Origin of the sequence: Altibacter sp. HG106, from assembly GCF_028561755.1 — a bacterium.
Taxonomy (GTDB): Bacteria; Bacteroidota; Bacteroidia; order Flavobacteriales; family Flavobacteriaceae; genus DFVG01.
Window position 1 is genome coordinate 172,649 of sequence record NZ_JAQQTD010000006.1, and the last position, 56,922, is coordinate 229,570.

The window sequence follows — 56,922 nt, forward strand, 5'->3', positions numbered from 1 at the left end:
AAATGTTAAATAAAAAACCGCCTCATTTGAAGCGGTTTACGTTACGGAATCTTAAAGTTTCTATGAAATTATCTCGTGAATAACAATTCTCTGTACTTGGTCAATGGCCAAATTTCATCGTCCACTAACAATTCCAGCTTATCGCAGTGGTAGCGAATTTCTTCGAAGTACGGTTTTACCTTATTACAGTACTCAAAGGCACGTTTTTCAGAGTTATCGATTTTATTGGCTTTCTTACGCGCCTCAATCATGTCGGTAATCCCTTGATTGATATGTGCAATATGATCGCTAATGCTTTCAATCAGTTGCATTTGCTCTCCTGCTACTTTTTTGAAATCGTTTCCATAGATACTTTTCAGTCCTTGTACATTCTCAATCAATAAGTTTTGATATCGAATCGCTGTAGGAATCACGTGATTTCTGGCTACATCTCCTAGCACACGACCCTCAATCTGAATGCGCATCGCATACTCATCTACCTGAATCTCATGGCGCGCTTCAATCTCCACCTTGGTCATGATTTCAAGATCTTCGTACAGCTTGATGTTCTTCTTCGCCACCTGTGCTTTTAGTGCTTCAGGAGTGGTTTTGTTGTTACTCAAGCCGCGTTTCTTCGCTTCTTTTTCCCAGGCTTCTCCGTACCCATCGCCTTCAAAACGAATGTTCTTAGACTCCTTTATATATTCACGAAGCACGTTGAAGATAGCATCATCTTTCTTCATCTTCTTCCCTTTGATCAATTTATCCACCTCTTCTTTGAAATCCATCAGCTGTCTTGCAACGATGGCGTTCAATACCGTCATGGGTTGCGCACAATTGGAGATAGAGCCCACCGCACGTAATTCAAACTTGTTACCGGTAAAGGCAAATGGCGAGGTTCGGTTTCGATCTGTGTTATCCAATAAGATCTCAGGGATCTTACCAACCACATTTAATTTCAGATCGGTTTTCTCTTGTGGCGATAGTTTCCCATCGGTCACTTTTTCTAACTCGTCTAAGACCGCGGTAAGCTGCGACCCGATAAATACCGAAATAATCGCAGGCGGGGCTTCGTTAGCACCCAAGCGGTGATCATTACTAGCACTGGCAATAGCCGCGCGAATCAGTTCTTCATACTCATGTACCGCCTTTATGGTATTGATAAAGAAGGTCAAGAACTGTAGATTCTTCATGGGTGTAGAACCCGGACTTAACAAATTCACGCCAGTATTCGTACTTAGGGACCAGTTGTTGTGCTTTCCACTACCATTGATGCCCGCAAAAGGTTTTTCGTGGAACAATACTTTAAAGTGATGTCTATCGGCCACCTTATCCATCACATCCATTAGTAAGGAGTTGTGGTCTACAGCGAGGTTCGCTTCTTCAAAGATAGGTGCTAACTCAAATTGGTTAGGGGCTACCTCGTTATGCCGTGTTTTTACCGGCACCCCTAGCAGCATACATTCGTTTTCCAAATCACGCATATAATTAAGGACACGCGTTGGAATGCTTCCGAAGTAATGATCGTCTAACTGCTGTCCTTTGGCCGAAGCATGCCCTAGAAGCGTACGCCCTGCCAACATCAAATCGGGTCTGGAAGCTGCTAAGGCTTTGTCGATCAAGAAATACTCTTGTTCCCAACCCAAGGTAGCATTTACTTTAGAAACACTTTTATCAAAATATTTGGCGACTGCGGTAGCGGCTTGATCAACCGATTGCAACGCGCGAAGTAAGGGTGTTTTATTATCCAAGGCCTCTCCCGTATACGCTACGAACACCGTAGGAATGCAAAGTGTGGTTCCATAGATAAACGCAGGGGACGTTGGATCCCATGCGGTATACCCACGTGCCTCAAAGGTATTTCGAATTCCTCCGTTCGGAAAACTAGAAGCATCCGGTTCTTGCTGCACTAATTGTCCGCCTCCAAACTTTTCGATTGCTTGTCCGCCTCCTGTAGTTTCAAAAAAGGCATCGTGCTTTTCTGCTGTCGATCCGGTTAAGGGCTGGAACCAGTGGGTATAATGGGTCGCTCCTTTAGAAATAGCCCACTCTTTCATTCCCGTAGAAATGTGATCGGCAATGTTACGATCGATTTTGGCGCCGTTTTCAATAGCGTCCATAACGCTGTTATAAGAAGTCTTCGTAAGATATTGGCGCATCGCTGCTTCATTGAAGACATTGCTACCAAAAATTTCAGAACGGCGTTTGGGCTCATTGACCTCTACCGGTTTCCGATTGAACGTTTCTGAGATGGCTTTAAAACGTAAGGTTGACATAGGAATCAGTTTGAAATATTAATGTTTTACGGTACAAAAATATCACATTTACCAATACACCCCCTATTTTATCATGTTAAGTTATTAATAAAAGTGTTTTTGCTGTTAATAACCCCTAAAATTTCAGGGGTTCTTTTTTCCAGTAATTAATTCAGAAAGGCAAGACCAATAAAAACACAATATCCAATAACGATGAGCAGCCCTTTTATTCTTCCGATTTCAAATTTCTTCGGAAGAAAAGCCAGCGGGATCAGAATAGCGGCAAAACCTAGCATCCAAAAGATGTCGTTTGACAATACCAAATCACTTTTCACTGCAATGGGCTGAATGAGCGCCGTAGCCCCTAGCACCGAAGCGATATTGAATATATTAGAGCCGATAAGATTTCCTAAAGAGATCGCCTTTTCTTTTTTAAGCGCGGCTATCACCGAAGCTGCAAGCTCGGGAACACTGGTACCAATAGCAATCATGGTCACCGCAATTACGCGTTCACTCACCCCCAGCATGGTTGCCAGGTCAACAGCACCGGTGACCAAAAGTTCACTTCCGCCCCACAGTGCCACCCCACCAATAGCTAGCCAGATTATAATCTTACTGTTAGAAGCTTGTGAAAGTCCGTCATCAATACTGTCGTCTGTAGGGTCCGTTTTTGCTTTCAATCGGGCGCGACGAATTAGGAGTACTAAATAAATTACTAGCAGCACTAGTAGTATTCCTCCTTCCAACCGACTCAAAGAAGCGTTACTTTTCAGAAGGATATAGAGCGCAACCGAAAGAAACATCATTACCGGCCAATTGAATTTATAAAAGTCACGATCAATGGCTAAGGGAGCTATCACGGCAGTGATCCCCAGTACGAGTCCGATATTCGCAATATTAGAACCAATGACATTTCCTAAGGAAATGTCGCTAAAGCCCGTCAGGGCAGCGTTTAGACTCACTAACAACTCGGGTGCCGAGGTGGCGAAGCTCACCACGGTGAGTCCAATAACCATTTTAGAAAGATGCAATTTAAAGGAAAGAGCAACAGACGATCTTACGAGAAATTCGCCTCCTACCACCAAGAGCAAGAGCCCCAGAAAAATAAACAGTATACTCATATTTTTGGCAAAAGGCCAAGATACTAAGAATCCAAAGGGTATACTATGCACACAATAAATAACTAGAAATAAAGTTATATAACTACAAATATCGTTGTATAACTATAAAAATAGTTTATATTTGCTTTTCAATACGTAAAAAAGATGGAGCGACTCACCAATAAAGAAGAAGAAATTATGCAGGCCTTATGGCAGCTAGAGAAGGCCTTTGTGAAAGAATTGATGCGTTTATTGCCAGAAGAACAGCATTATAATACCATTTCTACCATCGTTAGAAATTTAGAGGACAAAGGATATGTGGCGCATAAGGCTTTCGGAAAAACGCACCAGTACTATCCTACGGTTTCTAAAGAAGCCTACATGGAGACCTTTATGGGGATGGCCACCAAAAAATTCTTCGGAAGCAGCTATAAAAGCATGGTATCCTTTTTCGCCAAAGAAGAAAAGATCAGTGCTGAAGAACTTCGCGAAATTTTACAACTCATAGAAAAAGACAACTAATATGGAGCCGCTACTCTACTTGGCCAAAAGTGCTTTACTGCTTGTTATTTTCTTCGGAATCTATCATTTCCTGTTGCGACGCGACACCCATTTCACTGCGCATCGATGGTTTTTGACCGGAGGTATCGTTGCCAGTTTGACGGTTCCGTTTATCGCCCTTACCCGTATTGTCTATAAAGAAGTGATACCCTTGTCTGAGACCACTTCAGAAACTATAATTCCTACTCAAACCATTGCTACTGTCATCGAATCCAATGCCTCCATTCCCTGGACAACCGTCGTTTTGGGCATCTACCTGGCTGGCGTTACTTTTTTTCTGTTACGCCTGGTGTGGCGCTTGACCATCGTTCTTCGGATGGTAACCCAACAACCATCGGTGCGTAAAAGCGCCTATCGCTATGTGCAGGTAACCGAACCCATTCGACCGTTTTCATTTTTTCACTACATCGTATACAACCCAACGCAGCATCCCGAGGTAGAACTTCAAATGATCTTACAACACGAACGCGCGCATGCACGGCAATGGCACAGTTTGGATGTAGTATTCGCCCATCTGCTTATCGCCATACAGTGGTGCAATCCTTTCGCGTGGTGGTATAAAAAAGACATGGAAGAGAATCTGGAATTTTTAGCCGATCACACTACGGCGCAAGACGTACCCTCGAAAAAAGACTATCAATTAGCACTGCTTCGAATTTCATCCCCCGAAGCGACGCCTGTGCTAACCACACCTTTTTATCAATCATTCATCAAAAAACGAATCATTATGTTAAACAAAGAGCATTCAAAAAAATCGAATTTATGGAAAATGAGCTGGGTCTTACCCTTGATCGCAGTGTTCCTTTGGAGTTTTAATGTAAAAGAGGAGGTCGTCTATCAGCCTACCCAAAAAACTTCAACAACCTACCCTAACACCAACATCCCTTCGGAAGCGGTCACAGGTACCATCGTTTCGGAACCATTAGCAACCCCTCCTATGGTAGCGTCTACTTCCACTACTTCGACAGAGGTTACTTCGGAAACCGAAGACCCAATAGAAACAGGTCTTTCCGAAGAAAGAGACAACAGCAACAACCTTTCGCTGGATAATCAGCGTAGCGTGACATCCACTCCGGTTTTGGCAAAAGAACGGTACTTGATAACGAAAAATACCACAGATGCCGAGTTAGATGACATCAAGGCGGATATTAAAAAGACCCATAATATCGACCTGAGTTATGAAGTGCAGCGTAACAGTCAGGGGGAAATCTATTCGTTACGAATCCAACACCGTGGCAATGGCAATAATGGTAACTTCCATGTAAACGACGACGAGGGGATTAGCGATTTCTATTTTCTTATTGATGACGAGGGAAGAAGCAGTTTTTGGTCAGAAGGAATGGAAGAGCGCACCCAAGAACTCGCCCTTCGGGCTCAAGAACGCGCTAAGCGATTGGAGGAGCGTATGGTAGAACGAGAGGAGCGCATGAAGCGACGATTTGACGAACGAAAGGAAGAACGTCTGGCTCTTATGGAGGAACGACGAGGCAACCGACTCACAGAAAAACGTGAAGAACTGGCCGAACGACGAGAAGAACTTGCTGAGCGGAGAGAAGAATTGGCACTGCGCCGCGCTGAGCTGAATGAACGCCGATCGCGAACGAACCGATCCTTCGGACTTCATGACAATGAAAATGTATTTTTTGAGTCGAATGGCGATAGTGACGCCGTAGTGATCACAAAAGACATGAGCGATGCCCAACTTGAAGAACTAAAGCGTAGTTTGAAAGCCCGTGACGTTGTATTCAGTTATAAACGCGTGAAACGAAACGAACGCAATGAAATTACAAGCCTCAAAATTGAATTGAAAAAAGGGGATCGTGCTAAAACGGTAACCACCATCGATTCTGATGATGGAAACCCCATAGAAACCGTGTTTATTGCTATGTGAGACACACCATGATTTTAAGAAACCCTTCTGATGAGAAGGGTTTTTTTATTTGTACTTTTAACCTATGAAGCAACAGTTTTTCAAAGGCTTAGCCAAGTTAAATAAGAAACTACTGCCTAGTTTTACCAAAAAAGGAGTGGATCTGGCAAAGGCCAGCAAATGGCAACTTGCTTTGTTTGCGTATCGAATGTGGGTGACCAAAAATGCGCTTGACTAAAATTAATAGGTGATCAATGAGCGCACCTCCTGCCCTTTCAGCTTATGAATACCTTGCAAAAAAGACAATTCAATAAAAAAGTTGCACTGTACAATTTCTCCGCCTAATTTTTCTATCAATTTGCACGCAGCCTGCGCTGTTCCGCCGGTTGCTAACACATCATCATGCAGCAATACCTGATCTCCGGGGTTGATTGCATCTTCATGAATTTCCAAGGAGTCCATTCCATATTCCAAGGAATACGGCTGTTTTAAGGTATCGAACGGAAGTTTTCCGGGCTTTCGCAACGGTACAAAACCGGCGTCTAAACGCAGCGCCATAGCCGTGGCAAAGAAAAAGCCGCGTGATTCAATTCCTACCACTTTATCGATAGGCTGATCACCCACCAACGAAATAAGCTCGTTCAGGCAGGTTTCCATCGCTTCGGGATGATTGAGAAGCGGAGTGATATCTTTGAATACTACACCTGGCTTCGGAAAATCGGGAACATCCCGGATGAATTTTTGCAGATCGATCATTTTTTTTAGAAAAGTGCTTGGTCTATAAAGGTAAAAAGAAATATATTTGCAGCCCGAAACAAAAGCGTAGATTTTTATCATTGTTTCGGAATCACATAAGGCCTCGTGGCGCAACTGAATAGCGCATCTGATTACGGCTCAGAAGGTTGCAGGTTTGAATCCTGCCGAGGTCACGAATAAATAGTTCAATAAGAAAAAACGCCAAGCTCGCTTGAGCGTTTTTTTGTTTGGGCTATTTTCAAAGCGGAGCTTTGTCCGGAAGTGAGTGAAACGAACACTCCTGCCGAGGTCACGACACTCAAGAAACCACGTCCCTAAGGGTGTGGTTCTTTATTTTATGAAAAAGCGGAGCGAAGACTCAACGCTTTGGAATGAAATGAAGAACTAGGGCGATAGCCCGTGGTTTCTTATTTGCAATAATGCGCTCAAAGAATGCCAAGCACTCCTGCCGAGCCTGCCTGCCGGCAAAGGCAGGGTCACGAATAAATCGAAAGCAAGCTAAAACAAATAGCTTGCTTTTTTGTCTTAGTGCAGTTTTGATTTTCAGCGCGTAGCGCTAAGGATCATGAGCGACAGCGAGTAATCCTTCTTACCATACGTACCTTTAAGCTCGCTTGAGCGTTTTTTTGTTTGGGCTATTTTCAAAGCGGAGCTTTGTCAGGAAGTGAGTGAAACGATCACTCCCGCCAAGCCGGCCTCCCGGCAAAGGCAGGGTCACTACACTCAAAAAACTAGTCACAGCTTCCCTGCGTCCATGTGGTGACACCACTTTTTCGGGCATGACATTCATTGCTATACGTAACCTGATTACACCCACAAACCGGAGCGTATTCGTAGGTGCAATAGCCTTCTTTTTCAATTTTTGATTCGTCAATACAAGTGGCTTCCGGAGTACTACCACAACTCCATCCTACCAGAAAGATTCCGATTACAACCATTATTTTACTGTACATAGATGTTGATTTTAGGAAAGGTAGCTATTTTTAGGCGATGTCTTTAGAACTAGCGGTACTTTCTGGCACCACCTAGAGAAGATCAATTTACGTATCTTTATGCCTTAAATGAATCATCATGAAATCACTTTTCTTTACATGTTTGGTTGCAATCACCGTGATCACTGCTTGTGCTCAGGAAACCAAAAACACAACCATACTTTCAAAGTCTGAGTTCCAAACAGAAATCAGCGATAAGGATGTGACGCTCATCGATGTTCGTACTGCGGAAGAATTTGAAGCCGGTCATATTGATGGAGCACAAAATATAGACTTTTTTCAAGAGCAAGCATTTCAGAAAAAATTCAGTGCTTTTGACAAGGATCAACCCATCTATATCTATTGTCGTTCCGGAAACCGAAGCGGACAAGCGAGTGAACGCCTTGAAGCCATGGGCTTCACCAAAATTTACGACCTCAAAGGCGGATATCTTGGGTGGGTAGCCAACTAAGCAATGGACCTCTCTGAGTCGTATTGGGAAGATCGCTATCTAGAAGGTAGCACCCGCTGGGACCTTGGCGCCATATCGCCACCTATAAAGGCGTATATAGACCAACTTGAAGACCGCTCCATTTCGATTCTTATTCCAGGTGCGGGATTTGGACATGAAGCTGAATATCTACATCATCAAGGCTTTTCAAATGTGACCGTGGTGGACGTTTCCGAAACAGCCCTTACACAGTTTCAGATGCGAGTACCCTCCTTTCCGAAGTCACATATCCTGAAGACAGATTTTTTCAAGCTCAACACATCCTACGACCTCATCCTCGAACAAACCTTTTTCTGTGCATTACCGCCAAGCCAACGTTTGGCCTATGTCAAAAAAACGCATGAACTTCTAAACAACAAGGGTAAATTGGTAGGATTGCTATTTAACTTTCCGTTGACAGCAGACGGGCCACCTTTTGGCGGGAGTCGCGCCGAATATGCCGCTCTCTTTGGCGCGTATTATGAATTAAAGGTCTTGGCATCCGCGTACAACTCAATTCCACCTCGACAAGGAAATGAACTTTTTATTCGGTTTGCCAAAAAACCAAAGGTGTAGCAAAAAAGAAAGTCCGCTTCGAGCGGACTTTCACATTGATGGTTAGATGGGTTACGTCATCAATACATATTGTTCAATGCCGTGATGTCGTTCGAATTAAATTCACCGCTCGCACCCGAGCTGAAGCAGGCAAGCATGATCGAACTAGAATCGTATCCTGTAGGAGTACCGTTTACATGAACCGCACCTACCGAACCGGAACCTTCGTTTACGTTTTGACCGCAACTCTGACGGCTAAACCAGTCGGTGTGACGAAATCCAACCGAGTGACCGATTTCATGCGTAATTACGTGCTCATTCACATTGGTAGAATAGCCATCTAAGTTATAGATCTGAACGAATTTGTACGGCAAACCATTGCTAGGAAACCCAGCACTACCACCGGCTCCTCCCGGATTGTTAATGGAATTGTCGTACACTACCATGTCTTTACTTTGGTAATTAGTACCAAAGGTTAGGGTGAAGCTAATACTCACCCCGTTAAGACGGTTGTAATTATTTACCGCCCATTGCAACGCCGTACGTGCTTTACTGGAGAGCGCCTGACTCCCACCGGTGTACCCGATGATCGAAATATTGCGTCCCTGACTTACTAAATTGAAGGTGCGGTACTGACGTTCATCAGTAGCATCCGCTAGTTGTTTTCCAAAATCTAGGATCTGGTCTTCAGTAAGCACCACATCTTCTTCAACAAAAATGCGTTCTTCTGTGGTTCCATCAGGAAAGTGAAACGTACCATAACGAACAAAGTTCGTGTTCATTTCCATCTTGTCTAATACATCCACCAGGTGTTGTGGAACTTCTTTGGTAAGATTGGCAGTAGGGTTTGTTTCGTTGGGTTGTGTCTCTTCATCTTTAGAACATGAAACCAACACGAGGCTGAGCGCCAGAGCGCCTAAAAGCCCAAATTTTAAATTCTTCATAAATAATAGAATTAATGATTAGTGATTAATTTTCTGTGGGGATATTCCTTCTAAAGATATGTATTTCTTAAAATAATCACAATAAAATTCACATTCATCTAAAATATTTAACATTTTAGTGCGAATCAATGAAGAATCTATAATTTAGTAATTTATTGAATTTCAGCCGTTAAACCTGCATCTAATAACATACTGCAGCGCGGCTCTAAGTCTTCGTAGGGGCCGGTTTTTACCGTACACTTTCCTTTGAAATGAACAATAATAGAACATTGTTCGGCTTGCTCGGGAGTGTGATCGCAAGCCATAATCAAGGTGTTGATAACGTAATCAAAGGTATTCACATCATCATTGAACAATACGATCTGATTTTCGGTCGCTTCTTGTTCCAAGACCTCCAGATCTTCCTGGTATTTTTCTCGGGTACTCATAACATCCTCTAAAGTACAAATTTTGCTGCAATCCATTGGTTCTTTTCTTTATTTCCAACGAATTGAAATCCCAATTTATTGCAAGCAGATTGTAAGATTGGCAAGTCTTCAGCGTAAAAGCCACTAAGGTATAATTCTCCCGGACTTCGCAGTGATTGTTTATACTTCGGAAGGTCTTCTAGTAGGATATTTCGATTGATATTAGCGATGACCACATCGTAGGTAGGACTGTTGGGCAGCACGCTAGCATCCCCGAGAGAGACCGAAAGATCACATTGGTTTCGCGTCGCGTTTTCGAGGCTATTTTCAACACACCAGGAATCAATATCAATAGCGGAAACCTCTTTAGCGCCCCGCATAGAGGCTAGAATTCCAAGCACCGCCGTACCACATCCCATATCCAGGACCTTTTTTACGTTCCAATCGTTCTCCAGAATGTATTCGAGCATCATAAAGGTTGTTTCGTGATGTCCCGTACCGAATGACATTTTAGGTTCGATTATGATTTCATACGGCACCTTTTTGGATTCGTGAAAGGGTGCTCGCACTCTACACTGATCTCCCACTTCTATGGGATGAAAATTTCGCTCCCATTCCGAATTCCAATTGACCTGCTCGATCTCCCGAAAGGTAAAGGAGATGGCCGCGATATCCGATTCAAAAACCTGTAGCTTTTTTACCAGATGGGGGTCTATCGCTTCCTTCTGAACATAGGCTTGCACCCCGGTATCCGTTTCCACAAAACTTTCAAACCCTAATACGCCCAATTGCGCAATAAGAATATCGGTTCCCGGTTGGGTAGGTTCCACCGTAAAATGGTATTCAAGATAGATCGGTGTCACTTAGAAGGAGTTGACAATTTCCATAAAGCTATCGACCGCCAAGGAGGCACCTCCAATAAGTCCGCCATCTACATCTTTTTTTCCGAAGATCTCAGTCGCATTGTTTGGCTTTACGCTTCCTCCGTATAAAATGGAAACTTCATCCGCAATCTTTTGGGACGCGGCAGCGGCAATTTCTTTTCGAATAAAGGCGTGCATCTCTTGCGCTTGCTCTGGCGAGGCCGTTTCTCCCGTACCAATCGCCCAAACGGGCTCGTAAGCCAAGATCACCTGTTTCCAACTGTGGTCTGAAATATGGAATAAAGAATCTTCTAATTGTTTTTTCACAACATCGAAGTGAGCATCCGACTTCCGGTCGTTTAGTTCTTCTCCAAAACAAAAGATGATGGTCATGTCTTCTTCTATGGCAGCATTTACTTTTTCGGCCAATGTATCATGGTCTTCGTTGAAATACGCCCGTCGTTCGCTATGCCCAATGATTACAGTATTGATACCAACGCTCTTCAGCATTTTAGCCGACACCTCGCCGGTAAAAGCGCCGTTGGCTGCCTGATGCATATTTTGCGCCACGGTAGTGACCGGATGGTCTCGAAGCGACTTATAGGTGTGGTGTAACTGTGTGAACGAAGGTGCGATCATCACCGTCACCTCTTCCGGAAATACTTGCTCTTTTAAGCCCACTAAGAAACTCTCGGTTTCCGCCAGATCGTGATTCATTTTCCAATTTCCGGCAACAATTTGTTTTCTCATAACTGTAGTGTTAAGTTCTAATTTTTGGATCTAACCATCCGTAAAGAATATCTACAAAAATATTAATTAGGATGAATAAGGTGGCTATAACCAGCACTGCCCCCATGATAATAGGGAGATCTAGTGTATTCAAAGCATCTACGATCTCCTTTCCCAAGCCGTTCCAACCAAAGATATATTCTACAAATACGGCTCCGGCTAACATCGAGGCAAACCAGCCCGAAACTGCCGTCACCACCGGATTTAATGCATTTTTTAGCGCATGCCGCTTCAAGACCTGATAGAAGGAGAGTCCTTTTGCCTTTGCCGTTCGGATATAATCCTGACTCAATACTTCTAGCAATGAATTTCGCATCAACTGACTAACCACGGCAAGCGGTCGAATACCCAGGACAATCGCAGGCAAGATGAGGTTCTTCCATTGTATATAAGTGCCTTCTCCAAAATCATCCACAGCGTACAGGCTGCCGGTCATGTTCAAATGGGTGTATTCATGCAATAAAAACCCAAAGATCCAAGCAAAAATGATGGCGCTAAAGAACGAAGGAACACTCATTCCCAAGGTACTTACCAATTGGATAAGTTGATCGGGCCAGCGGTCTTTATAGATCACCGAAATGATTCCGAAACCAATGCCTAAAACGATGGCGATCACTATGGCCGAAACTGCTAAAATAAAGGTGTTAGGTAGGGTTTCGGCAATGACTGCCGTTACCTTTTTTCCGTTTTTCTGAAAGGATTCGCGTAAATAAGGAGCTTTCAGGACCACAGTGGTCGTGCCCACAGTAAACAACGAGGTGGCTGCGTATTTATCTTCCGAAAGATACGTATACGATGAAGGGTTGGTGCTATGAAATGAAACCGGAGAGAGGTCATTTAAATAGTTCAAATACTGTTTGTAGATCGGTTGGTCGAACCCGTATTTCTTCTTAACAATGGCTAATTGCTCTTCGCTTTCATTTTGCCCTAGCATCATCCTCGCAGGATCTCCGGGAAGCAGTGTAAAGAGAAAAAAGATGACCGTCACCACGCCCCATAGGGTCAGTAAGGAATAGCCTATTTTTTGAAAGACATAGCGACTCACAGACTATTGATTATCAGCTTCGGTTGATATCGAGTCTTGCGCTAGACTATCCCCCTGATCAAGCGTATCAATTTCAAGGGTCGATTGCTCTGGGATCACTTCAATAGCTGGTTTGGGCACGCCTACTTTTTCCAATTGGAGGTCTTCCACATCATTCCAGTGAAGCTTTTGTAAAATGGTTCCTTCAGACAATTCTAACACCCCTGGGTTGCTGCGAACGATGGTTTTTAAGGTGGTCATGTCGCAGAAATAGAAATCAAAGTTAAGATCGTATTCTTCCGTCAAGGCTTCGGTTTTCTCCTGACTGCTGGCGGAAAGACCAATGACGCGATAGCCGTTTGCCAATGCTTTGTCGGTGACTTCCCGAACAGGAATAAACCCTTCCATCTCACTATTGCTCAAACTATAGGCGATCACAACGATGAGGTTCTCTTCGTTCAAGAAACGTTCGGTGTAATCGGCTCCATCGCGCTCCATACTAAAATCATGTATTGGTGGTTCGTACCCTTCCTGAATGTTTCGGGTTTCCACTTCCAAAAATGTTCCTTCTTGACTTGGATAATCGCCATTGGTGGTTACCACCACTTCTTCCCCATTGACGTCGAACTTCCAATCGTACTCAAAAATAGGCTGTGGCGCTCCCTCGGGAACCGTCATTCCTTCCTGAATGTTGGCACCAATCTTATAGGGTCTAAAGTCGACAATGGGCAAATGCATCAACACATGGTATCCTAACCAAAGACACAAGATGAGCGACACAAATACGGCGATGCTTCGTATAGATCGGGTAAAGAACGGCTGTATATAACGTCTTCCGAGGAACAAAATAAGGATTAACACAAGCAGTACAACATCTTTCCAGAAAGATTCCCAGGGCGTAAGTTTGAGGGCATCGCCAAAACAACCACAATCGGTTACCTTATTAAAGTAAGCCGAATAGAACGTAAGGAAGGTAAAAAACACGATCATAAGCAGCAGGCTCCACAGCGTGAATCGTTTGGCATATCCCAAAATGATCATGACCCCAAGCATCACCTCATACACCACGACAAAGATAGCAATGGCGAGGGCGTAGGGCACTAAGAACTCAAGGTTCAACACCTCGGGAGCGAAATAATCCTGAAGCTTAAATCCAAACCCCACCGGATCATTCAGTTTTATGAGTCCGCTGATAATGAATAAAATTCCGACGAATATTCTAGAAATTCCTACGAGTATTTTCATGATGGCTCTTGGTTTTGAGAAAGGTGGATCAAGGCAAAAACAGCGTAATTGATCATATCCTGATAGTTCGCGTCAATTCCTTCACTGACAATAGTTTTCCCTTCGTTATTTTCAATTTGTTTGACGCGTAATAGTTTCTGAAGAATTAGATCGGTCAACGAACTCACCCGCATATCGCGCCAAGCCTCTCCGTAATCGTGATTTTTATCAAGCATCAATTGCTTGGTAACAGCCACTTTCTCATCGTACAATTGCGTGGCCGCTTCCAGGGAAAGATCGGGTTGTTCTACAACGCCTTTTTCCAGTTGAATCAATGCCATTAGGGCGTAATTAATGATCCCGACAAATTCACTCGCTTCCCCTTCGTCTACGCGACGTTCGGAATTTTGTTGCAGACCGCGAATGCGCTGTGCCTTAATAAAGATCTGATCGGTAAGGGAAGGCAATCGCAGGATTCGCCATGCACTGCCGTAATCTTTCATTTTCTTCATGAACAGATCGCGGCATTGGGTGATGACGTCATTGTATTGTTTTGAAGTATCAGGCATCCCGTCTTTTAGATTTTGCGTAAATTTCGCTTAAATAAATCACTTTAGAAAATTGTATACACTTAATTGCCGCGGAACGCTAATCGACCTTAGTACGCCCAAAGTCATGGGAATTCTCAATGTCACTCCCGATTCATTTTACGACGGTGGAGCGCACGTGGAAACGCGCGAACTTGTCGCGAAGGCGGCCTTATTATTAGAAGAGGGCGCTACTTTTTTGGATGTGGGTGGTTACAGTTCACGTCCGGGTGCCGCGGCACTTTCCGAAGCTGAAGAAATCGAGCGTGTTGTTCCGGCGATTCAGGCCATTTTGGAAGATTTTCCCGAAGCACTCATTTCTATCGACACCTTTCGCAGCTCGGTGGCCCGGAACGCGCTTGAAGTGGGTGCGTGTATGGTGAATGATATTTCAGCAGGGGTTCAAGATCATGACATGTTAGACCTTGTGGCCGAATTTCAGGTACCGTATGTGATGATGCACATGAAGGGCACGCCTCAAACCATGACACAACACACCACCTACGAGCATCTCATTCTAGAGGTCAGGAAGCACCTCTCGGAACGAATGGCCGCAGCTCGAAAAGCCGGTATCAACGACCTCATTATCGACCCGGGATTTGGCTTTGCGAAAACAAGAGAACAAAATTTTGAGCTGCTCGCGGGACTCGACTTATTTCAAGAATTCGAAGTTCCTGTCTTAGTAGGTGTTTCGCGAAAATCGATGATCTACAAAACCCTGGGAATCACTCCTGAAGAGGCGTTAAATGGCACTTCTGTGCTACACAGCTGGGCCTTACAAAAGGGTTGCAACCTCCTTCGGGTACACGATGTAAAACCTGCCGTTGAGTGCGTTCAACTCTTTGAAGCTTGGACCCGCGGTTAAAAAAAATCTGTTACTTTTACACAAACCTTCGCCTGTGGAATTTTTAGACCTTTATAAGATCAGGATCATCGACATCATTGATATTGTTTTGGTTGCTTTTCTGCTCTATTACCTCTACAAGCTGGTAAAAGGTACCGTCGCCATTAACATATTTGTAGGTATCGTAATTCTCTACGGAGTCTGGAAGCTTACCGAATTGCTTCAGATGGAGCTCTTCAGTAAAATTCTGGGAGGCTTCTTAGGGGTGGGAATGTTTGCCTTGATTGTGGTTTTTCAGCAGGAGATCAGAAAGTTCTTATTGATGTTAGGGTCTACTAATTTCAATGCTCGAAAACGATTTTTCAGGCGCTTTAAACTGTCTTCCAAAGAAACTCATACGCTTCACAACACCAAGGCGATCGTGGATGCCTGCAGAAAGATGTCGAAAACAAAAACCGGAGCGCTTATCGTAATTCAGCGAAACAACAGTCTCGATTTTGTGAAAAACACAGGAGATGTGATGCATGCTGAAGTGAATCGTCCCATTATAGAAAGTATTTTTTTTAAAAACAGTCCGTTGCACGATGGCGCCATGATCATTGAAGATAACACCATTACAGCGACGCGTGTGATCCTACCGGTTTCTAATGACCGTAGAATACCGCAGCGTTTTGGATTGCGACATCGAGCCGCCGTGGGTATTACGGAAAAGACCGACGCGGTATGTTTGGTAGTTTCCGAAGAAAACGGACAAATTAGCTATTTAAAAGAAGGAGATTTTGTGTTGTTTGAAGATTTGGAAGAATTAAAAAATCAACTGGAAACAGATGTAACTCAATAAGGGGAAGACATGAAGCAGTGTAAAAATTGTGAGAAGTCGCTTTCGGAGGCGGCCCTCTATTGTGAAACGTGTGGTGCGCGATATGTAGATCACCGACTCACCTTGCGATACCTGGCTGAAGAAGGAAGTCGCTCTTTTTTCAATATTGATGCAAATAAACCGCTACGGACTTTCGTCGATCTATTCAAACGCCCGGAGCAGGTTATTGATGGATACATTCACGGAGTGCGGAAGCGCTACATTCATGTGATTGGCTATCTTACTATTGCGATCACAGTGAGTGGTTTCTTTATGTTTATCCTCCAAAAATGGGCGCCCGATCTATTTAATTCGATCTATGCCGAAATGTATGAAACCGACGTGCAGGCCGAGGCATTTAAAAGCTGGATGACCTTTACGTTAGAATACCAAACCCTGATCATCTTCCTGACCATTCCTATCTTAGCGGGGATCTCTAAATTGGTTTTTCTTCAGAATAAAAAATACAATTATACCGAACATCTGGTGCTCAACACCTACGCCTATTCGCATATTTCATTGGTGACCACACTGCTGTTTATCGTAACGTTTTGGGAGCCCTCGATTTTCAAATGGATTGCGGTAAGCACACTACCCATCCAGATCCTCTACTTTTCGCATGTACTGAAACGATTGTTCGCTCTCACCTGGACACAGTTGTTGTTGAAAGTACTCTTATTTCTGGTAGTGCTTCTGGTGGTCTACATTTTCTTGGTGATCGCCGCCATGATTTATATGTTCCTATTCACAGATTTCTTTCAGGACATGATAGAATTGGAAAAGGCAAAACGAGCCGTATCTTACGTGGTCTCTTCGGCCATGAACTGGACCTCGTAGAGGTTTCTGTAGAAGCCGTTTTCTTTTGCCAGTAGTTCTTTGTGCGTGCCCATTTCCACAATTTGGCCCGCGTCCATCACTAAGATTTTATCTGCTTTTTTGATGGTCGCCAGGCGATGCGCAATAACAATGGAGGTGCGTCCTTGCGTAATTTTATCGGTGGCATTTTGAATGAGTTCTTCGGAATAGGAGTCTACCGAAGAAGTGGCCTCGTCCAAAACCAGCACTCCCGGATTACTTACGTACGCTCGTAAAAAGGATATGAGCTGTCGTTGTCCGGAAGACAGCATGCTACCACGTTCTTTTACATTGTGATCATACCCGTTGGGAAGGGAGGTGATAAAGCGATGCACGCCAATTTCCTTGGCCGCATTGATCACGGTCTCTCTGGAAATGTCCGGATCGCCCAAGGTGATATTATTATAAATAGTATCGGCGAATAGAAAAACGTCCTGAAGCACTACGGCGATCTCCTTCCGAAGCGATACCAAGGTATATTCCCGAATTGAATTTCTGTCGATCAAAATATCACCCTCGTTGATTTCGTAGAAGCGAGACAACAGATTGATGATCGTTGATTTTCCCGCACCGGTCGCACCTACAAGCGCAATCGTTTCACCGGGATGCACGGTGAACGAAATATTCTTGATCACTCGTTCGTCTTCATTATATCCGAAGGCTACATTCTTAAATTCTATATATCCTTTGGTATCAGTGAGCGCTAAGCTTCCGTCGTCATCAATATGAGATTTGGTGTCCAAAATTCCGAAGACACGATTGGCGGCTACCATACCCATTTGTAGGGTATTGAATTTATCGGCGATCTGACGCAAGGGTCGGAATAACATTTGGGTCAATTCGATAAAAGCCACAATAAGTCCCAGGGTAATCGCGCCATTTTCAGTCACATTGAGTCCGCCATACCACACTAGGAGTCCAATGGCTACACTCGATGCCATTTCAGCGATGGGAAAGAAAAAAGAGTTATACCAAACCGTTTTGATCCAGGCGCTTTTGTGCTTTTCGTTGATGTCTTTAAAGATTTCGAATTCCTTCTTTTCTCGTGTAAAAATCTGAACGATCTTCATCCCGGTAATGCGTTCCTGAACGAAAGTATTGAGGTTGGCCACCTGATTTCGCACGTCCTCAAACGCCGTTTTCATGGCACGTTGGAAGACACGAGTCGCGTAGACAATAAGCGGAAGAATAGCAAAGATAATCAAGGAAAGGCGCCAACTTTGATACAGCATATATCCCATAATGACCAGCATTTTTAGCAGATCACTGATAATCATGAATAGCCCCTGACTAAAAATACTGGAGATGGTTTCTATATCGTTGACAGCACGTGTAGTGAGTCGTCCCACAGCGCTCTTGTCGTAGTATTTCATCTTAAAACTCAGCATCAATTTGAAGAGTTTTACGCGGATGTCTCGAATTACATTTTGTCCCAGCCAGTTGGCGTAATAGATGAAGGCAAATTGGAAGAGAACTTCAAACACCAGCACTGCTACCATGAGGGTTATGAATAGGAGAAGCGCATCGTTGTCTTTCGGCAAAATACCGTCATCGATGGCCTTCTGCAACAAATACGGGCGTAGTACCGATAAGCCCGACATTACTACCGCGGCAAACCCTACAAAATAGAAGGTCCATTTGTATGCATTGGTAAATTGCAGCAGTCTTTTAAAGAGTTTAAAATCGAATGCCTTTCCGGAGCTCGCCATAGTTAATCTGCGTGTTGTTTGAGAAAAATGTGATCGGGATATTGTACTTCCGTAAGATACAATCCATGTGCCGGTGCCGATGCTCCAGCTTGGGTTCGATCGCCGCTCGCTAAGATACGGCGAAAATCTTCAACAGCTTGTTTTTGGAGACCAATATCCATCAACGTTCCTACGATAGCGCGTACCATGTTCCGGAGAAACCGATCGGCTGTGATGGTAAAGATTAGCAGCTGGCCGCGTTGTTGCCAGTGCGCTTTCTGAATGTCACAAAGAAAGGTTTTTACATTCGAATGGGTGCGAGAGAAACACTCAAAATCCTGGTGTTCCAAGAGGATTGCTGCCGCTGTATTCATTCGGTCGATATCAGGAGTCCGATGTAATTGCCACGCTGTCTCTTGGAGAAACGGATTCTTATCAAGGGTAATCCAGTATTCATACGTTCGCGAGGTCGCATCAAAGCGAGCATGGGCATCGGGTGTTACGGGAATAATATTTTGAATGGAAATATCCTTGGGTAAAAATCGGTTGAGCTTAAACCGGGTCGCTTCCCTGTTGGAAATAGCATCGACATCCACATGAAAATACAGTTGTTTTGCATGTACTCCAGTATCGGTACGTCCTGCCCCGGTAATCGCAAGGGGCGTTCTAAAAAAGGTAGACATCGTTTGCTGCAAGACTTCCTGTACGGTAATGGCATCCGGCTGAATTTGCCAGCCGTGATAGTTTTTTCCGTGGTATGATATGTCGAAAAAGTAGCGCAATTCCGTTATTTTTGAAGGGACAAAAGTACGAAATAGGTCGGGTCTGCTGGCATATTTCAGAAAAACAACGCCTAGCGCTCATGACGAATATTCTGTTACTTAGTGATACCCACGGGCATATGGATAACACCATACTGAAACATGTGCAACAAGCCGATGAGGTATGGCATGCCGGTGATATTGGCACCTTAGCCGTTACCGATGCGATTGCTGAGCATAAGCCGTTACGTGCGGTCTATGGAAATATCGACGGAGCCGAGATACGGGCTAGTTTTCCATTACATCAACGGTTTGATTGTGAAGCGGTGTCGGTGTGGATCACACACATAGGAGGGTATCCCGGACGCTATAACCGAGCGTTGCTTTCCGAATTAAATGAACAGCCCCCCCGCCTCTTTATTTGCGGACACTCTCATATTTTAAAAGTGATGCCGGACAAAAAGAGAAAACTACTCCATATGAATCCCGGAGCCATCGGAAAACATGGGTTCCATCAGGTGCGAACCATGTTGCGCTTTCAGATTGACGGAAAAGAGATCAGGCAATTAGAAGTAATTGAAATTTCCCGATAAAAAAACCCCCGAAGTTGGCATTCTCCAGGGGTTCGCACTAAAATATACTAAGATGTTGTTTTAACGTAATCTATCCACAGATTTTACAAGGTCCTCGTCCCTTTTGATGGCCTTATTGGCCAGCACTAAAAAAACGATAGAAATGATGGGTAAAAGCACCCCAATACCCTTCTCTGAAACCAAGGTTTCTCCGGATAATGTTAGGGATCGATATACGAAAACGCCCAGTAATACAAAGTTTAATATGATGTTCAAGCGATTTAATACAAATTGTAATTGTCGCTTCTTAAAACTCAAAATGGTAATAATTGCCAATGCGATTGAAGCAAAGATCAAACCAAAAACAAGCGGTTCCTCTCTGGAAACAACGATGGCTCCTTCCGCATCTTCAACAACAGGAAACCATAGATACAAAGCGCCCATCGCCAAAATCGCAAGGATCATATATAGGGTTTGAATGCGCTGTAACATGGTTTCTTATTTGCAGGCAAAAATACAGCTTCTTTTAAAAAAAATACAAGCACAATATAAATTATTGTTGTATTATTGCAGTAACAATTCGTAACCACTTCAACGTGGGTTACTTAGTCTTCAAGAGTAAATTCAATCTCAATTACTTCGAGAATTCATTCAAAAAATATCATTAATATATCCTTTAGTATTCTATAATGTTTGAAATTTCAGAACTAAAAGCAAAAAAAATGCCTGAGCTTCAGGACATTGCTAAAACCTTAGGCGTTCCAAAATACAGAAGCCTCAAAAAATTAGACCTCGTTTATAAAATTTTAGATCACCAAGCCGCAAATCCCGAAGCGGTTAAGGCACTTGCCGCAGCGGAAAAGAAATCTGATACGGCTTCTTCAGACGCATCTAATAACAATAATGATTCTAAGAATTCTAACGATTCGAAAAACCAGAATCAAAAACAGAACCAGCGTTCCAACGCTTCAAAAAAGAGCGGTCGAGGCCCGGGAAGGCCTAAAAAGCAGGAGCAAGACAACAAGGGGCAGTCTCGTGGAAAATCGAATGACAACGCTAAGGACAACTCCAAGGACAATTCGAAGAGCAACGACAACAATCAGCGAAAGAATCAGAATAATCAGAATCAAAATCAGAACCGCGGTCGTTCCCATCAGAAGAACAACAACTCTAATGATCACCGAAAGAACGGTAATAAAGACAATCGCAATCGGTACAAAGAGCCCGATTTTGAATTTGACGGAATTATAGAAAGCGAAGGGGTGCTTGACATCATGCAAGACGGTTATGGTTTCTTGCGTTCTAGTGACTACAATTACCTTTCTTCTCCTGACGACATTTATGTATCGCAATCTCAAATTCGATTATTCGGACTAAAAACCGGGGATACGGTGCTTGGGGAAGTACGTCCTCCTAAAGAGGGAGAGAAATATTTCCCATTAATCAAAGTCACGAAAATCAACGGTTTAAACCCAAATGTGGTACGTGACCGCGTGGCCTTCGAACACCTTACGCCCTTATTTCCGCAGGAAAAATTTAATATCGCCGAGAAGCAGAGTACGATTTCCACTCGAATTATCGATATGTTTGCGCCGCTTGGGAAAGGACAGCGTGGGATGATCGTAGCACAACCAAAGACTGGTAAAACGATGTTGCTTAAAGACATCGCCAACGCCATTGCTGCCAACCATCCGGAAGTATACCAAATTATTCTACTGATCGATGAACGTCCGGAAGAGGTTACCGATATGCAACGCAATGTAAGCGGTGAAGTAGTTGCCTCTACCTTTGACAAAGAAGCGACCGAGCACGTACGCGTGGCCAATTTGGTTATCGATAAAGCGAAGCGTTTGGTAGAATGCGGGCATGACGTTGTGATCTTGCTGGATTCTATTACCCGACTTGCACGTGCCTATAACACGGTTCAACCTGCCAGTGGTAAAATATTAAGTGGTGGTGTAGATGCCAATGCCCTACACAAACCAAAACGTTTCTTTGGTGCAGCACGTAACATAGAGAACGGAGGGTCTTTAAGTATTATCGCCACGGCCTTAACGGAAACAGGATCAAAAATGGACGAAGTGATCTTTGAAGAATTCAAAGGAACCGGTAATATGGAGCTTCAGTTGGATCGTAAGATTTCGAACCGACGTATCTTCCCAGCCATCGATCTCACTTCTTCGAGCACGCGTCGTGATGACTTGTTGTTAGACGACAATGTGATCCAACGCATGTGGGTGTTGCGTAAATACCTTGCTGATATGAATCCGGTAGAAGCTATGGAGTTTATTAATGACAAAGTAAAACAGACCCGCAATAACGAAGAGTTTTTGATCTCTATGAACGGCTAAGTTTCTAAACTTTCAACAAATAAAAACCCCTGACTCATCTCAGGGGTTTCTTTTTATCTGTACATTTTTACACGTTTCTTAGCGCTTGACGACTGTTTTGGTTAAGGCACCATTGGTTGTATTTATATGTACCACGTACATCCCACTTCTCAATTGTGATACATCCATTTGATAGTTGTCTGAAATATCAACATCCAAACGTTTGCCTTGAATATCATACAATTCAATAGACGCTATTGTGATAGTTATGGGAATTTCTATTTGAATAAATTCTTCTGAAGGATTCGGATAGATGGAGACTGGAACATCAAGAGTATCATCAGCACCAAAATTCACTTTATCAAATCTTAATTCGGTATATGTTATGGGCCTGTCACAGCTGTTATAATAATCATCTCTGAAATAAACGGTGAAGGTTGAATCATCCGAAGTATTATAATCGCCCCCTACTGCAAAGCCCACATGAATGGAATTTGACCCGGAACAAATAAGACCGGTATTATTTGAAATGACATCTTCAATAGGAAACGTTACGTGGCATTCTGGCGAGAAGGCAAGTAGAAAAGACCGTGAGCCTTGCCCTATTCCCGGCCTCCGGCAGATAAACGGCATCAAAGCTACGTTGGTTTGAAGCGATAGAGACGTCTGGAGAATCTTGCGAACTATCGGTTACTTCAGAATATAGTGTCAAGATAACACCTCCACCGTCGGGATCGAAGGTATCAAGATACGGTCCAAAAATCCCAGGCGTCACTTGAGTGACCATGAAATCTCCGGTAAAGAGTTCCGGGTCGTTGAGTTCACATTGAGAATTGAGGTTACAGCAATAGGCAACCGCAAAAAGCAGCATTATTTTTTTCCATAACAAAAATTTTTTATTTAAAAATACATAAAAACTATGTTATGTGTTGATGCTACAAGAATGTAACAAAGAAGTCTTGAAGTTATTTACAAAAAAACCCCGCCAATAGGCAGGGTTTGAAATGGTAAGAAAAATTTTTCTTATTGCTTTACAACCTTCTGAGTAAGGCTTCCGGCAGACGTATTCAAGTTAAGGATGTATACACCACGAGCAAGTTGGCTCACGTTGATCTGTCCGTTGATTACTTGAACGTTTGTAGACTTTCCTAATACATCATAAATCACAGCATTCTGAATCTGGATGTTTGATGGAGCTTTGATGTTGATTACATCATTCGCTGGGTTAGGATATACAGAAATAACATCTGCTAAGTTGTCTTCCACGCTGAAAGACTCTTCACCTACTAAGTTCATGATCAAAGACTGAGTCAATCCTAAATCAAGGAAGTTTGTTGGAGAAGATGCCCCACAATCAGCAGCTTGAATGAAGTTGATTCCACTAGGCCCATCTTGGTTAGCACCAAAACGCATAAAGTTAGTATCTGTTCCATCATCTACTAAAACGGCTTCGAAAACGATATTATCTCCAGCAGGAATGCTTGCTGTTAACGGCACAGAAACAATTGTTTCAGCATCAGCATTAGTGATGGTTACGGTAGCTGTTCCTTGCAAGGTTTGAGTTCCTCCTGGAAAAGCACCACCATTGCTAGAGTAAACATTGAATGTTAAGTCAAATCCAGCAGGAGTAGTTACTGGTCCTATTGCCATTTCAGCATCCGTTACATCAAACTGACCCGTGATACCAAAATCACCATCAAGATCAAATTCTGTAAAGATGTTGTTATTACGGAAACTGGTTGGACTTGCACAAGCAATTTCCTCACCTGTTACAATCGTTTGAGAGTTGTTGTTAGTGATAACAACGGCACCGCCTCTAACGCCTGTAGCTGTACCTGCAGGGCCATTAGCCACTACATTACCGGTAGCGCCAGGACCTGCCATAGACGTTTGTGCTTGCATTGCAAAACCTGCAGCGACAGCAGCAATGAATAAAGTAATTTTTTTCATAATTGTTAGATTTAAAGTTTAATATATCACTAACAAATATATAAAAGCATTTGGAATATTGTTTTATTTTAACCAATATTTCTAACAGTCGATACAGAATCCTATAATTTATGCGGACCTCCACCAGTTACCTTTTCGTCATTTTTGCGGCTCTATTGTTGAGTTGTGAGTCAAAAAAAAACACTAATACGTACGATTTTACCATTCCTTTTGAAACTTCTGAAGGAACAGAAACGTCCACCTATCAAGAAGTCATTACCTTCTACGAAAACCTGGCAGACACCCACACCTCAGTTGCCATGTACAAAATGGATAACACCGATAGTGGACACCCGCTACACCTTATCACCTTCAACCCCAACCGCAGTTTTGAATCGGAATTCTCAGGCACCGACGAAAAAGCGTTACTCCTAATCAATAATGGGATACACCCCGGTGAAAGTGATGGGATTGATGCCAGTATGATGTTGATGCGTAATCTGGCGGAAGGAACAATTGAAGCGCCAAATAATACCATCATCGCCGTGATACCAGTCTATAACATAGGAGGCGCTCTCAATCGTAATAGCACCTCCAGAACCAATCAAAATGGACCCGAAGCGTACGGATTCCGTGGAAATGCTAGAAATTATGACCTCAATCGCGATTTTATCAAAGCTGATACCCGCAATGCACACGCCTTCGCCCGATTGTTCCACACCGTCAATCCAGATGTATTCATCGACACCCATGTAAGCAATGGGGCCGATTATCAATACGTGCTTACACACCTTTTTACACAACACAATAAATTAGGAGGGGATCTGGGTACGTTTTTACACGAAAAAATGATGCCGGCGCTGGAAGACTCACTGACTTTGAAATCATGGGACATCACTCCCTATGTAAACGTTTTTAACCGCACTCCCGAAACTGGGTTTTCTCAATTTATGGACTACCCCAGATATTCTACAGGGTACACCACCCTATTTAATTGCCTCGGAATGATGGTCGAAACGCATATGTTGAAACCCTATAAACAACGGGTGGAAGGAACCTACGAACTGCTGCGTTCCATGATCGCTATTACCGATGCCAACGCTTCCGAAATCAAAGCGCTACGCGCCAAAGCCACCGAAGCCTACGCTGTAGGAAACCACTATCCTACGCAATGGACCATCGATTCAAGTAACACCAGCACCCTATCGTTTAAAGGATATGAAGCAACAACCATGATCAGCGAAGTAACGGGGCAAAACCGACTCAAATACGACCGGAATCGTCCCTTTACAAAGGAGGTTCGTTATGAGAATTACTACAAAGCATCAGACAGTGTGACCATACCCGAGTACTATGTGGTTCCGAAAGGCTGGTGGGAGGTTATTAGACGATTACGCGATAATGATATCGCCATGATCCCTTTCTCAAAAGACACCACGCTGCGAGCAACAGTGTACCGCATTGCCTCCTACCCCACTGCGCAACGCCCGTTTGAAGGACATTATATGCACTACAATACAGAAGTAACGGCTCAAACAGAAGTGGTCACCGTACATAAAGGAGATTTTCGTATTTCCACCCAGCAAAACGGCGTTCGTTATCTTATGGAAACCTTAGAGCCGCAGGCGCCAGATTCATTTTTCAATTGGAATTTCTTTGATACCATCTTACAGCAAAAAGAAGGCTTTTCCCCCTATGTGTGGGAAGACAAAGCAACCGCATTCCTACTGGAGAATCCCGAGCTTAAACAGGAATTTGAAAATAAAAAGGCAGCCGATGCCGAATTTGCCCAAAACTGGTACGCGCAATTGGATTGGATTCATAAGAAATCACCCAATTATGAAGCTTCACACCTGCGTTACCCGATCGTTCGGGTGGGTGGTTAAATATTCCTTCGGGAAGAGTAGTTTGATGTTTTCGTAAGAATCTTGAAGCGCCTTTTGGCTTTTTTCAAAGTTCTTCCATTTGGCTTTTTTAATGCCCTCACTTTTCTCAGGTCGCAATTCGCCATCGTAATCGGTGTACATTTCGTACCAATACGTTACTTTCAGCTTAAAACGCCCGTTCCGTTTAAAAACATGGTATGTTTTGGTAATAAAACGTCGAATCTCTAAGCCTTCCACACCGGTTTCTTCTTCTACCTCACGGATTGCGGCCTCCTCATACCCCTCTTTCTTTTCGATCTTTCCCTTCGGAAGATCCCACCGATCATTTCGATGAATAAAGAGAATTTCCTTGTTGGAATTATACACCATACCTCCCGCAGCCTCAACCACCGGTAGTTTTTTCCGAAGAAATCGCTCTAACTTCTCGGGATTCTTGTGGTATAAATTCACATACGTAAGCTTTCCCTTATTGATTTTTTTAATCAATTTTTTAAATCGTGCCAGCTTTAAAGGAATGGCGGTATACTGACCTCCTATATGCTTTTCCGTGGAAAGAATTATTGGAATATCTTTTACAAAAACTTTATACATTTGCAGTATGGTGTTACACAAAGAAACCGCCCAAAAAACGGCCGAGTTACTGTTGCAAATTAATGCAATAAAATTGCAACCACAAAACCCATTTACATGGGCGTCTGGATGGAAATCGCCTATCTACTGCGATAATCGAATTACACTCTCCTACCCGCCCATTAGAAATTACTTACGGGAAAACCTCGCCAAGCAATTGGAAGGGCTGTACGGCAAACCCGACGTTATTGTGGGGGTGGCGACCGGGGCTATTGGTATTGGAATGTTGGTCGCGGATTATATGAATCTTCCGTTTTGCTATGTGCGACCGGAAGCAAAAAAACACGGGCGACAAAATAAGATCGAAGGACATATTGAGGCACATCAATCTGCTGTAGTAGTAGAAGACCTGGTAAGTACCGGAAAGAGCAGTTTGCAAGCGGTGGCCGCGTTACGCGATGCAAATATCAATGTAAAGGGAATGATTGCTATCTTTTCGTACGGGTTTGATATCGCGGAAGACAATTTTAAAAAAGCGGAGGTCGGCCTACATACCTTAAGTAATTACGAAAGTTTGCTTCAGGAAGCAGAGCGTTCTCAATACATCTCAGCTTCGGAAGCCAAAACACTTTCCCATTGGCGGGAAGCCCCCCAGGATTGGAACCCTTCATAAATTATTCATGCTATGGAATTAACAAGTAAACAAGTAACCGTCAACAAATCGGCGGAAGCACTCTGCGATTTTCTCGCGGATGTAAAGAATTTTGAACAACTCATGCCCGAAAACATCTCGAAATTCGAAGTGATTCGCGAGGATGCCTTTATTTTTGCATTGAAAGGTATGCCCGAGATCGCCCTGGAAGTAAAAGAGATTCAAAAACCAAACAAAATTGTGTTGGGAGCGATGAGTGATAAAATTCCTTTTACGCTCACCGGAAACATCACGCCCGTCTCGGAAACGACCTCGACGATCGAATTACTTTTTTCAGGTGAGTTCAACGCCATGATGGCGATGATGATCAAGGGCCCTATCAAAACCTTCTTAGGTACTCTTACCGACAATTTGCAGAAGCTCTAGTACCGCAGCGCGATTTCTTTATGCTGAAAGGTTTCAACCGCGCCCGTATCTTTTGCTACCTGTAAGGCACCAGTTTCCGAGATTCCGAGAATGACCCCTTGAAATACAGCTCCGGTAGGAGATTCAAAAGTGCCACGCTCACCTAGTCTAAAAAGCGTAGCCTCATAGGCCTTCCTTAACTCGTCAAACGAACGCTTTTCGAGCGTTTGAAGAATGGTCATGACCGAAACACTCACTGCCTGAAATACCTCAGCGATTTCATAGGTTCGTCCGCTTTCCAAATACATGGAGGTCGCCTTGGGCAAATTTATAAAGGCGTTTTGATTAACATTCACTCCAATTCCAACAATACTCGTAAGTTCGCGAGAAGCCTGCCATCGGTTTTCTATCAGGATCCCGCCAAGTTTTTTGGCATCTGACAGAATGTCGTTAGGCCATTTCAATTCTAGCCGTTTTACACCTACCGCTTCAAGGGCTTCTTTTACTGCTAATGCGACTCCTATTTGTAGCTTGGGAAGCATGGCCATATCGGTATCAGAAAAGCGCTTCAGCACACTACAGGCAAGGCCTTCCCCGGCACTTGAATCCCAGGAAGTTCCTTGCTGCCCACGACCCGCAGTTTGATGTTTTGCCCATACTGCCACCTCTGTTGCTGTCGCATTTTTTAACGCCCATTCTTTTAAATAAGAGTTGGTGGAGGCGGTGGCATTAAGTTTGATAACTTTCAATGGATTATAATTGTGTTAATCTTACGGGCTGGAAACGATTCAGCAAGTAAAAAAATAATAACTTTGTGAAAATAATCATTTTTAATGTCTGAAGAGAAAATAGGAACAGATCAACTGATCACACATATCATTAAAGGAATTGAAGAGGTAAAGGGACAGGATATTCAAATCTTAGACCTGAGAGAGATTGAAAATACAGTTTGTGACTATTTTATCATCTGCAATGGTACGTCAAACACACAAGTAAACGCCATTGTCAATTCCATTCAGAAAATCGTAAGTAAATCCTTAAAAGAAAAACCTTGGCACGTGGAAGGTAGCGATAATGCCGAGTGGGTGCTTATTGATTACGTGCACGTGGTGGTTCATGTCTTTCAAAGACACATCCGTGAATTCTACGATATTGAAGGGCTCTGGGGAGATGCTAAAGTGGTAACCATTGAAACAACGTACTAAAAACAATACTGCCCCATGGCAAAAGAGAATAAAAAACCTGAAAATAAACGACCCAAATTTAATGCTTACTGGATTTATGCGGCCATTATCCTCATATTCCTAGGCATCCAGTTTTTCGGCGGAAGCAGTCTCACACAGCCTGCCAAAACCACCTTAGCTGATTTTAAAGGCTACTTACGAAATGGCGATGTCGAAAAAATTGAAGTAGTTAATAAAAAGATCGCCAAAGTATACCTCACACCAGAGGCGCGCAAGAAAGAGGTACACGCTAGTAAAAATTCAAATTCATTCCTGACACCGGGCGCAAATGACCCAACCTATCAATTTGAATTTGGAGATCTACAGAATTTCGAGAACAGCATCAATCAAATAAAGGAGGAGAACAATCTTGATACCAAGATCGTGTGGGATACCGACAGCAACATGCTGGGTGAATTATTTCTCACCTTATTGCCCTTTATCGTGATTATCGCGATCTGGATTTTTATCATGCGACGAATGTCATCGGGTGCTGGTGGCGGTGCCGGGGGACAGATCTTCAACATAGGAAAATCCAAAGCCAAGTTGTTCGATGAAAAAACGGATGTAAAGACGTCTTTTAAAGATGTTGCCGGTCTCGAAGGCGCCAAGGAAGAAGTTCAGGAAATCGTAGACTTTCTTAAAAACCCAAAAAAATATACCGCCTTAGGCGGAAAAATCCCTAAAGGTGCCTTGCTAGTAGGCCCTCCGGGAACAGGTAAGACCTTGCTAGCAAAAGCAGTGGCTGGAGAAGCTAAAGTTCCCTTCTTTTCACTGTCTGGATCAGACTTTGTAGAAATGTTCGTTGGGGTTGGTGCTTCTCGTGTTCGCGACCTCTTTAAGCAGGCCAAAGAAAAATCACCTTCTATCATCTTTATTGATGAGATTGATGCTATCGGGCGCGCTCGTGGTAAAAGTAATTTCTCCGGAAGTAATGACGAGCGTGAAAACACCCTCAACCAATTACTTACCGAAATGGACGGTTTTGGAACCAACACGAATGTTATTGTCATTGCCGCCACCAACCGTGCGGATGTGCTCGACAAAGCCCTGATGCGTGCCGGACGATTTGATCGTCAGATCTATGTTGACCTACCCGACGTTCGGGAACGAAAAGAGATCTTTGAAGTACATCTTCGTCCGCTGAAAAAAGATGATTCCCTCGATACTGAATTTTTAGCGAAACAAACTCCGGGATTTTCGGGAGCAGATATTGCTAATGTTTGTAACGAAGCAGCCTTGATCGCAGCGCGGAAAGAAAAGAGCGCGGTGAACCGACAAGACTTCTTAGATGCGGTAGATCGTATTGTAGGCGGACTCGAAAAGAAGAATAAAATTATTACCCCGGAAGAGAAAAAGGCCATCGCTTTCCACGAAGCCGGACATGCCACAGTCAGTTGGATGTTAGAACATGCGGCTCCGCTTGTAAAGGTGACCATCGTACCACGCGGACAATCCCTGGGGGCTGCCTGGTATCTGCCGGAAGAACGGTTAATAGTTCGCCCAGAACAAATGTTGGACGAAATGTGTGCAACCATGGGGGGACGTGCCGCCGAGAAGGTCATCTTCGATAAGATTTCCACAGGGGCCCTAAGCGACCTCGAAAAGGTCACCAAACAAGCCCGAGCCATGGTCACCATTTATGGCTTGAATGACAAAATTGGAAATCTAACATACTATGATTCTTCAGGACAAAGTGACTACAATTTCAGCAAGCCCTACAGCGAATCAACAGCCGAACTGATCGATAAAGAAATTTCGAATATTATTGAAGCGCAATATCAGCGAGCAGTGGCCTTACTTGAAAAGAACAAGGATAAATTGACCGAACTGGCCAATGAATTGCTCGAGAAGGAAGTAATTTTCAAAGAAAGCTTGGAGCGCATCTTTGGAAAGCGACCGTTTCAGAAGGACACCGATGAGCCCAGTTCCACAACTTCGGAATCCTCAGAACCCGTTACTTCAACAACGGTTTCCTCATCAAATGAGTCAGATGACGATGCTTCCGAAAATGAAGCAGCAGCTTCCTAAAAACTTTTCAGCGCCCTTTTTTCAAAGGGCGCTATTTTCTCTTCCCCTACAAAGCTTACTTGTTTCTATTTTTATATCTTTGAATGAAACCGTAAAATTCCTCAATTAAAATTACTTATGAGTCTGTTCAAAAGACTTCTAAACCCCAATTACAAATCAGACGAGAAGGCGAAGAAAGGTCAGAAATCTGATACCAGTAAATATTTCCCCGAAGAGAAACTTCCGGTGGATGAGCGGTTTACGTATAATTTTAAAAAGAATGGAGGAAAGTTCTTATACTGTGAAGATCTTGAGGAAGTGTTAGAAGCCTTCGATAACATACTGATGGAAAACGATTGGTACGAAAAAGAAGTTTTCTGTCTGGATGAGCAACTTCAGCAGCGATTTGACGGATACAATCTCACCTTCAACAAACGCATGTCATCCACCTTCTTTTTATCCAAATGTGAGTCGTTAGTAGCTAACAATGGGTCGATCTTATTAAGTTCACACCAAATCAAAGAAAAAAAGCTTCAGGAACTTCCCTCAAACTTCATCATTTTCGCAACCACTAGCCAGTTAGTGGAAAACATCAGTGAGGGCTTGCGAAACATTAAGAATCAGAATAAACGACAAATTCCGAGCAACATTACCACCATTCAAGACTTTGAAACCGACAGGGAAAAAGACTTTATGAGTTATGGAAGTAGCACAAAAAACTTATATTTGCTGCTACTCGAAGACCTCTAACCTATGAAGGAAGTTATCGTGCGCTCTTTGTCGGGGGCACTCTATATCTCATTAATCCTTGTCACCATGTTTACTACGCGTGAATGGTTTATGGGACTCTTCCTGATCTTAGGATTACTTACCGTTCGAGAATTTCAACGTTTAGTACACTTGCGAAGCTATGTGGTGTATCCGCTCTTTTTTCTGCTGCTCTATTTTTTAAGCTACGATATTTTCGACATCAATGCAATGTACCTTTATTTAATTCTGGCCTGTTTTGTTAATCTCTTCTTGCTAAAAGACCTGTTAGTTGTCTCTAAAATTCCGATGTTCGAAAAGAAGAAATACATTAGCCTGATCTTTTACCTCATCGCCGGCTTCGTTTTTCTCACCTTAATTCCCTTTCGGAAAGAACAATTTGTGCCGCTTATCGTAATAGGCGTGTTTATCTTGGTATGGTCTAACGATACTATGGCGTATGTTATTGGTAAAAGCTTCGGAAAACACAAGCTCCTGGAACGCATTTCTCCCAAAAAAACAATCGAAGGATTTTTAGGAGGACTGGCAGGCGCCATCTTGGCGAGTTTCTTTATCTTTAAGTATATCGGATATTTCCCCTGGAGCGTTTGGATCGCTTTGGCGATATTAGTAAGTATAATGGGCACTGTTGGCGACCTGATACAGTCTAAATTCAAGCGTCAGGCAGGCGTGAAGGACAGCGGACTCATACTTCCGGGACATGGGGGGATTTACGATCGTTTAGACAGCATGGTATTTGCCAGCCCCTTTGTTTTCGCATTTTTAGAACTCTACGAATATGTTTCATAAAGAAGGTTATAAGATCATCATCATCTCATTAGCGATCTGCATCGTACTGAGCCTTGCAGCCGACTATTTTGTGGCGAACTCGGTGATACGCGGAGGAATTATCATAGCACTGATTGTGTTACTGGTGCTCATACTGCAGTTTTTTAGAAATCCCAAGCGCTCGTTTTCGCTGGAAGATACGCATGTATTATCGCCGGTAGATGGAAAGGTTGTGGTGATCGAAGAAGTTTTTGAAAAAGAATATTTCAACGAAAAACGGTTGCAAATTTCCGTTTTTATGTCGCCCCTAAACGTTCACGTTACCCGATATCCGGTGGGTGGGAAGGTAGTGTATAGCAAGTATCACCCCGGAAAGTATTTGGTTGCCTGGCATCCAAAATCTTCCGAAGAAAACGAAAGAACCACTGTGGTCGTAACTTCAAATTCTTTTGGAGAAGTATTGCACCGTCAAATCGCTGGGGCCCTCGCGAAACGGATCGTGAACTATGCCAAAGAAGGCCAAAACGTGACGCAAGCAGACGATAGCGGATTTATAAAGTTTGGGTCTCGCGTGGATGTCTTTCTACCCCTAGATGCGAAGGTAACTGTTGCCCTGAACCAAAAAGTTAAAGGCGGTATGACCGTGCTGGCCGAAAAATAAATGACCTCATGACGTCGGAAGAACTCGATAGTGCGTTTCAGAAAGCGGTACAGAGTATTAACGAACACACCGAACCCTTTCCAGCCGATGTGCTCTTAAAATTATACGCCTACTACAAGCGTGCGACCAATAACGACGATCTCACTTCCGGAAGCAAACCGCTCATCACCGCGTTTAAAGCTAATGCCCTCTTTCAAGCCAAAGACCTTTCTAAAGAGGAGGCCAAACAACGCTACATAGAAACGGTGAATCATTATTTCTTATATCGAAAATAAAAAAGGCACTCTCTCGAATGCCTTTTTAGTGTTATCGTTGAGCGTTGCGCTACGCTTGTTGTGCTTTGTTGAACTTAATTTCGTAGGCATCCATGGCATCACGGATGTGCTCTACGTTATTGGATGCCTTCTCATGTGCAATTTCCATGGCCTTTTCCAGGTCGGCATCCGGCTCCTGAAACAGGTCTGTGATCACATGATTGATCTTGTCTAAGATGCTTTCCTGACTGTTTTTAATATCTTCCAGTTTGTTGAGCATCCCTTGCATTTGGTCATACTTTGCTTGATCCATAATATTTGGTTTTGTAGCAAAGTACTTAGGAATGACCCTCGTTCCTAGAGAATTAACGCTATTTTAATGGAAATTAAGGGCCTTTAACAGACTTCTTAGGCACCAAGCGATTGTAAACTCGACTTCAAGGTGTCTATTTTTGCCAAGGCATCTGACTCTTTATTTCGCTCCATTTCGACCACTTTTTCGGGAGCATTATTGACAAAACGATCATTGCTCAGTTTTTTCTGAACCGATTTTAAGAATCCTTCGGTATACGAAAGCTCTTCTTTCAACTTAGCGATCTCGTCTTCCACATTAATGGCACCCCCCATTGGCACAAAATATTCATTGCTTTTTACGCGAAAAGTCAACGCTCCTTCAAGAGCACTGTCAATCGTTGTTAGTTTTGAAATGTTTCCTAGCTTCTGAATGATAGGATCCATCGCTTCGGAAACTTTTTCTGTATTGATCACAGACATTTCAATGGCGTCCTTAAAGGAAATATTTTTGTCTTTCCGAAGGGTGCGAATGCCCGAAACTACTTCCGAAGCAAAGGAAAAATCGGCTATCAGCTGTTCGTTGTACGACCGCGTTTTAGGCCAGGAGGCGACAATCAACGCCTCTTTCGGACTTCGTTTCTTGATGTGTTGCCAAATCTCTTCAGATACAAACGGAACAAAAGGATGCAGTACGACCAAATTTCCTTCCAGTAACGTGATAATACGATCAAAGGTTGCTTTAGCGATGGGCGCCCCATAGGCAGGTTTCACCACTTCAAGGAGCCATGAACAGAAATCATCCCAAACGAGTTTATAGGTAGTCATCAACGCATCACTAATGCGGTACTTGCTGTAATGATCTTCCATTTCGATCAGGGCCTTCTGAAATTTCGCCTCGTACCAATCTAAGGCAATAGTAGCGCTGTCTGCCACAGCTTCGCTATCCGAAACTTCCCAGCCTTCAATAAGGCGGTAGGCATTCCATATTTTATTGACAAATCCGCTGCCTTGCTTGCAGAGATCTTCATCGAACATAAGATCGTTTCCGGCCGGAGAACTCAATAGCATTCCTACACGTACCCCATCGGCTCCGTATTTCTCCATCAGCTCAATGGGATCGGGAGAATTTCCAAGCGACTTGCTCATTTTTCTACGTTGCTTATCGCGAACGATCCCTGTGAGATACACATTTTGAAACGGCTTTTCCCCTCGATATTCGTAGCCTGCAATAATCATTCGGGCTACCCAAAAGAAGAGAATCTCTGGGGCCGTTACCAAATCGTTTGTGGGATAGTAATAATTGATCTCCGGATTGTCAGGCTCCAAAATACCGTTAAAGATACTCATGGGCCACAACCAGGAAGAAAACCAGGTATCCAAGACGTCTGGGTCCTGCGTTAAATCGGCTGCCGACAATTGGTCGTTATTCGTGGCCTGCTTTGCCAGTCGTAATGCTTCTTCCCGGGTTTCAGCTACCACAAAATCTTCTTTTCCGTCGCCGTAATAGTACGCTGGAATCTGCTGCCCCCACCAGAGCTGTCTACTAATGTTCCAATCGCGAACGTTCTCCATCCAGTGGCGATAGGTGTTGATAAATTTTTCGGGAACCAGCTGTACTTCCTTCTCCAGCACCGCATCTAGTGCAGGTTGGGCCAATTCCTTCATTTTTAGAAACCACTGATCACTCAACTTCGGCTCGATCACGGCGCCAGTGCGCTCACTGGTGCCCACTTTATGCAGGTGCTGCTCGACTTTCTCAAGTACGCCTTTTTCTTTGAGTTCCTTAACGATCTCTTTTCGAACCACAAAGCGATCCTTTCCTTCGTAATGCATTCCGAAGCTATTGAGCGTAGCATCCTCATTAAAGATATCTATCACCTCCAATTGATGCTTTTCTCCCAGCATTTTATCATTTTCATCGTGTGCCGGCGTAACTTTCAAACAACCGGTACCAAATTCCACATCCACATAGTCATCTTCTATGATGGGGATCACGCGACCACAAATGGGCACCATCGCCTTCTTCCCTTTTAGATGCGTGAAGCGCTCGTCTTCGGGGTTAATACATATGGCAGTATCCCCTAAGATCGTTTCCGGACGCGTTGTAGCAATCGTTAAGGTATCGTCAGAATCTTCAATTTGATACCTAAGATAATACAGGTTCCCTTGTTGTTCTTTGTAAATCACTTCTTCATCGGAAAGCGTGGTCTTTGCCTGAGGATCCCAGTTAACCATGCGGTATCCGCGATAGATGTTCCCTTTTTTGTAAAGATCCACAAAGACCTTGATCACGGAAGCCGAAAGGGCATCATCCATGGTAAATCGCGTTCGTTTCCAATCGCAGGACGCCCCTAGTTTTTTTAGTTGCTCTAAAATGATTCCTCCGTGGGTGTGGGTCCAGTCCCAGGCATGCTCTAAAAACGCTTCTCGTGACAACTCCGATTTTGAAATTCCGGACTCCATGAGTTTCGCAACGACTTTCGCTTCAGTGGCAATAGAGGCATGGTCGGTTCCGGGAACCCAGCAAGCGTTAAAACCTTGTAATCTAGCCCGACGAATAAGCACATCTTGAAGGGTGTTATTAAGCATGTGCCCCATATGCAAGACACCCGTCACGTTGGGAGGTGGAATTACAATGGTATAGGGTGTTCTTTCGTCTACTTCAGAATCGAAATATCCGTGCTCCATCCAGTAGCTATACCACTTATTTTCAATGTCTTGAGCTAAATATTTTGCCGCTAGCGCCATGTTTGGTCTGATTTTTGAAACCTATAGAGTGCAAAAGTAGGGATAACCGCATGATTATAAAAGTGGATAACTTATTTTGCGCGTTGTATAAAAGTTGCCTACTTTTACTAACCCTAAATAAAACAATATGAAAAAAGTAGTTTTAGTTGCTATCGCCCTATTTATGGGAATAGCAGTACAAGCACAAGCGAAAATCGATTTCAAAAGCGAAACCATCGATTATGGTACTATCGCTAAAGGAAGCGACGGTGTTCGCGTGTTTGAATTCACCAATACAGGAGATGAACCTCTAATCATTAGTGATGTTAAATCCAGCTGCGGGTGTACCGTACCTAAAAAACCAAGTGGGGCTGTGGCTCCAGGGGCATCGAACACGATCGAGGTGAAGTACGATACCAACCGCGTTGGGCCTATTCGAAAAACAGTAACTGTGTATTCGAATGCCTCTGAACCGGTAAAAGCACTTAAAATCAAAGGGGAAGTAGTCGCCGATGGTAAAAGTGTCATGGAAAAAACACAGTAAGTTAAATTGCTTACTATTCAAGCCGCACGATCGTGCGGCTTTTTTTTTGGGTAATTCCGTTAGCAATTGCATTGACTGAGTCCATTTTTAACCATTTTTTTCGCACCTTTGTTAAAACTGTTAGCGCATGCCGAAAGTATCTAAAAAAGGGCAAGAAATGCCCGCATCGCCCATCCGAAAACTAGTGCCATTCGCCGAAAAAGCGTATCAACAAAATAAGACGGTATATCACCTCAACATCGGACAACCCGATATCAAATCCCCGCAAATCGCGATGGATGCCGTGGCACACCACTCCCTTAGCGTACTAGCCTACACCCGATCGGAAGGGTCTCAACCTTACCGTGAAAAAATCGCGGCCTATTATCAAAGTAAAGATATTCCTGCGGAGGCGAACGATATTATTGTTACTACCGGAGGAAGTGAGGCGCTACTTTTTGCCATGGGAAGTATTGCCGATATTGGAGATGAGATCATCATCCCAGAACCATTTTATGCGAACTACAACGGTTTTGCCACCGCTTCAGGCGTATCCATTGTTCCGGTAATTTCAAAAATCGAAGAGAATTTTGCCCTGCCTCCCATTTCAGAATTCGAAAAACTAATTACCGATAAAACACGGGCGATCTTGATCTGCAACCCCGGCAACCCTACAGGATATTTGTACACCCCAGAAGAGATCAACCAATTGGCGGCGCTGGTCAAAAAACACGATCTGTTTTTGATCGCCGATGAGGTGTATCGAGAGTTTACCTATGAGGGCTTGAAGCACTACTCCATTCTGGAAGCAGAAGGCATGGAGAACTACGGAATAATTGTTGACTCGGTATCGAAACGCTACAGCATGTGTGGCGCTCGCATCGGATGTTTGGTTTCAAAGAACAAGGAAGTTATTGATACGGCTCTCAAATTCGCGCAAGCACGCTTGAGTCCGCCTACCTTTGCTCAAATCGCAAGCGAAGCCGCGCTACAAACACCCCAATCGTACTTCGATGAAGTAATTTCAGAATACGAAGATCGACGCAATACACTTATCAAACTGCTGGAGGCGATTCCGGGTTTAAAGGTGGGGCATCCCAAAGGAGCCTTTTATTGTATCGCCGAACTTCCCATCGAAAATAGCGACCATTTTGCACAATGGTTGTTGGAGGATTTCGATCTCGATGGCGAAACTGTGATGGTGGCACCGGCTGCCGGATTCTACTCAACAGAAGGTGTGGGTACCAATCAAATTAGAATCGCCTATGTGCTTCAGAAGGAAAGTCTTATTAAAGCCGTTAATATCCTTAAAGTAGCACTGGAACAATACCCAGGCTAATGCAAATTGAAGAACATTATTCCTTGCGAAATCACAATACCTTCGGCATTGCGGTGGAAGCACGTTTTTTTGTGTCCGTTAACTCCGTATCCGAATTAAAAGAGGCGCTGGCTTCACCCATTCATCCTAAAAAATTCATACTAGGAGGCGGTAGTAATATGTTGCTTACCCAGGATGTGGATGCGTTGGTTATTCATGTAAATATTCGTGGAATAGAAACGTGTTCTGAAGACGAAACCACTGTAACCGTCAAAGCAATGGCGGGTGAAAATTGGCATGAATTTGTGCTGTATACACTGGATCAAGGTTGGGGCGGACTAGAAAACCTTTCGCTCATTCCTGGAAACGTGGGCACAGCGCCCATTCAAAATATTGGAGCGTATGGCGTAGAATTGAAAGACCGTATGGTATCCTGCAACGCGGTAGCTGTTATTGATGGAACCGAGCGCGAATTTTCCGTCTCCGATTGCGAATTTGGATATCGTAATTCAATTTTCAAAAACCGTCTGAAGGGGCGTTATGTGATTACAGAAGTGGTTTTTCGCCTGACCAAAACCGCACACGAACTTCACACCGAATACGGAGCTATCCGAGAACAGTTGGCAACAAACAAGGTTAGCAACATAGCACCCAAACATATTTCTGAAGCAGTGATTGCCATCCGCCGACAAAAATTACCCGACCCGAAAGAGCTGGGAAACAGCGGTAGCTTTTTTAAGAATCCAGTCATCTCCAAGGCCGCATTCGACCGTTTCCAACGGCTCTTTCCGGAAGCTCCTTATTATAATGTATCCGACACAGAAGTAAAAATTCCCGCGGGTTGGCTGATCGAACAAGCTGGATTTAAAGGAAAACGGTTCGGCGATGCTGGAGTACACAAACATCAAGCCCTGGTACTTGTAAATCACGGAAACGCTACGGGAGAACAACTTTGGACGCTAGCGGAGAACATACAAGCTGCCGTCAAAGAACAGTTTGGGATTGAAATTGTTCCAGAGGTAAACGTACTTTAGTAGGATAAAAGTACCGTATCTAAAATATGAACGGTGGCATTATCTCCTTCAATATCGGTCTTTCCAAGAACGGCCGTGACTCCATCTTCATTAGTTAGTTGTAACTCACTTCCCACTAGCTTCAGGGTAAGTGCAGTATCTTCTAAGGTGGTTAGTTGAACACTGCCCTTGGCTTTGGCTTCTTGAAATAATTCAGAAGAACTTTTCTTTCCTTCCACCATATGACGTTGCAAGAACTTCTTTAATTCTTCCTTGTTTTTTTGCTGTAACAGATTGTCTTTGACTTCTAACGGAACCTTGGCAAAGGCTTCGTTACTGGGCACAAATAACGTAAAAGGTTCGGTTCGCGTGCGAAGCATGTCGGCCATTTCGGCACTCACTAACATGCCCATAAACATCTTTGCCTCTTGGGTGTTCATTAACTTGGGAAGCACACTGTTCAAGGTTTGTTCGTCAGATTCGCTGGTGACACTGCGCGCAGGAGCGTTGGTAGGTGTTTCTTCAGCATCGAAGTTTTCTTCTTTCGGATCGTCTTTACAACTAAAGAGCGATAGAGTAGTAGCAAGCAGCACTAGGGTAAAAATTCGCATCATGTATGGCTTATTTAAGGGGTTAAAATTAACCAAATTACGAGCATATCACAAAGAAAGATTGTATTTTTGCCCTTTAAAATCAACGCATGGGACTACTTTTAATCACATTAGCGCTTTTATTGTTGGCGGTCGCCGGAATCGCCATAAAAATATGGGGTAAAAAAGACGGAAAGTTTGCCGGAACCTGTGCTAGCCAGAGTCCTTTTCTCAATAAAGAGGGAGAAGCCTGCGGTTTTTGCGGAAAAACTCCAGATGAATTCGAAAACTGTACCGAACAAGCCCATCAATAAGTGTTGTTATTGGGCCCCATGACACTCGTATTCTTACTTGCTGTCTTGGCAGGCAGTAGCCTTCTCTACTATCTATTCTTTTCAGCTTATTCTTTTTACGCTTCGGAAAAACCTTCCCGTTTCGAAACCGACCTTCCTGTTTCACTCATTGTATGTGCCAAAAATGAGGTGGAGAATTTGCGTAAGAATATTCCGTTATGGCTCCAGCAAGAATATTCCAACTTTGAATTGATATTAGTAAACGACGCTTCTCGAGATGAAACCTTGGAAGTGATGGAATCTTTTGCTGAAAGTGACCGTCGCGTGAAAGTTGTGAACGTTAAGAATATTGAAGCGTTCTGGGCCAATAAGAAGTACGCCCTTACTTTGGGAATCAAAAAAGCCATACATACGAGACTGCTTTTTACCGATGCCGACTGCCAACCGGCAAGCACTCAATGGCTACGCTTGATGACCCACTCTTTTTCAGAAGAAAAACAATTAATTTTAGGCTATGGTGCCTACCAAAAAAAATCGGGAATTTTAAATAAGCTCATCCGGTATGAGACCGCACTCACTGCCTTGCAATATTTGTCTTATACGCTACGCGGAATTCCTTATATGGGTGTGGGAAGAAATCTGGCCTATACAAGCCATTTATTCTACGAAACCAAAGGCTTCATGTCGCATGTTAAAATTCCATCAGGAGATGACGACCTTTTTGTCAATGAAGCTGCCACGGCAAAAAATGTGAGTATTTGTACCACTCCCGATGCGTTTACTTACTCCCATCCAAAAACTACTTGGTACGGCTGGTGGCTACAGAAACGAAGACATATCACCACCGCGTCACACTACAAAGGCAAACACAAAGTACTCCTTGGATTCTTTTTTATCACCTCGCTGTTATTTTGGCCGGTCGCAATTGCGTCGCTGTGCACGGCACTGTGGATGTGGGCACTCGCCTTGATTTCGCTAAGAATTGTCGCACAATATCTGGTGTATGGTAAAGCATTTCAGAAACTGAAAGAAGCAGACCTTATTCCTTGGATTCCGTTCTTGGAGATTTTTCTAGTATCCTTTCAATTAAGTATCTTTATTTCCAATACCTTCTCAAAACCTCCACGTTGGAAATAGACGAACAAACCATTCTGAAGCATATTCACAAAGCAAAAAAAGGGGAAGCTTCTGGTTTTACGTTTCTTCTAGACCATTATTGGAATCAAGTCTACGGCTTTCAAATAAAACGCGTGAACAATGAGTATGAGGCGGAAGATATTACGATTGAGACATTTTCTAAGGCATTCGATCGCATTGAAACGTTCGATGAGAACTACGCCTTTGCTACCTGGTTGATCGCTATTTCTAAAAATATACAAATTGATCGCAGTCGCAGAAAAAATGCTGGCGTTTACGAGAACACCACAGACACTAGCGATGAACAAGTGCAACGCATCCCCGATCAAGCCCCTACCCCGGAAGACATACTCATTCGTGAACAAAATTTGGCACAGCTACTTCGGTATATCAAACAATTGAAACCGCAGTATCAAGATGTGATAAATTTGCGGTATTTTCAGGAGCGAAGTTATAAAGAAATGGCTGAGATTCTGGAAGAGCCGCTCAACAACGTAAAGGTTCGCCTGCTACGCGCCAAAAAGCTGCTCGCGGAAATTATTCAGGAAAATGATTCGCGGTGATTACTATTTTTAAGAAACTCGGACCCGGATTCGTGTTCGCCGGGGCAGCCATCGGGGTATCGCATTTAGTTCAGTCTACCCGTGCCGGAGCCGACTTCGGGTTTGGACTACTCTGGGCGCTACTGTTAATTAATGCCATTAAGTACCCGTTCTTCGAGTTTGGCCCACGATATGCCAGCGCTACGGGAACGAGCCTCATTGAAGGGTATCGAAAGCTGGGAAAAGGAATGCTAATCTTGTACTACGGTGTAACCTTTGCCTCGATGTTTACTATTCAAACAGCCGTTACCATCGTGACTGCCGGGATTGCATCTTCCCTATTTGGGAGCGGATCAGTTGTGTTTTGGACGGCGGTGATTACAGGAGTCTGCACGCTCATTCTTCTTCTAGGACGGTATAAGGCATTAGATCATTTGATGAAGCTCATCGTGTTGTGTCTTACCGTAAGTACCGTTTTCGCTGTACTCCTTGTTAGTCCGAATACCAGTAGCACCTCATTTGAGCAAGTTCTTCCTACCGATGCCATCTCCATTGCATTTTTAATTGCCTTTATGGGATGGATGCCGGCACCGCTTGATATTTCTATCTGGCATTCTACGTGGACGCTGGAGAAAAAGAAAATGGACACATCTATTGATGCCAAGCAGTCTCGCTTCGATTTCAATGTAGGCTACCTCACAACCACCCTACTCGCTGTAGGCTTTCTGGCGCTTGGCGCACTAGTAATGTATCAATCTGGGGCATCGTTTTCAAGTAACGGAACACAGTTTGCCAATCAGTTGATCGATATGTATGCCTTTAGTCTTGGAGACTGGGCCCGACTCATTATCGGGATTGCTGCACTCACTACCATGTTTAGCACCACCCTTACCACCTTAGACGCCTCCCCCCGGGTCATGCATCGAGCTTCCGAAATACTTTTTAAGAAAACCTGGAAGCGTGGTTATTTGTTGTGGTTGTTTGTGTTGGTAGCAGGTACCTTGGCTATATTCTTGTTTTTCATTGCTGAAATGGGAACGTTAATCCAAATCGCCACGGTCCTATCCTTCTTAACAGCGCCCTTCTACGCTATTGGGAATTATGTACTACTAACCGGAAAACATACCCCGGAAGCGGCACGTCCTTCCAAAGGATATCGCAGGTATGCCCTCTTTGGAATTTTGCTACTTCTCGCCTTTAGTGGTTGGTACATTACTACCCTATTCTAAGCTGGCTATGGCGTAATTTCTTTGTATCTTTGTACCCATACTATGAGCACAGAAACCTTAGCACCTACAAAACCGGCTCCAAAGCCCAAGTGGCTTCGGGTCAAGTTACCTACGGGAAAAAAATATTCTGAACTTCGGGGACTGGTAGATAAATACGATCTGCACACTATTTGCACCTCGGGAAGCTGCCCCAATATGGGGGAATGTTGGACCGAAGGAACCGCCACTTTCATGATTCTGGGGAACGTATGTACCCGCTCATGTGGTTTTTGTGGCGTTAAAACAGGAAGACCGGATACCGTTGCCTGGGATGAACCTGAAAAAGTAGCGCGCTCTATCAAGCTCATGGAAATCAAACATGCCGTGATCACCTCGGTAGATAGAGATGACCTGAAAGATATGGGATCGATCATTTGGGCCGAAACCGTACAGGCCATTCGCCGAATGAATCCTGAAACTACGCTAGAAACCTTGATTCCTGACTTCCAAGGCGTCACTCGAAATATCGATCGTATCATCGCCGTGGCTCCCGAAGTGGTGTCGCACAATATGGAAACAGTAAAACGATTGACACGGGAAGTGCGTATTCAAGCAAAGTATGAACGCAGCCTGGAAGTTTTGCGATACCTTAAGGAGCAAGGCATAACAAGAACCAAAAGTGGTATCATGCTGGGACTGGGGGAAACAGAGGAAGAAGTCATTCAAACCTTGAAAGACCTTCGCAGCGTCGATCTCGATATAGTGACCATCGGCCAATACCTTCAGCCTTCAAAAAAACACCTACCCGTAAAAGAATTCATCACGCCCGAGCAGTTCAAAAAATATGAGACTATCGGACTCGAGATGGGCTTCAGACATGTGGAAAGCGGAGCGTTGGTTCGTTCTTCCTACAAAGCTCAAAAACACTTAACATAATCGGTGCGTAGCAATCGTCCCATACGGGTTGGCATCAATGGTTTCGGACGCATCGGAAGAACCTTATGCCGGTTATTATTGAACGAAGCAGACATCGAAGTGGTTCAGGTAAACGATATCACTTCCGCGGAGACCCTTGCCCATCTACTCAAATACGACAGTGTACACGGCACACTTGCCCTACCGGTACAAGCTCCTGAAAAGGATAGGATTATCGTTGGGGATCACACTATTACTTTTTCTTCCGAAGCAAACATTGCAGCCATTCCGTGGAAAGACCTTGATGTTGTTGTAGAATGCACCGGAAAATTCAAGACAAGAAGTCAGTTGCAAGCGCATCTAAGCAAGGAAGTCCCACGCGTGATTTTATCGGTGCCACCGGAAGATGACGATATCAAAACCATAGTAGTAGGCGTCAATGATCATTTAATAACTTCGGAAGACGCTATCCTCTCGAATGCATCTTGTACCACCAACAATGCCGCTCCGATGCTTCAGGTGATTCAAGAGCTCTGCGGAATCGATCAGGCCTATATTACCACCGTACATAGCTACACCACAGACCAGAGCCTCCACGATCAACCTCATCGCGACCTGAGGAGAGCACGGGCGGCCGGACAGTCCATCGTTCCTACTACTACAGGAGCCGCCAAGGCACTCACTAAGATTTTCCCAGAGCTCTCTGAGGTGATTGGGGGCTGCGGAATTCGTGTTCCCGTGATTAATGGATCATTGACCGATATAACGCTTAACGTTCAGAGAGATACCTCTATTGCTTCTGTGAATGAAGCGTTTAAAAAGGCCTCGCAGCAACAGTTACGAGGTATTCTTCAGTATACCGAAGACCCCATTGTTTCGGTAGACATTAAAGATAATCGGCATTCCTGTATTTTCGATGCCGGGATGACTTCCGTAATCGGACGCCTGGTAAAAATCATTGGATGGTATGATAATGAGGTGGGCTACAGCACAAGAATTATGGATTTAATCCGCCTAATATCGAGGAAATAACTATATTTATCGCCGAAGTACACAATCTGTATGCAACTTTGCAAACGAAGCAGTAGGTGGGTTTGTTGCCTCCTTTTCTTAATCCTAGCCCCTGGAGTGTCCCTTGCGATGCAGACCAGCAAGGATACGTTGGCCATAGTAAAAAGGTATCAACAAGAGGCAGAAACCGCAACCAAAGCAAAACAATACGACAAGGCGATTGAAAAGTTGACAAACGCCAACACCCTAGTATCGTTTACGCAAGACCCACTTGCCAAAGGCAAAGTTAAGCTAGATCGTGGTAGCTTATTCTATGATCTGCATCATTTCGATAAAGCTAATTCTGAGATTATTCAGGCCATTATTTATCTGAAAGAAAGTAAGAACGATAGTCTACTGGCGCAATCCTTCATCCTTCAAAGTTTCATCTTAAGCAATATTGGCAAGTTCGAGGAAGCCAATAGTTTTGCGAAAGATGCGAATACACTCTACGCGCAACAAAATAATGAAAATGGTCAGGCGCAGGTGTTGGTCGCGCAGGGATTCCTAGAATATAAGATGAACAACTTTAATAAAGCGATCAACTATTTTGACGCTGCCTTGCCCACCCTCGAAGAAAACGACGCATTCCAGCTACTCGCCTTCTCCAAGCTAAAAATCGCCGATTCCTATCTCAATTTAGAAAATGAGACCTCTCAGAATAAATTACAACAGGCCAAATTAGCACTGGCTGATGCAACGAATTTGGTAGAGACCCATGGTTTTGACAAGTTGCGTATTGAAAGTTATAAGACACGCGCCTATATCGCGTTACGAGAAAACAACATGGCCATTGCCGAAGAGAATCTAACGCGCTATGAATTTCAAAACGATTCCTTACAACAAATATACCTTTCGGCGGTAGCCAAAAGTGTAGACACCGAGAGCAATGTTGGCGATTTGAACGAGATTATCGCCACCCAACAAGACGATATCGATAAAAAACAAAAATCGATCAATTTCAGTAGAATGACCACCGGGCTCAGTATCGCCTTAATCGTTATCCTATCGCTACTTACCTTATCACTCTATAAAAACAACAACTTACGGGCCAAAGCGAACGAATTATTACAAGACAAAAATAACGAGCTGCAACTCGCCAAAGAAAAGGCCGAAAAAGCATCGTTGGCAAAAGCACAATTTCTCTCTACCATTACTCATGAGTTGCGTACGCCGCTATATGCCGTTACCGGGTTAACGCACTTATTATTGGAGGAAAACCCCAAACCCGGCCAGAAAGACCATCTAAACTCATTGAAGTTCTCGGGAGAATATCTGCTCTCTCTCATCAATAACATCCTGGATCTGAACAAGCTTGAAGCCAACAAAGTGGAAATTGAGAAAACCACCTTTAATCTGAAAAAACGTCTTAATGATGTTTTGGTTGCCTTGCGGAAATCGGCTGAAGATCGCAAAAATAATCTCCACTTCGAGTTCGACGAGCGTATCCCTAACAAACTGGTGGGAGACCCACTGAAGCTCTCGCAGATTTTGATCAACTTGATAGGAAATTCGGTTAAATTCACACAAAACGGAGATGTTACGGTTCGTGTGCGACTGGTGGAACAGACCGGAAAAAACAAAGTGAAGCTTCATTTTGAAATCGAAGACAACGGCGTCGGTATTTCCAGAAAGAAACAAAAAAGCATCTTCGAAACCTTCTCTCAAGCCTCCCTTCAGATCAATAGAAAATTTGGAGGTACAGGTCTCGGACTTTCCATCGTAAAGAACTTATTAGAGTTGATGGGTAGTAAAATCCATTTGGAAAGTCAGTTAGGCAAAGGCTCTAAGTTCTGGTTTGATCTTTCGTTAGGAGTTTCTGAAGAATATCAAGAAGATGCAAATCCGCGGAACATTATCGCAGAGGTAGATTATGGCATGTTAGAAGACAAATCGGTCCTGGTGGTAGAAGACAACAAGATCAACCAGATGATCACCAAGAAAATCTTGGAGAAGAATAATATGGTCTGTAAGGTTGCCGATAATGGAATTGATGCCATTGAAATGATTAAGGCTGAAAACTTCGATGTTATCCTAATGGATATCCATATGCCTGGAATCAGTGGAATTGAGGCGACACAAAAGATCCGGGAGTTCGACAAACAACTTCCCATCATTGCATTAACGGCCGTGACCATTGACGAAAACTTGGATGATTTCTACCGTGCCGGATTTAATGAAATCATTCCGAAGCCCTTCAAAACAGAAGAGTTTTTTGAAAAAATATACCGAACCCTCGATAACAAAAAGATCCCTGTGTAGCGCTAAAGATTACGCATCTTCTGCAGCACCGTATTCTGGAAGTTTGTTTCCTGATCGTTTAAAATCACCGTTTTTATGGGAAGGTAATACAAGGCAAACTTTGTCACTTTTCCCTGCAACCGCATAAAGTCTTTTTCAGTGGTTAGCACGATATCTTCCTCTTGAATTTTTTTGATTTCAGCCGCTGAAAAAGTGTGATGGTCTGGAAATTTCCAATGATCAAATGAAAATTCATGTTGTTGTAGAAAGACGACCAAAGGTTCGGGCTTCGCAATACCCGTCACTAGGGTGAATTTTTTCTGCCGCAAATACTGAAGAGGTTGTGTTTCGGTGCTGCCGTAGATCGTTTGATCGTATCCTATAGCAGCAAAAAACAGCGATTGCTCTCGCGCTAAGCCAAGTCGAAATTGAAGCTCCTGAAGTGTTGCATACGGCACCTTTGGCGGGCATTTAGTGACCACCACAATATCGGCTCTGCGAATACCGGAAGTTGGCTCTCTGAGGTTACCCGTTGGCAGCATACTATCCTCAATATAGAGGTCGTCATACGACGTTAATACTATATTTAAAGACGCCTGAACCCTTCTGTGTTGAAATGCGTCATCCAGCAAGATCACGTCTGTGTTTGGACGAAGCATGGAAATCCCCTTGCGTCGGTCGGCGCACACTGCTACGGTAGTCTCAGGGAAATTTTGCTTGCATTGTAAAGGCTCGTCGCCCACTTCTTCGGCCGTACTTTCTAAGGTTACCTCTACATACCCTTTGGTTTTTCTACCATACCCCCTACTTAAAACAGCAACCTCAAAATCCTCTTGTAAAAAAGATAGCAAATATGCTATCATGGGCGATTTTCCCGTGCCACCAACCGATAGATTTCCAACGCAAACCACCGGAAACTGGTACGAGCTGCTGGAAAACCAGCCCCAATCATAGGCCTTATTTCGAAGCCAAATCACTCCTCCGTATACGAGTGAAAATGGAAAAAGCAATTGGCGCAGCAACTTCATGAATACGAAGATATACTTTTTCTATCTTTACCTTAAAATAGACAAGCATGAAGATACAAGAGGCGATACGCCATCTTCAGGAATTAGCTCCGCTATCCTATGCCGAAGATTTTGATAATACCGGACTTTTAGTAGGAAATTCGGGAGCGGACCTCACCGGGATATTGGTTACTCTGGATACGCTGGAAACGGTGGTTGAGGAAGCTATTGAAAAAAAGTGCAATCTGATCGTGAGCTTCCATCCCATTATTTTTTCGGGATTGAAAAAAATAACCGGCAGAACGTATGTAGAAAGGGTGGTTCAAATGGCAATAAAAAATGACATTGCGATCTATGCCATTCATACCGCATTAGACAATCACTGGAATGGTGTAAACGCGAAGATTTGTGAGAAATTAAGGCTTAGCAACCGACAGGTATTAGTACCTAAAAGCCAGACGCTTCAAAAGTTGGTCACTTATGTTCCCCAAGCGGAAGCAGGGTCACTAAAAAAAGCATTGTTTGCTGCAGGCGCCGGGAATATTGGAAACTATGACCATTGCAGCTTTGCGCTAGAGGGGGTGGGAAGTTTCCGCGGAAACGAAGATGCCAATCCTACCCTTGGGGAGCGGGGAAGTATTCATTACGAAAACGAAACACAACTTGGAGTAATCTTTCCGAAGCACATCAAAAACACCTTGTTAGCCGCTTTGAAAGAAGCACACCCGTACGAAGAAGTAGCCTACGAAATTTATACCCTTGAGAATACCCATCAGCATCTTGGTATGGGGATGATTGCTTCGTGGGACCAAGGCATCACCGAACAGCAATTTCTACAACAACTGAAAGATACCTTTCATTGCGGGTGCATCAAACACTCCAAGTTGCTTGGTATGTCGATCAAAAAGGTGGCGGTTTTGGGAGGAAGCGGAAGTTTCGCAATTGACGCTGCCAAAGCCGCCGGAGCCGATGCCTTCGTTACGGCAGATCTAAAATATCACGACTATTTTACAGCGGAAGACCAAATTTTATTAGTCGATATTGGCCATTATGAAAGCGAACAGTACACAAAAGAGCTGTTAGTCGATGCCCTTAAGGAAAAAATCACTAATTTTGCAGTCGTTTTATCGCAAATAAACACCAATCCTATTACTTGTTTTTAAACTATGGCAAAGAAAACCGAAATCACTGTAGAAGAGAAGTTAAGAGCCCTGTACGATTTGCAATTGATCGATTCTCGTATTGATGAGATTCGAAACGTGCGCGGTGAGCTTCCCCTGGAAGTTGAAGATTTGGAAGATGAAGTGGCCGGTATGAATACCCGCTTAGATAAATTAAAAGGCGACTTAGAGGTCATCGAAGATCAAATCAAGGACAAAAAGAATTTGATCGAAGAGGCAAAATCGCTTATCAAAAAATACTCCTCACAACAAGACAACGTTCGCAATAACCGGGAATATAACTCCTTGAGCAAAGAGATTGAATTTCAAGAGTTAGAAATTCAACTCGCCGAAAAGCACATCAAAGAATTCAAAGCGCAGATCGAACAAAAAAATCAGGTAATCGAGGAAACCAAAGAGCGTTTGAACGAGCGCGAAGAGCATTTGAAGCACAAAAAGGATGAGCTTAACGAGATCCTTGCAGAGACCGAGAAGGAGGAAAAGTCGCTTATCAAAGAATCAGAATCGTACGAAAAGAAGATAGAAGAACGATTGGTGAATGCCTACAAGAGAATTCGTACCAATGTGAAAAACGGACTTGCGGTAGTTCCTGTGGAGCGTGGCGCGTCTGGAGGTTCTTTCTTTACGATACCCCCGCAAGTGCAAATGGAGATCGCATCCAGAAAAAAAATCATCACCGACGAACACAGTGGTCGTATTTTAGTAGACCCGGCCTTGGCACAAGAGGAACAAGAAAAAATGGAAGCGCTTTTTGACAAGGTCAAGTAAGCATTGCTCATAGAATTATAACAAAGCCTTCACAATACGTGAAGGCTTTTTTTATTACATTCTCCCTGTAAGGTTATCGGTTGAAGCCGACTTACCCCTTAAAATAATTCATGATGAAAAAAGCCACACTCTTACTCCTGTCATTTCTCTGGCTAGCGCTTCCTGCGGCCTGTCAGTCTACCAACGAACAAAACAAGCAAAAGGAAGCCGAAATGCAGGCCAACATGACACCGGTTGAGGTTCCTGCCGAAAACGGCTATGAAAAAGCCTATTTTGCCAGCGGCTGCTTTTGGTGCGTGGAAGCCATTTATGAAAGCGTAAAAGGAGTGAAAGAATCGATTTCTGGGTACAGTGGAGGACATACGGAAAATCCCACCTACGAATCCAGCAATACCGGAACCACAGGACATGCCGAAGCGGTTGAGGTCATTTACGATCCTAAAGTAGTTTCGTTTGAGACCCTGGTAGATGTATATTTTGGATCTCAAAACATAACTCAGGTGAATGGTCAAGGACCCGATCGCGGTTCACAATACCGATCCATCATCTTTTATCAAAACGATGCGCAAAAGAAGATCATCGATGCTAAGATTGCGGCCTTAGAAGAAGACCTTGGAGCAGGCCAAGTAGCGGCACAGGTGCTGCCCTTCCAAAAATTTTGGGTCGCTGAAGGATATCATCAGGATTACGAGAAAAACAATCCTGGAAACCCTTACATCCAGAATGTATCTATTCCCAGACTAAAAAGATTTCAGAAGAAATTTCCAGATATTCTGAAAGAAGACGCCGTTCACTAGGTCGGTTTTCGCATCCCAATATCATACACCAACGGGAACAAGGCATCAGGCCGGGCGTACATTCCGTTCGAATGTCTCACTAAGTTGGGAAATACATTATACGGACTGGCCTCAAATTCGTTGAAACGCTCTAGTGTGAGCCCAGCCTTTAGTAAGGCGCCAATCACCTCTGCCAGACCGTGATTCCAACTGTATTCTTCGCTAACAATAGGCGCGCTTTCATCGGCATAGGTACCCTCGTAGCGCTCATAAATAGCGTCTTTTTGCTGATATCCGTACGCTAATTGCGGTGGATTCTTCAAATAATTAAACATCCATGGGATGGGGTGAAACTCGACCATGTAAAAATATCCGCCCGGTTCTAATCGTTCAGCGATCATTTCGGCCCAAGGGTTGAGCTCCGGAATCCAACCCACCACTCCATAGCTGGTAAACACTATATCGAACCGATTGCTCACATGACGCGAAACGTCCATAACATTGCAACACACAAAGGTGGCCTGCAACGCAAGTTCAGTGGCCAGCGCCTTTGCCATCTCAATGGCCTTATCGGAAATATCAATTCCCGTACAACGCGCGCCTTTTCTCGCCCAGCTCAAGGTGTCCTGTCCAAAGTGGCATTGCAGGTGCAAGAGCGACTTCCCAGAAACATTTCCCAACGCTTCTTTCTCATAAAATTGCAAAGAACACGCGCCTTTCTTAAACGCTTCCAATCGATAAAAGTCGCTGTTAGCATGCACTGAAACCTTGCGATTCCACGTCTGCTTATTCGTTTCAAAAGCCCTCTTTACGTCCATATCACAAAGATGCGCAATAATTCAAAAAGATTTAACACCCTACGTTAAACTAGGTTAAACTTTGCCATTCAATCGTGCTTTGAACTAACTTTAGAATATTAACCATAAACAATCAACCGTTATGAGAGACATAATTTGGCTTATCGTAGTACTATTAATAATTGGATGGCTCGTTGGGTATTTTGGCTTCGGAGATGCCGTAGGCAGCCTGATTCACATCTTGCTTGTATTAGCGATTATTGGTATTTTATACCGTTTAGCAACCGGTAGAAGACCCTAATTAGGAAGCAAAATTAATTTTTACAAACCAACCTTTAAAACCTTTTATTATGAAAAAATGGATGTTAATGCTTTTCGCAGCCGGAATCTTAAGTACCGGTTTTATAAGCTGTAGAGAAAATAAAACAGTAGGCGATGAAATTGAAGATGTTGCCGATGATGTTGAAGACGCAGTAGATTAATTTCTATCGCGTACTGAGAAGGAGCCCTGTTGAAAGAATTCAGCAGGGCTTTTTTAGTTCGCCACCGCAGAAATGATTAATTTTGAGAGAACCAAAATCAGCGAAATGAAAATCTTTAGCGCCTTTCTGCTTACTTTCCTTGTCCTTTTAAGTTGTAAAAACGAAACCACCCAAATTGAAACCAATGAAGCTCCCGCTGATCCTGCGGAAGAAGCCGCCATGCAAATTGCCCAGGCCCATGGCTTGAATAACTGGGAAGAGGTTACTGAAATCTCCTTCACCTTTAACGTAGATCGGGGAACACAACACTTTGAACGGAGCTATGTGTGGCGCCCCAAAGAACAAGAAGTGACCTCATTCACCGCAAACGATACGCTTACCTATATACAGAGCAGGAACCTAGACAGTCTTCAACAACAGCGCGACCAGGCTTTCGTGAATGATTCGTATTGGTTACTTGCACCACTAAAAATGATTTGGGATGATGGAACCACACGTGCTGTAGAACAAGCGGTAGTCGCTCCCATCTCTCAAGACACCCTGAATAAAATTACCTTGACCTACACCGGGGAAGGAGGCTATACTCCGGGTGATGCCTACGACTTCTACTACGAACCTGATTTTACTATCAAAGAATGGGTCTTTCGCAAAGGAAATGACTCGGTTCCTACCATGGCCACTACTTATGAGGATTATAAGAATATCAATGGCATGAACATCCCTACCATGCATCAAGATTCTACCGGTGCTTTTAAATTGTATTTTACCAATCTATCCATCAAGAAATAAATGGAGAATAGCCTCTCGTACGCACAAGAACAAGATACATTAGACCCGCTTCGCTCCTATCGGGAACGTTTTTTATTTCCGAAGAATGAACAGGGTGATCCTTTGTTGTATTTCTGCGGAAACTCTCTGGGGCTCCAACCTAAAAGTACTCGTGAGTATGTCTCGAAAGAGCTCGAGGATTGGGCGAAATATGGTGTTGAAGGCCATACCGATGCCCGCCACCCCTGGATGCCCTATCACGAGTTCTTAACAGAACAAATGGCCCAAATAGTGGGCGCCAAACCCGAGGAGGTGATCATTATGAATACGCTGTCAGTGAACCTTCACCTCATGATGGTGTCTTTTTACCGCCCCACTTCTCAATGCTATAAAATTATCATCGAACGCGATGCCTTCCCTAGTGACAAATACGCTGTGGAAAGTCAATTGCAATTTCACGGACACTCCCCTGAAGACGGATTAATTTTATGGGAACCTCCCGAAGGGGAAGAACTCTGCAGGTTTGAAGACCTGGAAGAACTCATGAAAACCCATGCCGATGAGGTAGCGTTGCTACTCATTGGCAGTACCAACTACTATTCTGGACAGGCGTTTCCGCTTAAGAAAATTACTTCGCTAGGGCATGCGCAGGGAGCGATGGTTGGATTTGACCTGGCGCACGGTGCCGGAAATATTCAGCCCGACCTGCACGAGGTGGGAGCCGACTTTGCTATTTGGTGCACCTATAAGTACCTCAATAGCGGCCCCGGAAGTTTAGGTGGCTGTTTTATTCACGAACGACATTTGGCCCGCACCGACCTGCCTCGATTTACGGGTTGGTGGGGACATGATAAGTCCACGCGGTTTAATATGCGCCACGATTTTAAGCCCATTCCAACCGCAGAGGGATGGCAGCTAAGCAACCCTCCCATATTATCCATGGCTGCCATTCGCGCGTCACTCGATATTTTTGCGGAGGCTGGAATGGAAGCGCTTCGGAAAAAATCAGTTCAGCTCACGGGCTATTTAGAATTTCTTCTGAATTCGCTCAACAATCAACATGTTACCATCATTACACCAAGACAGCCGGAAGCACGCGGCTGCCAACTTTCGATTCAGGTTCAGGACGCAAACCGAAGCTTGCACGAACAACTCACTGATGCTGGCGTCATTAGTGATTGGCGAGAACCCGACGTCATACGCGTCGCTCCCACCCCGCTTTACAATAGTTTCGTAGATGTATTTCAATTTGTTGATCGCTTAAAAAAAGTTCTACATGAAAGATAGAGTTCTCATCGTTGGTGCCGGTCTCTGCGGAAGTTTATTAGCCCTGCGCATGGCGCAACGGGGCTACCGGGTGACCTTGGTAGAAAAACGACCTGATTTGCGGAAGGTATCTCAGGATGCTGGCCGCTCCATTAATTTAGCTTTAAGCGACCGTGGACTGAAGGGGTTGCGACTGGCCGGAGTTGAAGAAGCGGCTAAGAAACTGTGCATTCCGATGCATGGTCGGATGATCCATGACGCGCAACAACACAAGTTTATGAGTCCGTATAGCGGTCGAGAAGAAGAATTCATCAATTCGGTTTCCAGACCGGGCTTGAACAAACTCCTGTTAGATGCGGCCGAAGCCATGCCCAATGTGCGGTTGCTATTCAATCACGGTTGCCGCAGTGTAAACCTTCAGGAAGCCACAGCAACCTTCAAAAATTACGATTCGGGAGAAGAAGTAAAAATTAATGGGGATGTGCTGCTGGGAACCGATGGTGCCGGTTCGGCAGTACGAAAAAGCATGTTTCTTCACAAGAAATTTCTATTCAGCTTTTCGCAACAGTGGCTCACACATGGCTACAAAGAAATATCTATTCCTCCTGCGGAAGATGGAGGCTATCGCGCCCATCAAAATTCCCTGCACATTTGGCCAAGAGGAGAAGACATGTTAATCGCTTTGCCCAATCTCGACGGAAGCTTTACCGTAACACTTTTTCTTCCGTATAAAAACTCAGACTACTGTTTCGAAAATCTTACGACGCCAGAACGTGTGGAAGCGTACTTTAAAAAAGAATTTCCTGACGCCGTAGCCTTAATGCCCAATTTGGCAGAAGAATTTTTTGAAAATCCAACAGGGCCGCTCGGAACCATCAAGTGCGCTCCTTGGAGTAGCTACGGAAAAACCTTGTTACTCGGGGATGCGGCGCACGCTATTGTTCCTTTCTACGGCCAGGGAATGAATGCTTCTTTTGAAGACGTGGTTGTTTTTGACACCATGCTCGATGCCCACGAAGGCAATTGGCAGAAGGTATTTGAAGCATACGAAGCTGCTCGAAAAGAAGATACCGACGCCATCGCAGATCTTGCCGTAGATAATTTTCATGAAATGAAAGAACACACGGCAAGTGACCTCTTCCAACAAAAACGAAAATTGGAGATAGCCTTCGAGCAGGAATTTCCAAAGCAGTATCATTCAAAATATTCGCTTGTTACCTTCAACGAAGACATTCCCTATTCGGAAGCCATGCGGCGCGGTAGAGCACAAGATAAAGCGATTCTAAACCTCTTGAGCGACGGTAAAATTACCGACGTAATGAGTTTAAAACAAAGCTTAGAATTAGTACTAAAAGAAACCGAAGACATTCTGCACGATGATGCCGTTGCAGGAAACCTAACATAACACCTATGAAACAGTCTAGTAGATTAGTTGATGGAAAAGCCACACCTCGTGGCGCCTATCCACATATCAAACGCGTTGGAGATTTTTTATTTATCTCAGGAACGAGTTCTCGCCTTCCCGATAACACCTTTGCTGGCGTTCAGCAGGTGGATGAGATGGGTAGCGTGGAGATTGATATCAAAGAACAAACCCGAGCGGTTCTCGAAAACATGAAGGATTATCTCGCTACGGAAGGAGCAACATTAGCGGATGTAGTGGATGTCACCACCTTTCTCGTCAATATGAATGATTTTGCCGGATATAACCAAGTTTACGGGGAGTTCTTTAAGAAAGAAAGTGGCCCCGCACGAACCACCGTTGCGGTGCATCAGTTACCGCATCCTCATTTGGTCGTAGAGATTAAAGCCATGGCGTACAAACCGCTTTCGTGATGTTGGAAATTCGAAATTACATTAATGGTGTTGAGACCGGTCCCGGAAACGGAACATGGCTGGATGTCATCAACCCGGCACTGGGAGAAGTATATGCCAAGTTGCCCCGTTCTGGCGAGGCCGACATAGAAACGGCATATAAAGCGGCCGCGGCCGCCTTTCCAACCTGGAGTGACACCACGCTACCAGAACGAAGTCGAATTCTTAGCAGCATCGCCGATATGATCGAGGAACAATTGATTCCCCTGGCAGAAGCCGAGAGTAAAGACAACGGCAAGCCCCTTTCATTAGCCCTATCTGTAGATATTCCCAGGGCCTCGGCTAATTTTCGATTTTTCGCGCATGCTATCACGCAGTTTGCTTCGGAAGCACACGAAAGCGTTGGGACACAAACTATGAATTTCACCTTGCGACAGCCGCTGGGAGTGGTAGGCTGTATTTCTCCCTGGAATCTACCATTATACCTTTTCACATGGAAAATTGCCCCAGCCCTCGCCGCAGGAAATACGGTGGTAGCGAAACCGAGTGAGGTGACACCGCTTACCAGTTACCTATTAGGAAAAATTTGCACGGAAGCCGGACTTCCAAAAGGGGTGTTAAATATCGTTCACGGTCTGGGTAATGAAGCCGGTGAAGCCATTGTGACGCATCCCCAGATCAAAGCGATCTCCTTTACCGGGGGAACAAAAACCGGCGCGCATATTGCCCGCACAGCAGCGCCTATGTTCAAAAAATTGTCATTAGAATTAGGCGGCAAAAACCCCAATCTTATTTTTGCCG

At 44.0% G+C, this 56,922-nt stretch carries 63 protein-coding genes and 1 tRNA gene (1 of these 64 running past the window's edge); 40 read left to right on the top strand and 24 right to left on the bottom strand.

What is annotated here, in order from left to right; genetic code table 11:
- Positions 1-68 precede the first annotated feature (68 nt).
- Entirely contained in the window at positions 69-2,255 is a 2,187-nt protein-coding gene (locus tag PO830_RS11790; RefSeq protein ID WP_272853777.1) for a glutamine synthetase III family protein, read from the bottom strand.
- A 146-nt stretch (positions 2,256-2,401) separates the two neighbouring features.
- Positions 2,402-3,355, bottom strand: coding sequence for a calcium/sodium antiporter (locus tag PO830_RS11795; RefSeq protein ID WP_272853778.1), 954 nt, complete (start codon positions 3,353-3,355; stop codon positions 2,402-2,404).
- A gap of 144 nt (positions 3,356-3,499) precedes the next feature.
- On the opposite strand from PO830_RS11795, the gene PO830_RS11800 reads away from it, so the two are divergent.
- The 3 genes from PO830_RS11800 (at position 3,500) to PO830_RS11810 (ending at position 6,003) form a co-directional block, all read left to right on the top strand.
- Positions 3,500-3,856 carry a BlaI/MecI/CopY family transcriptional regulator gene (locus PO830_RS11800; RefSeq protein ID WP_272853779.1) on the top strand — a complete coding sequence of 119 codons (357 nt, stop codon included), beginning with the start codon at positions 3,500-3,502 and terminating at the stop codon, positions 3,854-3,856.
- A gap of 1 nt (position 3,857) precedes the next feature.
- Positions 3,858-5,786, top strand: coding sequence for a M56 family metallopeptidase (locus PO830_RS11805; RefSeq protein WP_272853780.1), 1,929 nt, complete (start codon positions 3,858-3,860; stop codon positions 5,784-5,786).
- Positions 5,787-5,850: 64 nt separating this feature from the next.
- Complete coding sequence (locus PO830_RS11810) at positions 5,851-6,003, top strand: SsrA-binding protein (protein WP_272853781.1); 153 nt, start codon at positions 5,851-5,853, stop codon at positions 6,001-6,003.
- Between the two features lie 2 nt (positions 6,004-6,005).
- Here PO830_RS11810 and PO830_RS11815 read toward each other — a convergent pair whose 3' ends face one another.
- Positions 6,006-6,521 carry an adenine phosphoribosyltransferase gene (locus PO830_RS11815; protein WP_442870107.1) on the bottom strand — a complete coding sequence of 172 codons (516 nt, stop codon included), beginning with the start codon at positions 6,519-6,521 and terminating at the stop codon, positions 6,006-6,008.
- Positions 6,522-6,620: 99 nt separating this feature from the next.
- Between PO830_RS11815 and PO830_RS11820 the strand changes: the two genes are divergently transcribed.
- Positions 6,621-6,694, top strand: a tRNA-Arg gene (locus tag PO830_RS11820).
- Between the two features lie 558 nt (positions 6,695-7,252).
- Here PO830_RS11820 and PO830_RS11825 read toward each other — a convergent pair.
- Positions 7,253-7,474 (bottom strand): Kazal-type serine protease inhibitor family protein, encoded by a 222-nt coding sequence (locus PO830_RS11825; RefSeq protein ID WP_272853782.1) that lies wholly within the window; start codon positions 7,472-7,474, stop codon positions 7,253-7,255.
- A gap of 118 nt (positions 7,475-7,592) precedes the next feature.
- Here PO830_RS11825 and PO830_RS11830 point away from each other — a divergent pair, with 118 nt between their 5' ends.
- Together PO830_RS11830 and PO830_RS11835 are read left to right on the top strand one after the other, a co-directional pair.
- Positions 7,593-7,964, top strand: coding sequence for a rhodanese-like domain-containing protein (locus PO830_RS11830; RefSeq protein ID WP_272853783.1), 372 nt, complete (start codon positions 7,593-7,595; stop codon positions 7,962-7,964).
- A gap of 3 nt (positions 7,965-7,967) precedes the next feature.
- Complete coding sequence (locus PO830_RS11835; protein ID WP_272853784.1) at positions 7,968-8,558, top strand: methyltransferase; 591 nt, start codon at positions 7,968-7,970, stop codon at positions 8,556-8,558.
- 59 nt (positions 8,559-8,617) lie between these two features.
- Here PO830_RS11835 and PO830_RS11840 read toward each other — a convergent pair whose 3' ends face one another.
- From PO830_RS11840 to PO830_RS11870, 7 genes are all read right to left on the bottom strand, one after another.
- Positions 8,618-9,481 (bottom strand): M57 family metalloprotease, encoded by an 864-nt coding sequence (locus PO830_RS11840; RefSeq protein WP_272853785.1) that lies wholly within the window; start codon positions 9,479-9,481, stop codon positions 8,618-8,620.
- Between the two features lie 152 nt (positions 9,482-9,633).
- A complete protein-coding gene (locus PO830_RS11845) occupies positions 9,634-9,909 on the bottom strand; it encodes an ATP-dependent Clp protease adaptor ClpS (protein WP_272853786.1) in 276 nt (91 codons plus the stop codon).
- 8 nt (positions 9,910-9,917) lie between these two features.
- Positions 9,918-10,751, bottom strand: coding sequence for a 50S ribosomal protein L11 methyltransferase (gene prmA, locus PO830_RS11850; protein WP_272853787.1), 834 nt, complete (start codon positions 10,749-10,751; stop codon positions 9,918-9,920).
- Positions 10,752-11,501 carry a triose-phosphate isomerase gene (gene tpiA / locus PO830_RS11855; protein ID WP_272853788.1) on the bottom strand — a complete coding sequence of 250 codons (750 nt, stop codon included), beginning with the start codon at positions 11,499-11,501 and terminating at the stop codon, positions 10,752-10,754.
- Positions 11,502-11,511: 10 nt separating this feature from the next.
- Entirely contained in the window at positions 11,512-12,585 is a 1,074-nt protein-coding gene (locus PO830_RS11860; RefSeq protein WP_272853789.1) for an ABC transporter permease, read from the bottom strand.
- Positions 12,586-12,588: 3 nt separating this feature from the next.
- Complete coding sequence (locus PO830_RS11865) at positions 12,589-13,809, bottom strand: BT_3928 family protein (protein WP_272853790.1); 1,221 nt, start codon at positions 13,807-13,809, stop codon at positions 12,589-12,591.
- The gene (locus PO830_RS11870; protein WP_272853791.1) at positions 13,806-14,357 is read right to left on the bottom strand and encodes a DUF1599 domain-containing protein; all 552 of its coding nucleotides are present in this window, start codon (positions 14,355-14,357) and stop codon (positions 13,806-13,808) included. The genes PO830_RS11865 and PO830_RS11870 overlap by 4 nt, the downstream gene beginning before the upstream one ends.
- A gap of 52 nt (positions 14,358-14,409) precedes the next feature.
- On the opposite strand from PO830_RS11870, the gene folP reads away from it, so the two are divergent.
- From folP to PO830_RS11885, 3 genes are read left to right on the top strand one after another with little or no spacing between them, the layout of a single operon-like run.
- On the top strand, positions 14,410-15,240 hold the full coding sequence (folP, locus tag PO830_RS11875; protein ID WP_272853792.1) for a dihydropteroate synthase: 831 nt from the start codon (positions 14,410-14,412) through the stop codon (positions 15,238-15,240).
- A gap of 34 nt (positions 15,241-15,274) precedes the next feature.
- On the top strand, positions 15,275-16,060 hold the full coding sequence (cdaA, locus tag PO830_RS11880; protein WP_272853793.1) for a diadenylate cyclase CdaA: 786 nt from the start codon (positions 15,275-15,277) through the stop codon (positions 16,058-16,060).
- Positions 16,061-16,069: 9 nt separating this feature from the next.
- A complete protein-coding gene (locus PO830_RS11885) occupies positions 16,070-16,915 on the top strand; it encodes a DUF3667 domain-containing protein (RefSeq protein WP_272853794.1) in 846 nt (281 codons plus the stop codon).
- On the opposite strand, the gene PO830_RS11890 is transcribed toward PO830_RS11885, so the two are convergent.
- A complete protein-coding gene (locus PO830_RS11890) occupies positions 16,879-18,642 on the bottom strand; it encodes an ABC transporter ATP-binding protein (RefSeq protein WP_272853795.1) in 1,764 nt (587 codons plus the stop codon). The genes PO830_RS11885 and PO830_RS11890 overlap by 37 nt on opposite strands.
- A gap of 2 nt (positions 18,643-18,644) precedes the next feature.
- Positions 18,645-19,403 (bottom strand): tRNA pseudouridine(38-40) synthase TruA, encoded by a 759-nt coding sequence (gene truA / locus PO830_RS11895; protein ID WP_272853796.1) that lies wholly within the window; start codon positions 19,401-19,403, stop codon positions 18,645-18,647.
- Between the two features lie 80 nt (positions 19,404-19,483).
- On the opposite strand from truA, the gene PO830_RS11900 reads away from it, so the two are divergent.
- Complete coding sequence (locus PO830_RS11900) at positions 19,484-19,975, top strand: metallophosphoesterase family protein (RefSeq protein ID WP_272853797.1); 492 nt, start codon at positions 19,484-19,486, stop codon at positions 19,973-19,975.
- Positions 19,976-20,035: 60 nt separating this feature from the next.
- Here the strand turns inward: PO830_RS11900 and PO830_RS11905 are convergent, their stop codons facing one another.
- Positions 20,036-20,446 carry a DUF4293 domain-containing protein gene (locus tag PO830_RS11905; protein ID WP_272853798.1) on the bottom strand — a complete coding sequence of 137 codons (411 nt, stop codon included), beginning with the start codon at positions 20,444-20,446 and terminating at the stop codon, positions 20,036-20,038.
- A 197-nt stretch (positions 20,447-20,643) separates the two neighbouring features.
- On the opposite strand from PO830_RS11905, the gene rho reads away from it, so the two are divergent.
- Positions 20,644-22,305 (top strand): transcription termination factor Rho, encoded by a 1,662-nt coding sequence (rho, locus tag PO830_RS11910; protein ID WP_272853799.1) that lies wholly within the window; start codon positions 20,644-20,646, stop codon positions 22,303-22,305.
- A 78-nt stretch (positions 22,306-22,383) separates the two neighbouring features.
- On the opposite strand, the gene PO830_RS11915 is transcribed toward rho, so the two are convergent.
- The 3 genes from PO830_RS11915 to PO830_RS11925 all read right to left on the bottom strand — a co-directional run bounded on the left by PO830_RS11915 (position 22,384) and on the right by PO830_RS11925 (position 24,234).
- Positions 22,384-22,767, bottom strand: a complete 384-nt coding sequence (locus PO830_RS11915; protein ID WP_272853800.1) for a T9SS type A sorting domain-containing protein — start codon at positions 22,765-22,767, stop codon at positions 22,384-22,386.
- Positions 22,768-22,822: 55 nt separating this feature from the next.
- Complete coding sequence (locus PO830_RS11920; RefSeq protein ID WP_272853801.1) at positions 22,823-23,173, bottom strand: hypothetical protein; 351 nt, start codon at positions 23,171-23,173, stop codon at positions 22,823-22,825.
- 134 nt (positions 23,174-23,307) lie between these two features.
- Complete coding sequence (locus PO830_RS11925; protein WP_272853802.1) at positions 23,308-24,234, bottom strand: T9SS type A sorting domain-containing protein; 927 nt, start codon at positions 24,232-24,234, stop codon at positions 23,308-23,310.
- Positions 24,235-24,344: 110 nt separating this feature from the next.
- Here PO830_RS11925 and PO830_RS11930 point away from each other — a divergent pair, with 110 nt between their 5' ends.
- Positions 24,345-26,099 carry a M14 family metallopeptidase gene (locus PO830_RS11930; RefSeq protein ID WP_272853803.1) on the top strand — a complete coding sequence of 585 codons (1,755 nt, stop codon included), beginning with the start codon at positions 24,345-24,347 and terminating at the stop codon, positions 26,097-26,099.
- Here PO830_RS11930 and PO830_RS11935 read toward each other — a convergent pair.
- Positions 26,061-26,690, bottom strand: coding sequence for an NUDIX hydrolase (locus PO830_RS11935; protein ID WP_272853804.1), 630 nt, complete (start codon positions 26,688-26,690; stop codon positions 26,061-26,063). The two genes, PO830_RS11930 and PO830_RS11935, sit on opposite strands and share 39 nt — an antisense overlap.
- A 7-nt stretch (positions 26,691-26,697) precedes the next feature.
- Here PO830_RS11935 and pyrE point away from each other — a divergent pair, with 7 nt between their 5' ends.
- Positions 26,698-27,342, top strand: coding sequence for an orotate phosphoribosyltransferase (pyrE, locus tag PO830_RS11940; protein ID WP_272853805.1), 645 nt, complete (start codon positions 26,698-26,700; stop codon positions 27,340-27,342).
- A gap of 12 nt (positions 27,343-27,354) precedes the next feature.
- Complete coding sequence (locus PO830_RS11945) at positions 27,355-27,747, top strand: SRPBCC family protein (RefSeq protein WP_272853806.1); 393 nt, start codon at positions 27,355-27,357, stop codon at positions 27,745-27,747.
- On the opposite strand, the gene PO830_RS11950 is transcribed toward PO830_RS11945, so the two are convergent.
- Positions 27,744-28,475, bottom strand: coding sequence for a biotin--[acetyl-CoA-carboxylase] ligase (locus tag PO830_RS11950; RefSeq protein WP_272853807.1), 732 nt, complete (start codon positions 28,473-28,475; stop codon positions 27,744-27,746). The two genes, PO830_RS11945 and PO830_RS11950, sit on opposite strands and share 4 nt — an antisense overlap.
- A gap of 84 nt (positions 28,476-28,559) precedes the next feature.
- Between PO830_RS11950 and rsfS the strand changes: the two genes are divergently transcribed.
- From rsfS to PO830_RS11980, 6 genes are all read left to right on the top strand, one after another.
- Positions 28,560-28,931 (top strand): ribosome silencing factor, encoded by a 372-nt coding sequence (gene rsfS / locus PO830_RS11955; RefSeq protein ID WP_272853808.1) that lies wholly within the window; start codon positions 28,560-28,562, stop codon positions 28,929-28,931.
- A gap of 15 nt (positions 28,932-28,946) precedes the next feature.
- On the top strand, positions 28,947-30,980 hold the full coding sequence (gene ftsH / locus PO830_RS11960; protein ID WP_272853809.1) for an ATP-dependent zinc metalloprotease FtsH: 2,034 nt from the start codon (positions 28,947-28,949) through the stop codon (positions 30,978-30,980).
- A gap of 117 nt (positions 30,981-31,097) precedes the next feature.
- A complete protein-coding gene (locus PO830_RS11965; protein WP_272853810.1) occupies positions 31,098-31,709 on the top strand; it encodes an LUD domain-containing protein in 612 nt (203 codons plus the stop codon).
- Positions 31,710-31,712: 3 nt separating this feature from the next.
- Positions 31,713-32,516, top strand: coding sequence for a phosphatidate cytidylyltransferase (locus PO830_RS11970; RefSeq protein ID WP_272853811.1), 804 nt, complete (start codon positions 31,713-31,715; stop codon positions 32,514-32,516).
- Positions 32,506-33,156, top strand: coding sequence for a phosphatidylserine decarboxylase family protein (locus tag PO830_RS11975; RefSeq protein ID WP_272853812.1), 651 nt, complete (start codon positions 32,506-32,508; stop codon positions 33,154-33,156). Before PO830_RS11970 ends, PO830_RS11975 begins: the two co-directional genes overlap by 11 nt.
- 8 nt (positions 33,157-33,164) lie before the next feature.
- The gene (locus PO830_RS11980) at positions 33,165-33,431 is read left to right on the top strand and encodes an acyl-CoA-binding protein (RefSeq protein WP_272853813.1); all 267 of its coding nucleotides are present in this window, start codon (positions 33,165-33,167) and stop codon (positions 33,429-33,431) included.
- A gap of 49 nt (positions 33,432-33,480) precedes the next feature.
- Here the strand turns inward: PO830_RS11980 and PO830_RS11985 are convergent, their stop codons facing one another.
- Entirely contained in the window at positions 33,481-33,723 is a 243-nt protein-coding gene (locus PO830_RS11985) for a hypothetical protein (protein WP_272853814.1), read from the bottom strand.
- 95 nt (positions 33,724-33,818) lie between these two features.
- Entirely contained in the window at positions 33,819-36,452 is a 2,634-nt protein-coding gene (locus PO830_RS11990) for a valine--tRNA ligase (protein ID WP_272853815.1), read from the bottom strand.
- Positions 36,453-36,579: 127 nt separating this feature from the next.
- On the opposite strand from PO830_RS11990, the gene PO830_RS11995 reads away from it, so the two are divergent.
- The 3 genes from PO830_RS11995 (at position 36,580) to murB (ending at position 39,306) form a co-directional block, all read left to right on the top strand.
- Positions 36,580-36,975, top strand: coding sequence for a DUF1573 domain-containing protein (locus PO830_RS11995; RefSeq protein WP_272853816.1), 396 nt, complete (start codon positions 36,580-36,582; stop codon positions 36,973-36,975).
- Positions 36,976-37,102: 127 nt separating this feature from the next.
- Entirely contained in the window at positions 37,103-38,293 is a 1,191-nt protein-coding gene (locus PO830_RS12000; RefSeq protein ID WP_272853817.1) for a pyridoxal phosphate-dependent aminotransferase, read from the top strand.
- A complete protein-coding gene (murB, locus tag PO830_RS12005) occupies positions 38,293-39,306 on the top strand; it encodes a UDP-N-acetylmuramate dehydrogenase (protein ID WP_272853818.1) in 1,014 nt (337 codons plus the stop codon). Before PO830_RS12000 ends, murB begins: the two co-directional genes overlap by 1 nt.
- On the opposite strand, the gene PO830_RS12010 is transcribed toward murB, so the two are convergent.
- Positions 39,303-39,899, bottom strand: coding sequence for a fasciclin domain-containing protein (locus PO830_RS12010; RefSeq protein WP_272853819.1), 597 nt, complete (start codon positions 39,897-39,899; stop codon positions 39,303-39,305). The genes murB and PO830_RS12010 overlap by 4 nt on opposite strands.
- 86 nt (positions 39,900-39,985) lie before the next feature.
- On the opposite strand from PO830_RS12010, the gene PO830_RS12015 reads away from it, so the two are divergent.
- The 7 genes from PO830_RS12015 (at position 39,986) to PO830_RS12045 (ending at position 47,282) form a co-directional block, all read left to right on the top strand.
- Positions 39,986-40,189, top strand: a complete 204-nt coding sequence (locus tag PO830_RS12015; RefSeq protein WP_272853820.1) for a membrane or secreted protein — start codon at positions 39,986-39,988, stop codon at positions 40,187-40,189.
- An 18-nt stretch (positions 40,190-40,207) separates the two neighbouring features.
- Positions 40,208-41,305: a glycosyltransferase gene (locus PO830_RS12020; RefSeq protein ID WP_272853821.1), complete on the top strand. Its 1,098-nt coding sequence runs from the start codon at positions 40,208-40,210 to the stop codon at positions 41,303-41,305.
- Positions 41,296-41,868 carry an RNA polymerase sigma factor gene (locus PO830_RS12025; protein ID WP_272853822.1) on the top strand — a complete coding sequence of 191 codons (573 nt, stop codon included), beginning with the start codon at positions 41,296-41,298 and terminating at the stop codon, positions 41,866-41,868. Before PO830_RS12020 ends, PO830_RS12025 begins: the two co-directional genes overlap by 10 nt.
- Positions 41,865-43,076 (top strand): Nramp family divalent metal transporter, encoded by a 1,212-nt coding sequence (locus PO830_RS12030; RefSeq protein ID WP_272853823.1) that lies wholly within the window; start codon positions 41,865-41,867, stop codon positions 43,074-43,076. Before PO830_RS12025 ends, PO830_RS12030 begins: the two co-directional genes overlap by 4 nt.
- Before the next feature lie 42 nt (positions 43,077-43,118).
- On the top strand, positions 43,119-43,991 hold the full coding sequence (gene lipA / locus PO830_RS12035) for a lipoyl synthase (protein ID WP_272853824.1): 873 nt from the start codon (positions 43,119-43,121) through the stop codon (positions 43,989-43,991).
- 3 nt (positions 43,992-43,994) lie between these two features.
- Complete coding sequence (gap, locus tag PO830_RS12040; protein WP_272853825.1) at positions 43,995-45,002, top strand: type I glyceraldehyde-3-phosphate dehydrogenase; 1,008 nt, start codon at positions 43,995-43,997, stop codon at positions 45,000-45,002.
- 108 nt (positions 45,003-45,110) lie between these two features.
- Positions 45,111-47,282, top strand: a complete 2,172-nt coding sequence (locus PO830_RS12045; RefSeq protein WP_272853826.1) for a response regulator — start codon at positions 45,111-45,113, stop codon at positions 47,280-47,282.
- Between the two features lie 2 nt (positions 47,283-47,284).
- Here the strand turns inward: PO830_RS12045 and lpxK are convergent, their stop codons facing one another.
- Positions 47,285-48,289 carry a tetraacyldisaccharide 4'-kinase gene (gene lpxK, locus PO830_RS12050; protein ID WP_272853827.1) on the bottom strand — a complete coding sequence of 335 codons (1,005 nt, stop codon included), beginning with the start codon at positions 48,287-48,289 and terminating at the stop codon, positions 47,285-47,287.
- Between the two features lie 47 nt (positions 48,290-48,336).
- Between lpxK and PO830_RS12055 the strand changes: the two genes are divergently transcribed.
- The 3 genes from PO830_RS12055 (at position 48,337) to msrA (ending at position 51,014) form a co-directional block, all read left to right on the top strand.
- On the top strand, positions 48,337-49,431 hold the full coding sequence (locus PO830_RS12055; RefSeq protein ID WP_272853828.1) for a Nif3-like dinuclear metal center hexameric protein: 1,095 nt from the start codon (positions 48,337-48,339) through the stop codon (positions 49,429-49,431).
- 3 nt (positions 49,432-49,434) lie between these two features.
- Complete coding sequence (locus PO830_RS12060; RefSeq protein WP_272853829.1) at positions 49,435-50,217, top strand: zinc ribbon domain-containing protein; 783 nt, start codon at positions 49,435-49,437, stop codon at positions 50,215-50,217.
- A 113-nt stretch (positions 50,218-50,330) separates the two neighbouring features.
- The gene (msrA, locus tag PO830_RS12065; protein ID WP_272853830.1) at positions 50,331-51,014 is read left to right on the top strand and encodes a peptide-methionine (S)-S-oxide reductase MsrA; all 684 of its coding nucleotides are present in this window, start codon (positions 50,331-50,333) and stop codon (positions 51,012-51,014) included.
- Here the strand turns inward: msrA and PO830_RS12070 are convergent.
- Positions 51,011-51,811, bottom strand: coding sequence for a class I SAM-dependent methyltransferase (locus PO830_RS12070; RefSeq protein WP_272853831.1), 801 nt, complete (start codon positions 51,809-51,811; stop codon positions 51,011-51,013). The genes msrA and PO830_RS12070 overlap by 4 nt on opposite strands.
- Positions 51,812-51,932: 121 nt before the next feature.
- Between PO830_RS12070 and PO830_RS12075 the strand changes: the two genes are divergently transcribed.
- The 7 genes from PO830_RS12075 to PO830_RS12105 all read left to right on the top strand — a co-directional run.
- Positions 51,933-52,091 (top strand): lmo0937 family membrane protein, encoded by a 159-nt coding sequence (locus tag PO830_RS12075; protein WP_272853832.1) that lies wholly within the window; start codon positions 51,933-51,935, stop codon positions 52,089-52,091.
- Between the two features lie 49 nt (positions 52,092-52,140).
- A complete protein-coding gene (locus PO830_RS12080) occupies positions 52,141-52,272 on the top strand; it encodes a hypothetical protein (protein ID WP_272853833.1) in 132 nt (43 codons plus the stop codon).
- A gap of 105 nt (positions 52,273-52,377) precedes the next feature.
- Positions 52,378-53,061, top strand: coding sequence for a hypothetical protein (locus PO830_RS12085; protein ID WP_272853834.1), 684 nt, complete (start codon positions 52,378-52,380; stop codon positions 53,059-53,061).
- Positions 53,062-54,327 carry a kynureninase gene (kynU, locus tag PO830_RS12090; RefSeq protein WP_272853835.1) on the top strand — a complete coding sequence of 422 codons (1,266 nt, stop codon included), beginning with the start codon at positions 53,062-53,064 and terminating at the stop codon, positions 54,325-54,327.
- A complete protein-coding gene (locus tag PO830_RS12095; RefSeq protein ID WP_272853836.1) occupies positions 54,317-55,711 on the top strand; it encodes an FAD-dependent oxidoreductase in 1,395 nt (464 codons plus the stop codon). The genes kynU and PO830_RS12095 overlap by 11 nt, the downstream gene beginning before the upstream one ends.
- A gap of 5 nt (positions 55,712-55,716) precedes the next feature.
- Positions 55,717-56,142, top strand: coding sequence for a RidA family protein (locus tag PO830_RS12100; RefSeq protein WP_272853837.1), 426 nt, complete (start codon positions 55,717-55,719; stop codon positions 56,140-56,142).
- Positions 56,142-56,922: the 5' portion of an aldehyde dehydrogenase gene (locus PO830_RS12105; protein WP_272853838.1), read on the top strand. The gene runs 680 nt beyond the window's last position; the window shows 781 of its 1,461 coding nt (coding positions 1-781); it begins with the start codon at positions 56,142-56,144; its stop codon lies off the right edge, out of view. Before PO830_RS12100 ends, PO830_RS12105 begins: the two co-directional genes overlap by 1 nt.

Excerpts from the sequence above, each read along its gene's own strand:
- PO830_RS11965 (WP_272853810.1), top strand. The coding sequence starts at position 31,098 with ATGAGTCTGTTCAAAAGACTTCTAAACCCCAATTACAAATCAGACGAG.
- PO830_RS12045 (WP_272853826.1), top strand. The coding sequence starts at position 45,111 with ATGCAGACCAGCAAGGATACGTTGGCCATAGTAAAAAGGTATCAACAA.
- PO830_RS11830 (WP_272853783.1), top strand. The coding sequence starts at position 7,593 with ATGAAATCACTTTTCTTTACATGTTTGGTTGCAATCACCGTGATCACT.
- PO830_RS11840 (WP_272853785.1), bottom strand. The coding sequence starts at position 9,481 with ATGAAGAATTTAAAATTTGGGCTTTTAGGCGCTCTGGCGCTCAGCCTC.
- PO830_RS11885 (WP_272853794.1), top strand. The coding sequence starts at position 16,070 with ATGAAGCAGTGTAAAAATTGTGAGAAGTCGCTTTCGGAGGCGGCCCTC.
- lpxK (WP_272853827.1), bottom strand. The coding sequence starts at position 48,289 with ATGAAGTTGCTGCGCCAATTGCTTTTTCCATTTTCACTCGTATACGGA.
- PO830_RS11890 (WP_272853795.1), bottom strand. The coding sequence starts at position 18,642 with ATGGCGAGCTCCGGAAAGGCATTCGATTTTAAACTCTTTAAAAGACTG.
- msrA (WP_272853830.1), top strand. The coding sequence starts at position 50,331 with ATGAAAAAAGCCACACTCTTACTCCTGTCATTTCTCTGGCTAGCGCTT.
- kynU (WP_272853835.1), top strand. The coding sequence starts at position 53,062 with ATGGAGAATAGCCTCTCGTACGCACAAGAACAAGATACATTAGACCCG.
- PO830_RS11795 (WP_272853778.1), bottom strand. The coding sequence starts at position 3,355 with ATGAGTATACTGTTTATTTTTCTGGGGCTCTTGCTCTTGGTGGTAGGA.
- PO830_RS11980 (WP_272853813.1), top strand. The coding sequence starts at position 33,165 with ATGACGTCGGAAGAACTCGATAGTGCGTTTCAGAAAGCGGTACAGAGT.
- PO830_RS12070 (WP_272853831.1), bottom strand. The coding sequence starts at position 51,811 with ATGGACGTAAAGAGGGCTTTTGAAACGAATAAGCAGACGTGGAATCGC.
- lipA (WP_272853824.1), top strand. The coding sequence starts at position 43,119 with ATGAGCACAGAAACCTTAGCACCTACAAAACCGGCTCCAAAGCCCAAG.
- PO830_RS11815 (WP_442870107.1), bottom strand. The coding sequence starts at position 6,521 with ATGATCGATCTGCAAAAATTCATCCGGGATGTTCCCGATTTTCCGAAG.
- PO830_RS12100 (WP_272853837.1), top strand. The coding sequence starts at position 55,717 with ATGAAACAGTCTAGTAGATTAGTTGATGGAAAAGCCACACCTCGTGGC.
- PO830_RS11945 (WP_272853806.1), top strand. The coding sequence starts at position 27,355 with ATGGAATTAACAAGTAAACAAGTAACCGTCAACAAATCGGCGGAAGCA.
- tpiA (WP_272853788.1), bottom strand. The coding sequence starts at position 11,501 with ATGAGAAAACAAATTGTTGCCGGAAATTGGAAAATGAATCACGATCTG.
- PO830_RS11790 (WP_272853777.1), bottom strand. The coding sequence starts at position 2,255 with ATGTCAACCTTACGTTTTAAAGCCATCTCAGAAACGTTCAATCGGAAA.
- PO830_RS11900 (WP_272853797.1), top strand. The coding sequence starts at position 19,484 with ATGACGAATATTCTGTTACTTAGTGATACCCACGGGCATATGGATAAC.
- PO830_RS11825 (WP_272853782.1), bottom strand. The coding sequence starts at position 7,474 with ATGTACAGTAAAATAATGGTTGTAATCGGAATCTTTCTGGTAGGATGG.
- PO830_RS11835 (WP_272853784.1), top strand. The coding sequence starts at position 7,968 with ATGGACCTCTCTGAGTCGTATTGGGAAGATCGCTATCTAGAAGGTAGC.
- PO830_RS11970 (WP_272853811.1), top strand. The coding sequence starts at position 31,713 with ATGAAGGAAGTTATCGTGCGCTCTTTGTCGGGGGCACTCTATATCTCA.
- PO830_RS11865 (WP_272853790.1), bottom strand. The coding sequence starts at position 13,809 with ATGAAAATACTCGTAGGAATTTCTAGAATATTCGTCGGAATTTTATTC.
- pyrE (WP_272853805.1), top strand. The coding sequence starts at position 26,698 with ATGGTGTTACACAAAGAAACCGCCCAAAAAACGGCCGAGTTACTGTTG.
- PO830_RS12080 (WP_272853833.1), top strand. The coding sequence starts at position 52,141 with ATGAAAAAATGGATGTTAATGCTTTTCGCAGCCGGAATCTTAAGTACC.
- PO830_RS11935 (WP_272853804.1), bottom strand. The coding sequence starts at position 26,690 with ATGTATAAAGTTTTTGTAAAAGATATTCCAATAATTCTTTCCACGGAA.
- PO830_RS12010 (WP_272853819.1), bottom strand. The coding sequence starts at position 39,899 with ATGATGCGAATTTTTACCCTAGTGCTGCTTGCTACTACTCTATCGCTC.
- PO830_RS12015 (WP_272853820.1), top strand. The coding sequence starts at position 39,986 with ATGGGACTACTTTTAATCACATTAGCGCTTTTATTGTTGGCGGTCGCC.
- rho (WP_272853799.1), top strand. The coding sequence starts at position 20,644 with ATGTTTGAAATTTCAGAACTAAAAGCAAAAAAAATGCCTGAGCTTCAG.
- PO830_RS11985 (WP_272853814.1), bottom strand. The coding sequence starts at position 33,723 with ATGGATCAAGCAAAGTATGACCAAATGCAAGGGATGCTCAACAAACTG.
- PO830_RS11975 (WP_272853812.1), top strand. The coding sequence starts at position 32,506 with ATGTTTCATAAAGAAGGTTATAAGATCATCATCATCTCATTAGCGATC.
- PO830_RS11870 (WP_272853791.1), bottom strand. The coding sequence starts at position 14,357 with ATGCCTGATACTTCAAAACAATACAATGACGTCATCACCCAATGCCGC.
- PO830_RS11810 (WP_272853781.1), top strand. The coding sequence starts at position 5,851 with ATGAAGCAACAGTTTTTCAAAGGCTTAGCCAAGTTAAATAAGAAACTA.
- murB (WP_272853818.1), top strand. The coding sequence starts at position 38,293 with ATGCAAATTGAAGAACATTATTCCTTGCGAAATCACAATACCTTCGGC.
- PO830_RS12020 (WP_272853821.1), top strand. The coding sequence starts at position 40,208 with ATGACACTCGTATTCTTACTTGCTGTCTTGGCAGGCAGTAGCCTTCTC.
- PO830_RS11905 (WP_272853798.1), bottom strand. The coding sequence starts at position 20,446 with ATGTTACAGCGCATTCAAACCCTATATATGATCCTTGCGATTTTGGCG.
- PO830_RS12000 (WP_272853817.1), top strand. The coding sequence starts at position 37,103 with ATGCCGAAAGTATCTAAAAAAGGGCAAGAAATGCCCGCATCGCCCATC.
- PO830_RS11930 (WP_272853803.1), top strand. The coding sequence starts at position 24,345 with ATGCGGACCTCCACCAGTTACCTTTTCGTCATTTTTGCGGCTCTATTG.
- PO830_RS11995 (WP_272853816.1), top strand. The coding sequence starts at position 36,580 with ATGAAAAAAGTAGTTTTAGTTGCTATCGCCCTATTTATGGGAATAGCA.
- PO830_RS12085 (WP_272853834.1), top strand. The coding sequence starts at position 52,378 with ATGAAAATCTTTAGCGCCTTTCTGCTTACTTTCCTTGTCCTTTTAAGT.
- PO830_RS11925 (WP_272853802.1), bottom strand. The coding sequence starts at position 24,234 with ATGAAAAAAATTACTTTATTCATTGCTGCTGTCGCTGCAGGTTTTGCA.
- PO830_RS11990 (WP_272853815.1), bottom strand. The coding sequence starts at position 36,452 with ATGGCGCTAGCGGCAAAATATTTAGCTCAAGACATTGAAAATAAGTGG.
- PO830_RS12060 (WP_272853829.1), top strand. The coding sequence starts at position 49,435 with ATGGCAAAGAAAACCGAAATCACTGTAGAAGAGAAGTTAAGAGCCCTG.
- ftsH (WP_272853809.1), top strand. The coding sequence starts at position 28,947 with ATGGCAAAAGAGAATAAAAAACCTGAAAATAAACGACCCAAATTTAAT.
- PO830_RS11800 (WP_272853779.1), top strand. The coding sequence starts at position 3,500 with ATGGAGCGACTCACCAATAAAGAAGAAGAAATTATGCAGGCCTTATGG.
- PO830_RS12095 (WP_272853836.1), top strand. The coding sequence starts at position 54,317 with ATGAAAGATAGAGTTCTCATCGTTGGTGCCGGTCTCTGCGGAAGTTTA.
- PO830_RS11845 (WP_272853786.1), bottom strand. The coding sequence starts at position 9,909 with ATGAGTACCCGAGAAAAATACCAGGAAGATCTGGAGGTCTTGGAACAA.
- PO830_RS12075 (WP_272853832.1), top strand. The coding sequence starts at position 51,933 with ATGAGAGACATAATTTGGCTTATCGTAGTACTATTAATAATTGGATGG.
- PO830_RS11805 (WP_272853780.1), top strand. The coding sequence starts at position 3,858 with ATGGAGCCGCTACTCTACTTGGCCAAAAGTGCTTTACTGCTTGTTATT.
- PO830_RS12055 (WP_272853828.1), top strand. The coding sequence starts at position 48,337 with ATGAAGATACAAGAGGCGATACGCCATCTTCAGGAATTAGCTCCGCTA.
- rsfS (WP_272853808.1), top strand. The coding sequence starts at position 28,560 with ATGTCTGAAGAGAAAATAGGAACAGATCAACTGATCACACATATCATT.